Origin of the sequence: Actinotalea endophytica (genome assembly GCF_025717005.1) — a bacterium.
GTDB lineage: Bacteria > Actinomycetota > Actinomycetes > Actinomycetales > Cellulomonadaceae > Actinotalea.
The window spans coordinates 113,661-170,043 of the sequence record NZ_JAOVZU010000003.1 but is presented as its reverse complement, the minus strand read 5'-3'; the positions used below and the strand labels follow the sequence as shown (position 1 = coordinate 170,043).

The 56,383-nt window shown below is 72.8% G+C and carries 55 protein-coding genes, 1 tRNA gene and 2 pseudogenes (2 of these 58 only partly in view); 26 read left to right on the top strand and 32 right to left on the bottom strand.

Annotation, left to right across the window (positions count from 1 at the left end; translation table 11 throughout):
* On the top strand, positions 1–723 hold the 3' portion of the coding sequence (locus tag OEB99_RS06345) for an isoprenyl transferase (protein ID WP_263509088.1). It extends 93 nt beyond the left edge of the window; the window shows 723 of its 816 coding nt (coding positions 94–816); the start codon falls outside the window, past its left edge; it ends in the stop codon at positions 721–723.
* A 15-nt stretch (positions 724–738) separates the two neighbouring features.
* On the opposite strand, the gene OEB99_RS06340 is transcribed toward OEB99_RS06345, so the two are convergent.
* From OEB99_RS06340 to OEB99_RS06300, 9 genes are all read right to left on the bottom strand, one after another.
* Positions 739–1,890, bottom strand: a complete 1,152-nt coding sequence (locus OEB99_RS06340; RefSeq protein ID WP_263509087.1) for an acyl-CoA dehydrogenase family protein — start codon at positions 1,888–1,890, stop codon at positions 739–741.
* A gap of 49 nt (positions 1,891–1,939) precedes the next feature.
* The gene (locus OEB99_RS06335; RefSeq protein ID WP_263509086.1) at positions 1,940–2,869 is read right to left on the bottom strand and encodes a cytochrome b/b6 domain-containing protein; all 930 of its coding nucleotides are present in this window, start codon (positions 2,867–2,869) and stop codon (positions 1,940–1,942) included.
* Positions 2,866–3,843 carry an electron transfer flavoprotein subunit alpha/FixB family protein gene (locus OEB99_RS06330; RefSeq protein ID WP_263509085.1) on the bottom strand — a complete coding sequence of 326 codons (978 nt, stop codon included), beginning with the start codon at positions 3,841–3,843 and terminating at the stop codon, positions 2,866–2,868. Before OEB99_RS06330 ends, OEB99_RS06335 begins: the two co-directional genes overlap by 4 nt.
* 14 nt (positions 3,844–3,857) lie before the next feature.
* A complete protein-coding gene (locus OEB99_RS06325; protein WP_263509083.1) occupies positions 3,858–4,625 on the bottom strand; it encodes an electron transfer flavoprotein subunit beta/FixA family protein in 768 nt (255 codons plus the stop codon).
* Between the two features lie 106 nt (positions 4,626–4,731).
* Positions 4,732–5,253 carry a DedA family protein gene (locus tag OEB99_RS06320; RefSeq protein WP_263509081.1) on the bottom strand — a complete coding sequence of 174 codons (522 nt, stop codon included), beginning with the start codon at positions 5,251–5,253 and terminating at the stop codon, positions 4,732–4,734.
* Positions 5,254–5,649 carry a Fur family transcriptional regulator gene (locus tag OEB99_RS06315; protein WP_263509079.1) on the bottom strand — a complete coding sequence of 132 codons (396 nt, stop codon included), beginning with the start codon at positions 5,647–5,649 and terminating at the stop codon, positions 5,254–5,256.
* Complete coding sequence (locus OEB99_RS06310; RefSeq protein WP_263509078.1) at positions 5,649–6,545, bottom strand: metal ABC transporter permease; 897 nt, start codon at positions 6,543–6,545, stop codon at positions 5,649–5,651. The genes OEB99_RS06315 and OEB99_RS06310 overlap by 1 nt, the downstream gene beginning before the upstream one ends.
* Entirely contained in the window at positions 6,542–7,321 is a 780-nt protein-coding gene (locus OEB99_RS06305) for a metal ABC transporter ATP-binding protein (protein WP_263509076.1), read from the bottom strand. Before OEB99_RS06305 ends, OEB99_RS06310 begins: the two co-directional genes overlap by 4 nt.
* Before the next feature lie 76 nt (positions 7,322–7,397).
* Positions 7,398–8,306, bottom strand: coding sequence for a metal ABC transporter solute-binding protein, Zn/Mn family (locus tag OEB99_RS06300; protein ID WP_263509075.1), 909 nt, complete (start codon positions 8,304–8,306; stop codon positions 7,398–7,400).
* A 162-nt stretch (positions 8,307–8,468) separates the two neighbouring features.
* Between OEB99_RS06300 and OEB99_RS06295 the strand changes: the two genes are divergently transcribed.
* From OEB99_RS06295 to OEB99_RS06280, 4 genes are all read left to right on the top strand, one after another.
* Positions 8,469–9,848: a glycine--tRNA ligase gene (locus OEB99_RS06295; protein ID WP_263509074.1), complete on the top strand. Its 1,380-nt coding sequence runs from the start codon at positions 8,469–8,471 to the stop codon at positions 9,846–9,848.
* 653 nt (positions 9,849–10,501) lie between these two features.
* The gene (locus OEB99_RS06290) at positions 10,502–10,723 is read left to right on the top strand and encodes a hypothetical protein (RefSeq protein WP_263509073.1); all 222 of its coding nucleotides are present in this window, start codon (positions 10,502–10,504) and stop codon (positions 10,721–10,723) included.
* A gap of 376 nt (positions 10,724–11,099) precedes the next feature.
* Positions 11,100–11,303, top strand: coding sequence for a hypothetical protein (locus OEB99_RS06285; RefSeq protein WP_263509072.1), 204 nt, complete (start codon positions 11,100–11,102; stop codon positions 11,301–11,303).
* 278 nt (positions 11,304–11,581) lie between these two features.
* Positions 11,582–12,592: a hypothetical protein gene (locus OEB99_RS06280; RefSeq protein WP_263509070.1), complete on the top strand. Its 1,011-nt coding sequence runs from the start codon at positions 11,582–11,584 to the stop codon at positions 12,590–12,592.
* A 92-nt stretch (positions 12,593–12,684) separates the two neighbouring features.
* On the opposite strand, the pseudogene OEB99_RS06275 reads toward OEB99_RS06280, so the two are convergent.
* A pseudogene (locus tag OEB99_RS06275) lies at positions 12,685–12,906 on the bottom strand (transposase); the annotation flags it as partial.
* A gap of 23 nt (positions 12,907–12,929) precedes the next feature.
* On the opposite strand from OEB99_RS06275, the pseudogene OEB99_RS06270 reads away from it, so the two are divergent.
* Positions 12,930–13,244 (top strand): annotated as a pseudogene (locus OEB99_RS06270) (phosphotransferase); the annotation flags it as partial.
* A 309-nt stretch (positions 13,245–13,553) separates the two neighbouring features.
* Here the strand turns inward: OEB99_RS06270 and OEB99_RS06265 are convergent.
* Complete coding sequence (locus tag OEB99_RS06265; protein ID WP_263509449.1) at positions 13,554–14,240, bottom strand: hypothetical protein; 687 nt, start codon at positions 14,238–14,240, stop codon at positions 13,554–13,556.
* Positions 14,241–14,398: 158 nt separating this feature from the next.
* Here OEB99_RS06265 and OEB99_RS06260 point away from each other — a divergent pair, with 158 nt between their 5' ends.
* Positions 14,399–14,791 (top strand): hypothetical protein, encoded by a 393-nt coding sequence (locus OEB99_RS06260; RefSeq protein ID WP_263509069.1) that lies wholly within the window; start codon positions 14,399–14,401, stop codon positions 14,789–14,791.
* Positions 14,792–14,846: 55 nt separating this feature from the next.
* On the opposite strand, the gene OEB99_RS06255 is transcribed toward OEB99_RS06260, so the two are convergent.
* The 3 genes from OEB99_RS06255 to OEB99_RS06245 form a co-directional block, all read right to left on the bottom strand.
* On the bottom strand, positions 14,847–15,188 hold the full coding sequence (locus OEB99_RS06255) for a hypothetical protein (RefSeq protein ID WP_263509068.1): 342 nt from the start codon (positions 15,186–15,188) through the stop codon (positions 14,847–14,849).
* Positions 15,189–15,589: 401 nt separating this feature from the next.
* The gene (locus OEB99_RS06250) at positions 15,590–15,838 is read right to left on the bottom strand and encodes a hypothetical protein (protein WP_263509067.1); all 249 of its coding nucleotides are present in this window, start codon (positions 15,836–15,838) and stop codon (positions 15,590–15,592) included.
* Between the two features lie 122 nt (positions 15,839–15,960).
* Positions 15,961–16,374, bottom strand: coding sequence for a hypothetical protein (locus OEB99_RS06245; protein WP_263509066.1), 414 nt, complete (start codon positions 16,372–16,374; stop codon positions 15,961–15,963).
* Positions 16,375–16,571: 197 nt separating this feature from the next.
* Here OEB99_RS06245 and OEB99_RS06240 point away from each other — a divergent pair, with 197 nt between their 5' ends.
* Positions 16,572–16,940 (top strand): hypothetical protein, encoded by a 369-nt coding sequence (locus OEB99_RS06240; protein WP_263509065.1) that lies wholly within the window; start codon positions 16,572–16,574, stop codon positions 16,938–16,940.
* A 485-nt stretch (positions 16,941–17,425) separates the two neighbouring features.
* Here the strand turns inward: OEB99_RS06240 and OEB99_RS06235 are convergent, their stop codons facing one another.
* The 7 genes from OEB99_RS06235 to OEB99_RS06205 all read right to left on the bottom strand — a co-directional run bounded on the left by OEB99_RS06235 (position 17,426) and on the right by OEB99_RS06205 (position 22,357).
* Positions 17,426–17,644, bottom strand: coding sequence for a hypothetical protein (locus OEB99_RS06235; protein WP_263509063.1), 219 nt, complete (start codon positions 17,642–17,644; stop codon positions 17,426–17,428).
* A gap of 68 nt (positions 17,645–17,712) precedes the next feature.
* Complete coding sequence (locus OEB99_RS06230) at positions 17,713–18,009, bottom strand: hypothetical protein (protein WP_263509062.1); 297 nt, start codon at positions 18,007–18,009, stop codon at positions 17,713–17,715.
* A gap of 227 nt (positions 18,010–18,236) precedes the next feature.
* Positions 18,237–18,812, bottom strand: coding sequence for a hypothetical protein (locus OEB99_RS06225; RefSeq protein ID WP_263509061.1), 576 nt, complete (start codon positions 18,810–18,812; stop codon positions 18,237–18,239).
* A gap of 622 nt (positions 18,813–19,434) precedes the next feature.
* On the bottom strand, positions 19,435–20,073 hold the full coding sequence (locus OEB99_RS06220; RefSeq protein WP_263509060.1) for a transcriptional regulator: 639 nt from the start codon (positions 20,071–20,073) through the stop codon (positions 19,435–19,437).
* A 103-nt stretch (positions 20,074–20,176) separates the two neighbouring features.
* Positions 20,177–20,965 (bottom strand): class I SAM-dependent methyltransferase, encoded by a 789-nt coding sequence (locus OEB99_RS06215; protein ID WP_263509059.1) that lies wholly within the window; start codon positions 20,963–20,965, stop codon positions 20,177–20,179.
* Positions 20,884–21,108: a LapA family protein gene (locus OEB99_RS06210; RefSeq protein ID WP_263509058.1), complete on the bottom strand. Its 225-nt coding sequence runs from the start codon at positions 21,106–21,108 to the stop codon at positions 20,884–20,886. The genes OEB99_RS06215 and OEB99_RS06210 overlap by 82 nt, the downstream gene beginning before the upstream one ends.
* 40 nt (positions 21,109–21,148) lie before the next feature.
* Entirely contained in the window at positions 21,149–22,357 is a 1,209-nt protein-coding gene (locus tag OEB99_RS06205) for a YibE/F family protein (RefSeq protein WP_263509057.1), read from the bottom strand.
* 124 nt (positions 22,358–22,481) lie between these two features.
* On the opposite strand from OEB99_RS06205, the gene dusB reads away from it, so the two are divergent.
* The 5 genes from dusB (at position 22,482) to OEB99_RS06180 (ending at position 29,213) form a co-directional block, all read left to right on the top strand.
* Positions 22,482–23,645, top strand: a complete 1,164-nt coding sequence (dusB, locus tag OEB99_RS06200; RefSeq protein WP_263509055.1) for a tRNA dihydrouridine synthase DusB — start codon at positions 22,482–22,484, stop codon at positions 23,643–23,645.
* Between the two features lie 69 nt (positions 23,646–23,714).
* The gene (locus tag OEB99_RS06195) at positions 23,715–25,025 is read left to right on the top strand and encodes a hypothetical protein (protein WP_263509054.1); all 1,311 of its coding nucleotides are present in this window, start codon (positions 23,715–23,717) and stop codon (positions 25,023–25,025) included.
* A gap of 17 nt (positions 25,026–25,042) precedes the next feature.
* A complete protein-coding gene (locus OEB99_RS06190) occupies positions 25,043–26,410 on the top strand; it encodes an outer membrane protein assembly factor BamB family protein (protein ID WP_263509053.1) in 1,368 nt (455 codons plus the stop codon).
* A 24-nt stretch (positions 26,411–26,434) separates the two neighbouring features.
* Positions 26,435–27,865 carry an alpha-amylase gene (locus tag OEB99_RS06185; protein WP_263509052.1) on the top strand — a complete coding sequence of 477 codons (1,431 nt, stop codon included), beginning with the start codon at positions 26,435–26,437 and terminating at the stop codon, positions 27,863–27,865.
* 10 nt (positions 27,866–27,875) lie between these two features.
* Positions 27,876–29,213 carry an outer membrane protein assembly factor BamB family protein gene (locus tag OEB99_RS06180; RefSeq protein WP_263509050.1) on the top strand — a complete coding sequence of 446 codons (1,338 nt, stop codon included), beginning with the start codon at positions 27,876–27,878 and terminating at the stop codon, positions 29,211–29,213.
* Here the strand turns inward: OEB99_RS06180 and OEB99_RS06175 are convergent.
* Positions 29,197–30,915 (bottom strand): glycoside hydrolase family 13 protein, encoded by a 1,719-nt coding sequence (locus OEB99_RS06175; protein ID WP_263509049.1) that lies wholly within the window; start codon positions 30,913–30,915, stop codon positions 29,197–29,199. The two genes, OEB99_RS06180 and OEB99_RS06175, sit on opposite strands and share 17 nt — an antisense overlap.
* Positions 30,916–31,002: 87 nt before the next feature.
* Here OEB99_RS06175 and OEB99_RS06170 point away from each other — a divergent pair, with 87 nt between their 5' ends.
* From OEB99_RS06170 to dnaG, 4 genes are read left to right on the top strand one after another with little or no spacing between them, the layout of a single operon-like run.
* Positions 31,003–32,250 (top strand): deoxyguanosinetriphosphate triphosphohydrolase, encoded by a 1,248-nt coding sequence (locus tag OEB99_RS06170; protein ID WP_263509048.1) that lies wholly within the window; start codon positions 31,003–31,005, stop codon positions 32,248–32,250.
* The gene (locus OEB99_RS06165) at positions 32,247–32,771 is read left to right on the top strand and encodes a gluconokinase (protein ID WP_263509047.1); all 525 of its coding nucleotides are present in this window, start codon (positions 32,247–32,249) and stop codon (positions 32,769–32,771) included. The genes OEB99_RS06170 and OEB99_RS06165 overlap by 4 nt, the downstream gene beginning before the upstream one ends.
* Positions 32,768–33,598 (top strand): ZIP family metal transporter, encoded by an 831-nt coding sequence (locus OEB99_RS06160; protein WP_263509046.1) that lies wholly within the window; start codon positions 32,768–32,770, stop codon positions 33,596–33,598. Before OEB99_RS06165 ends, OEB99_RS06160 begins: the two co-directional genes overlap by 4 nt.
* A gap of 47 nt (positions 33,599–33,645) precedes the next feature.
* A complete protein-coding gene (dnaG, locus tag OEB99_RS06155) occupies positions 33,646–35,544 on the top strand; it encodes a DNA primase (RefSeq protein WP_263509045.1) in 1,899 nt (632 codons plus the stop codon).
* Between the two features lie 9 nt (positions 35,545–35,553).
* On the opposite strand, the gene OEB99_RS06150 is transcribed toward dnaG, so the two are convergent.
* From OEB99_RS06150 to OEB99_RS06125, 6 genes are all read right to left on the bottom strand, one after another.
* Positions 35,554–36,315 carry a putative protein N(5)-glutamine methyltransferase gene (locus tag OEB99_RS06150; RefSeq protein WP_263509044.1) on the bottom strand — a complete coding sequence of 254 codons (762 nt, stop codon included), beginning with the start codon at positions 36,313–36,315 and terminating at the stop codon, positions 35,554–35,556.
* 43 nt (positions 36,316–36,358) lie between these two features.
* On the bottom strand, positions 36,359–37,039 hold the full coding sequence (locus OEB99_RS06145) for an ABC transporter ATP-binding protein (RefSeq protein WP_263509043.1): 681 nt from the start codon (positions 37,037–37,039) through the stop codon (positions 36,359–36,361).
* On the bottom strand, positions 37,036–38,043 hold the full coding sequence (locus OEB99_RS06140) for an ABC transporter ATP-binding protein (RefSeq protein ID WP_263509042.1): 1,008 nt from the start codon (positions 38,041–38,043) through the stop codon (positions 37,036–37,038). Before OEB99_RS06140 ends, OEB99_RS06145 begins: the two co-directional genes overlap by 4 nt.
* Positions 38,040–40,640, bottom strand: a complete 2,601-nt coding sequence (locus OEB99_RS06135) for an FtsX-like permease family protein (RefSeq protein WP_263509041.1) — start codon at positions 40,638–40,640, stop codon at positions 38,040–38,042. Before OEB99_RS06135 ends, OEB99_RS06140 begins: the two co-directional genes overlap by 4 nt.
* Positions 40,637–43,642, bottom strand: a complete 3,006-nt coding sequence (locus tag OEB99_RS06130) for an ABC transporter permease family protein (protein WP_263509040.1) — start codon at positions 43,640–43,642, stop codon at positions 40,637–40,639. The genes OEB99_RS06135 and OEB99_RS06130 overlap by 4 nt, the downstream gene beginning before the upstream one ends.
* 78 nt (positions 43,643–43,720) lie before the next feature.
* Positions 43,721–44,935 carry an ROK family protein gene (locus OEB99_RS06125; RefSeq protein WP_263509039.1) on the bottom strand — a complete coding sequence of 405 codons (1,215 nt, stop codon included), beginning with the start codon at positions 44,933–44,935 and terminating at the stop codon, positions 43,721–43,723.
* Between the two features lie 174 nt (positions 44,936–45,109).
* Between OEB99_RS06125 and OEB99_RS06120 the strand changes: the two genes are divergently transcribed.
* The 8 genes from OEB99_RS06120 to OEB99_RS06085 all read left to right on the top strand — a co-directional run bounded on the left by OEB99_RS06120 (position 45,110) and on the right by OEB99_RS06085 (position 54,371).
* Positions 45,110–46,168, top strand: a complete 1,059-nt coding sequence (locus OEB99_RS06120; protein ID WP_263509038.1) for an alpha/beta hydrolase — start codon at positions 45,110–45,112, stop codon at positions 46,166–46,168.
* Entirely contained in the window at positions 46,165–47,187 is a 1,023-nt protein-coding gene (locus OEB99_RS06115) for an ABC transporter permease (protein WP_263509037.1), read from the top strand. Before OEB99_RS06120 ends, OEB99_RS06115 begins: the two co-directional genes overlap by 4 nt.
* A gap of 41 nt (positions 47,188–47,228) precedes the next feature.
* Positions 47,229–48,359, top strand: coding sequence for a sugar ABC transporter substrate-binding protein (locus OEB99_RS06110; protein WP_263509036.1), 1,131 nt, complete (start codon positions 47,229–47,231; stop codon positions 48,357–48,359).
* 4 nt (positions 48,360–48,363) lie between these two features.
* Positions 48,364–49,905, top strand: coding sequence for a sugar ABC transporter ATP-binding protein (locus OEB99_RS06105; protein ID WP_263509034.1), 1,542 nt, complete (start codon positions 48,364–48,366; stop codon positions 49,903–49,905).
* Between the two features lie 199 nt (positions 49,906–50,104).
* The gene (locus tag OEB99_RS06100) at positions 50,105–50,536 is read left to right on the top strand and encodes a winged helix-turn-helix domain-containing protein (RefSeq protein WP_263509033.1); all 432 of its coding nucleotides are present in this window, start codon (positions 50,105–50,107) and stop codon (positions 50,534–50,536) included.
* 99 nt (positions 50,537–50,635) lie between these two features.
* Positions 50,636–52,057, top strand: a complete 1,422-nt coding sequence (locus tag OEB99_RS06095; RefSeq protein WP_263509031.1) for a cystathionine beta-synthase — start codon at positions 50,636–50,638, stop codon at positions 52,055–52,057.
* Positions 52,058–52,095: 38 nt separating this feature from the next.
* Entirely contained in the window at positions 52,096–53,331 is a 1,236-nt protein-coding gene (locus OEB99_RS06090) for a cystathionine gamma-synthase (protein ID WP_263509432.1), read from the top strand.
* Complete coding sequence (locus OEB99_RS06085; protein WP_263509029.1) at positions 53,328–54,371, top strand: isopenicillin N synthase family dioxygenase; 1,044 nt, start codon at positions 53,328–53,330, stop codon at positions 54,369–54,371. The genes OEB99_RS06090 and OEB99_RS06085 overlap by 4 nt, the downstream gene beginning before the upstream one ends.
* Before the next feature lie 101 nt (positions 54,372–54,472).
* On the opposite strand, the gene OEB99_RS06080 is transcribed toward OEB99_RS06085, so the two are convergent.
* From OEB99_RS06080 to OEB99_RS06070, 3 genes are all read right to left on the bottom strand, one after another.
* Positions 54,473–54,545: transfer RNA gene (locus OEB99_RS06080), tRNA-Asn, on the bottom strand.
* Between the two features lie 50 nt (positions 54,546–54,595).
* Complete coding sequence (locus OEB99_RS06075) at positions 54,596–55,084, bottom strand: hypothetical protein (RefSeq protein WP_263509028.1); 489 nt, start codon at positions 55,082–55,084, stop codon at positions 54,596–54,598.
* Positions 55,085–55,185: 101 nt separating this feature from the next.
* Entirely contained in the window at positions 55,186–55,860 is a 675-nt protein-coding gene (locus tag OEB99_RS06070) for a TIGR00266 family protein (RefSeq protein WP_263509026.1), read from the bottom strand.
* Positions 55,861–55,955: 95 nt separating this feature from the next.
* Here OEB99_RS06070 and OEB99_RS06065 point away from each other — a divergent pair, with 95 nt between their 5' ends.
* Positions 55,956–56,189, top strand: coding sequence for a YrhK family protein (locus OEB99_RS06065; protein ID WP_263509024.1), 234 nt, complete (start codon positions 55,956–55,958; stop codon positions 56,187–56,189).
* A 36-nt stretch (positions 56,190–56,225) separates the two neighbouring features.
* Here the strand turns inward: OEB99_RS06065 and OEB99_RS06060 are convergent, their stop codons facing one another.
* Positions 56,226–56,383, bottom strand: partial view of a GGDEF domain-containing protein gene (locus OEB99_RS06060; RefSeq protein ID WP_263509022.1) — the end only. Its footprint extends 1,306 nt past the window's final position; the window shows 158 of its 1,464 coding nt (coding positions 1,307–1,464); its start codon lies off the right edge, out of view; it ends in the stop codon at positions 56,226–56,228.

Here is a 56,383-nt window from a genome sequence, read left to right as displayed (position 1 = left end):
CATGTCGCGATCGTGATGGACGGCAACGGCCGCTGGGCGAACGAGCGTGGCCTGCCGCGCACCGCCGGGCACGCCGCAGGCGAGGCCGCACTGCTGGACGTGGTCGCCGGGGCGATCGAGATCGGCGTCACGCACGTGTCCGCGTACGCGTTCAGCACCGAGAACTGGAAGCGCTCGCCCGACGAGGTGCGCTTCCTCATGGGGTTCAACCGGGACGTGCTGCGCCGGCAGCGCGACACCATGCACGCGTGGGGGGTGCGGGTCCGGTGGGCGGGTCGCCGGCCGCGGCTGTGGCGCTCGGTGATCGCCGAGCTGGAGACCGCCGAGGAGCTCACCCGGGACAACGACCTCTGCACGCTGACGATGTGCGTGAACTACGGCGGACGCGCCGAGCTCGCCGACGCGGCCCGGGCGATCGCGCAGGAGGCGGCTGCCGGCCGGCTGGACCCGTCGCGGGTCACCGAGGCGACGATCCAGCGCCACCTCGACGAGCCGGACCTGCCGGACGTCGACCTGTTCCTGCGGACCTCCGGGGAGCAGCGGACCAGCAACTTCATGATCTGGCAGGCCGCCTACGCCGAGCTGGTGTTCCTCGACGAGTACTGGCCGGACGTGGACCGCCGGCACCTGTGGCGTGCGGTCGAGACGTACGCGCGGCGCGACCGGCGCTACGGCGGTGCTGTGGATCGTTCGTCGGCCGAGGAGCCCGACGGGTCCGCGTGACGGCACCGAGGGCGCTCAGCGGTACCGCCCGGCGATGTCGCGGCCGATGATCTCCTTCATGATCTCGGTCGTGCCGCCGTAGATCGTCTGCACGCGGCAGTCCCGGTAGGCCCGCGCGATCGGGTACTCCTCCATGTACCCGTACCCGCCGAACAGCTGCAGCATCCGCGTGGTGACGCTGCCCTCGAGCTCCGTGGCCCACCACTTGGCCTTCGACGCCTCGATCGTGGTGAGCGTGCCCTCGTTGAGCTTGGTCACGCACCGCTCGATGTAGGCCTGGGTGAGGTCGACCTCGGTCTCGGCCTCGGCGAGCACGAACCGGGTGTTCTGGAAGTCGCCGATCCGCCGCCCGAACGCGGTGCGCTCGAAGACGTAGTCCTCGGCCCACCGCACGACGGCGCGGGCGCCGGCGTAGGCGCCGACGGCGATCGACAGCCGCTCCCGGGGCAGGCGCTGCATGAGGTACACGAAGCCCATGCCCGGCTCGCCCAGCAGGTTCGCACCCGGCACCCGGCAGTCGGTGAAGAACAGCTCGGCGGTGTCCTGCGAGTGCAGGCCGAGCTTGTCGAGCTTGCGGCCACGCTCGAATCCGGCCATGCCGGTCTCGACGACGAACAGGCTGAAGCCCTGGGCGCCGGCGGTGGGGTCCGTCTTCGCCACGACGATCACCAGGTCGGCGTGCACGCCGTTCGAGATGAAGGTCTTCTGCCCGTTGAGCACCCAGTCCTGGCCGTCGCGTACCGCCGTGGTCCGGATGGCCTGCAGGTCCGAGCCCGCGCCGGGCTCGGTCATCGCGATCGCGCCGATCCACTCGCCGGACGCCATCCTCGGCAGCCAGCGTTCCTTCTGCTCGTCGGTCGCCAGGTCCAGCAGGTAGGGCAGCACCAGGTCGTCGTGCACCGCGAACGCGATCGTCAGGGAGGGCGCGGCCGCCATGTTGAGCTCCTCGGCCACCACCATCCGGAACCGCCAGTCGTGCAGCTCCAGGCCGCCGTACTGCTCCGGGATGTCCAGTCCGATCAGGCCCGCCTCGGCCGCGGGCGTCCACACCGACCGGTCGATGAGGCGCTCGGCCTCCCAGGTGTCGTAGGCGGGCTCGACGTACGCGGCGATGTACTCGCGGACGGTCGCGCGGTAGTCGTCGTGGTCCTGGTCGAAGAACGGCACTGTTCCTCCTCGGTGAGCGGGCCCGGTGCAGGCGTGGGCTGTGGATCGGTCAGCGGGTGACCTTCCCGGTCAGAGCGGCCAGCGGGCGGAGCAGGACGGGCCGGGCGGCGAACCATGCGCCCGCGACGAGCGCGACGGCCACGGCGCAGACGACCACACCGACCAGCGAGTCGTCGTCGCGGGCCCCGAACATGTGGTTGAGGTTGGCGATCGCGCCGGTAGCCAGGACCATCGCCACGTGCACCACGATGAAGGCCGCGAAGAGCCACATCGTCGGGAAGTGGATCGCACGGGCCCGTTCGATCGGGTAGTACCGGTTGATCGCGGCCTTCTTCGGCCAGAGCTCGGACAGCCGCAGACCGGTGGCCGCCGAGATCGGAGCGAGGATGAACACGGTGGCGAAGTACGCGAGCATCTGCAGCGCGTTGTAGGCGATCCAGGTGCTCTCGTGCGGCCAGTGCAGCGACAGGTACTGCAGCACCACCGAGAGCGCGTTGGGGACGACGTCCCAGCTCGTGGGGACCAGGCGCACCCACCGACCCGAGGTGAGCAGCAGGACGAAGAACGTCGTGCCCACCGCGAGCCAGGTCAGGTCCAACGACACGTGGAACCACTGCTCGAGGGTGATGGTCGCGGGCCTCGTCCGTGACCTGGCGATCCACGGCCTGCCACGTCGGGTCCAGTGCGCCGCCGGCCGCCGGGTGTTGTGGATCAGCAGGCCCGACTTGATCATCAGGGCCATCAGGAACAGGTTGAAGAAGTGCAGGATGCCGACCCACGCCGGGGTGCCGGCGCTCTCGGCCCCGGTGGCCACGCCCGGGTAGCGAGCGACGAAGTCCTGCACGCCCGGTCGGCCCCACGCCCAGCGGGCCAGGACGACCAGCACGACCAGCACCACGAGCGCCGCGCCTGCGCCCAGTCCCCAGCGGGTGCGGGCGGAGAGCCCGCCGAACCGCCGGGTGGTGGGCGCCGCGCTCACGCGGCACCCGCTCGCCGTGCCTCGATCTGGCGGATCAGCTCGGGGACCACCGTGAACAGGTCGCCGACGACGCCGAAGTCCGCGATGTCGAAGATCGGTGCGTCGGGGTCGGTGTTCACCGCGACCACGGTCCGTGACGTCGACATCCCGGCCTGGTGCTGGATCGCTCCGGAGATCCCCAGCGCGACGTAGAGCTCGGGGGAGACCGTCACGCCGGTCTGGCCGACCTGGTAGGACTGCGGGACGTAGCCCGCGTCGACGGCCGCGCGCGAGGCTCCGACCGCTGCGCCGAGCGCGTCGGCGAGCCGGTCGACCAGGGTGAACGCGTCCGCGGAACCGAGGCCTCGCCCACCCGAGACGACGACCTGCGCGCCGCGCAGCGCAGGGCGTGAGGTGCTGGCCACCAACGGCGCGCTCGCGGTCACCTGCCCGTCGAGTGCCGGGTCGAGGTCGACCTCGATCGTGCGCACCGACGGGTCCGTGGCCTCGAGGCGGTCGGCGATCGAGCCGGGCCGCAGGGTGATCACCGCCGGGCCCGAGGTCACGGTGGCGGTCGTGGTCCACGCGCCGCCGAACGCGGTGTGCGCGGTCACCGGGCCCTCGGGGCCGGCGGAGACGTCCACCGCATCGGTGAGCAGGCCGCCACCGAGCCGTACCGCGACGCGCGCGGCGACGTCCCGGCCCTCGACGGTGTGGGGCAGCAGGACGGCCGCGGGCCCCTCGGCGGCCGCGGCGGCGACCAGGGCGGCCGCCGCCGGGGTGGACAGCATGGACGTGGCGGCCGGCGTGGTCGAGGTGATGACGCGGCTCGCGCCCAACCGGGCGAGCCGCGCGGCCAGCGGCGCAGGGTCGCCGGCCGTGACGACCACGGCGACCGGGTCGCCCAGTCGGGCCGCTGCGGCGAGCAGCTCGCCGGCCGTCGGTCCGACCTGGCCTCCTGCGTCGAGCTCGACGTGCACGAGGATCGGTGCCACGGGTCGCCCCCTTCTCAGATCAGGTGCCGGTCGGCGAGGAACTGGGCGAGCTGCCGGGCGGCCGTTCCGTCGTCCTCGATCCGGGGACCGCCGGTGCGCCGCGGCATGGCGGCGGTCGAGGTGACGAGCGTGCGCGAGCGGGGCGTCGCGAGGCCCAGCTCGGCGAGGCCGACCGTCGCCGTCGGCTTGCGCTTGGCGGCCATGATCCCGCGCAGCCCGGCGAACCGGGCGTCGGGCAGCTGCTCGGTGATCGAGATGATCGCCGGGAGGGGAGCGCGGACCTGGGTCGAGGCCGCGTCGGTGATCCGGGTCCCGCTCACCTCGCCGTCGGTGAGCCGAACCGTGCGCAGGGCGGACAGCAGGGGGAGCCCGAGAAGCTCGGCCAGCAGGGCCGGGAGCACCCCGCCGCGGCCGTCGGTCGACTCGTTGCCCGCGATCAGCAGGTCGCAGCCCTCCGGACGGAGCGCCGCGGCCAGCACGGTCGCGGTGACCATGAGGTCGGCCCCGGCCAGGGCGTCATCGACGACGTGGATCGCCCGGTCCGCACCCATTGCGAGCGCCTTGCGCAGTGCGTCGGTCGCCTGGGCGGGGCCCATCGTGACGACCAGGACCTCGGTGGACTTCTCGTGGTCCTTGTGGGCGAGGGCGACCTCGACGGCGCGTTCGCTGATCTCGTCGATCACCTGGTCGCCGGCAGTGCGGTCGGTCCGCCCGGTGGCCGGGTCGAGCTGTCGTTCGCCATAGGTGTCGGGAACGTGCTTGACGAGCACTGCGATCTTCATCGATCACTCTCCGTCGCCTGCCGCGGCCCCGCTGGGCGTGCCGCCGCCAGAAGTTACGGTTCGTGTCGAGTGTATTCGAGCCTGGTGGTATCAGGTAACTGCAGTACTAGGTAATTCCCGCAGCGCTACGGTCGCCGGACGCGGTGCCTGAGCGGCGTGCGCGGCGCACCAGCAGCACCGATGTCGTCGCCACCGACGCCACGGCGAGCACGACGATCGCCAGGACCCAGGGCGACTCCTGCGCCATGGCCACGGCGCCGGCGACCAGCGTGGTGCCGATCCCGCCCCACACCACGGCCCACACGAGCGCGCCGGGGATCGACCACACCGTGAAGCGCAGCCAGCCGACCCGCAGCAGGCCGGTCGCCGAGAACACCGCTGACTGGAAGCCCACCGTGAGGAAGGCGGCCGGGACGATCGGCATGCCCCAGCGCTCGAGGACCGCGGTCGCGCGATGCACGCGCGGGTGGTCGAGACGGTCGCTCCACCGGGTGCGCAGCACCCCGCCGGCCACCCCGCGGCCGAGCCAGTACAGCCCCTGCGAGCGGAGCAGGGCGCCGAGCAGGAAGAACAGCAGGATCCAGACCATCGGCCACCCGTCCAGGAACTGGGTGGCCCACTCCGGCACTCAGGACCTCCGAGCGGCTCGGCAGTCGGGGCACACACCGGTCAGCTCGACGGTGTGCTCGATCGCCGCGAAGCCGTAGGCCGCGCCGACCTGGTCCGCCCAGGCCTCGACGCCCGGCCCCTCGATCTCCTCGGCGCGCCCGCAGTCGCGGCAGACCAGGTGGTGGTGGTGCCCGGGACGTGCGCAGCGGCGGTAGACCTGCTCGCCGTCGGTCGTGCGCAGCACGTCGACGACGCCGTCGTCGGCGAGCGAGGCGAGGGTCCGGTACACGGTCGCCAGACCGATCTGCTCACCGTTGGCGCGCAGCAGCTCGTGCAGCTGTTGCGCGGACCGGAACTCGTCGAGCCCTTCGAGCGCGTCGGTCACGGCGGAGCGCTGCCGGGTCATCCGTTGCATCAGGTCTCCTCGATGACCCGGACGTCGTCGGCCAGGTCGGGGTGCGGGTCGATGCTGAGGTCGGGGTGGCGGCGGGCGTTCTGCACCATCGTGACGACGGCGTAGATCACGATCGCGAGGACCACGATGGTGGCACCGGGCGGTAGGTCGTACCAGTACGTCACGGCGAGCCCGACCACGCTGACGCCGGCGCCGATCCCGCTGGCCAGCGCCATGGTCCGCTGGAACGACCGCGCGACCACCTGCGCCGTCGCGACCGGCACGATCATCAGCGCCGAGACCAGCAGCAGGCCGACCACGCGCATCGCGACGGTCACCGTGAGGGCCGCGAGTGCGGCGAGCAGGGACGTGAGGAACTGCACCGGCAGGCCGCTGGCCCGCGCGAACTCCTCGTCGTGGCTGACCGCGAACAATGCGCCGCGCAGCCCGAGGCCCACGGCGAGCACGATCCCGGCGAGCAGCGCGGTCCACAGCAGGTCGGTGCGCGAGACCGTCGCGATCGAGCCGAAGAGGTAGCTCATCAGGTTCGCGCTCGTGCCACCGGCGATCTTGATCAGCAGCACGCCACCCGCGATCCCGCCGTAGAACAGGATCGCCATCGCCACGTCGCCGGTGATCCGGCCACGTGCGCGGACCCACTCGATGCCGACCGCACCGAGCACCGCGACGGTCATCGCACCGGGCAGCGCGAGCACGTCGGGCGGGGTGAGCCCGGCGAGGGCGCCGGCCAGCCAGCCCGCGGCGACGCCGGTCAGCGCGATGTGCCCGATGCCGTCGCCGAGCAGGGCGAGGCGTCGCTGCACCAGGAACGTGCCGATCACCGGCGCGGCGGCGCCGACCAGGACGGCCGCGAGCAGCGCGCGCTGCATGAGCGGTGAGGTGAGCATCTCGATCATCCGTCGCCCCCGATCACCTCGAGGTCGAGGAGGCCGTCGTCGCGGGGCGGCTCGGCGTGCGGGTGCGCGTGCTCGTGCTGAGGTCCGGCGTGCTCGGCCCGGGCCGGGGGCGGGGGACCGTCGTGCACCACGCGCCCGTGCCGGAGCACCACCGCGCGGTCCAGCATCGAGGCGAAGGCCTCGGTCTCGTGGAGCACCACGACGACGGTCGTGCCCGCGCGACGCATCCGGTCGATCGTGGCGACGAACGTCGAGATCGTGTCCAGGTCGATCCCGGTGGTGGGCTCGTCGAGCACCAGCAGGTCGGGCTCGCGGACCAGGGCCCTCGCGATGAGGACGCGCTGCTGCTGGCCTCCGGACATCTCCTGGACCGGGTGGTTCGCGCGGTGGGCCATGCCCATCGCGTCGAGCGCGGCGATCGCCTGGGCCCGCGAGCCGGGGCGCAGCCGGCGCCGCGAGAGCAGGCCGGCGCGGACGACCTCGCACGCCGTGGTCGGGACGCCGGTGCTGGCGGGCATGCGCTGCGGCACGTAGCCGACCCGGTGCCACGGGGCGGTCCGCAGCGGCTGGTCGAACAGCCGCACCTGGCCCTTCGCCACCGGGATCACGCCCAGCGCCGCCCGGACGAGGGTCGACTTTCCCGAGCCGTTCGCGCCGAGCAGCGCGACGACCTCGCCGGGGCGCACCGTGAGGTCGACGTCCATGAGGATCCGTCGCCCGCCCAGGACGACGTCCACCCCGTCGGTCCGCAGGACCGTGCCGGACGTCTGGCTCATGTCCACCAGCCTCTCATGCTGCGAACGATTCCCTCTTTCACCGTCGTGCCGCGCCGGGGCGCGTCCTGGGCGCCGCTCAGGAGCAGCCGAGGCCCTGCTGGAGTGCGGTGAGGTTGTCCTGGGCCAGGGAGATGTAGTCCTCGCCGTCGGCCGCACCGGTGATCGTGGACAGCACCTGGGTGTCCAGGTCGAGGTCGCTCGCCAGGACGTCGGCGACCTTCGGGCTCGAGGTGTTGGCCATGAAGATCGTGGTCGCACCGGTCTGCGACGCGATGTCGGCGACCTCCTGGATCCGGGCGGGCGACGGCTCGGTGTCCTCGTCGAAGCCCGAGATGCCGACCTGCTGCAGGCCGTAGGCGCTGGTCAGGTAGCCGAAGGCGGGGTGGGTGACCACGACGGTGTCGCGCTCGCAGGACGCCAGGCCGGTCCGGTACGCGGCGTCCAGGTCGGCGAGCCGGCTGTCGAGGGCACCGGCGTTGGTCGTGAACTCGTCGGCGTGGTCGGGGTCGATCGCGGCGAGCGCCTCCGCGACGGCGTCGACCACGGCGGGCAGCTGGTCGACGGCGAGCCAGGTGTGCGGGTCGTACGCGGCGTGCTCCTCCTCGGCGTCCCCGTCGTCGTGCTCGTCCTCGCTCGCGGGCAGGACGTCGACGATGGTCGCGGCGTCGACGATGTGCGCGGGAGCGGCCTGGGAGACCGCGTCGTCGACCGCGGTCGCGACGGCCCCGGTGAGGACGACGAGGTCGGCGCCGCCGATCTCGGTGACCTGCTTGGGCGAGACCTCGAAGGTGTGCGCGTCGGTCCCGGCAGGCACCAGCGTGGTGACGTTCACGAGGTCGCCGCCGACCTGCTCGGCGATCCAGGCGTACGGGTACAGCTCCGCGACGACCGTCACGCCGGAGCCGGAACCGGAGTCCGTGGCACAGGCGGTGAGGGGGAGGGCGAGGGCTGCGGCCGCCGGCACGGCGAGGAAGGATCGCTTCATGAGGATCATTCTCAAGTAAGTTGAGAACGATTGTCAAAACATCGTCCGGCGGGCGGTTCCGATCCGGGTTGGCACGGCCTCCGCACCGTCCGCACCCCGGTAGCCTGGGTCCCTTCCGCCCGCGCGAGCCACGTGCGGGCCTGCGCACGTCTGGAGACACCCGTGGCCTCTCGCCTCGACTCGGTCATCAACCTCGCCAAGCGCCGTGGCTTCGTCTTCCCGTCGGGGGAGATCTACGGCGGCACGCGCTCGGCGTGGGACTACGGGCCACTGGGCGTCGAGCTCAAGGAGAACATCAAGCGCCAGTGGTGGAAGACGATGGTCACCAGCCGTGACGACATCGTCGGCCTGGACTCCTCGGTGATCCTGCCGCGCCAGGTCTGGGTCGCCTCCGGCCACCTCAAGGCGTTCCACGACCCGCTCACCGAGTGCCTCTCCTGCCACAAGCGGTTCCGCGAGGACCAGATGCTCGAGGAGTACGAGGAGCGGAAGGGCCGGCCGGCCGAGAACGGTCTGGCCGACATCGCCTGCCCGGCGTGCGGCACGCGCGGCCAGTGGACCGAGCCGCGCGACTTCAACATGATGCTCAAGACGTACCTCGGCCCGGTCGAGGACGAGTCCGGCCTGCACTACCTGCGGCCCGAGACCGCGCAGGGCATCTTCGTGAACTTCGCCAACGTGATGAGCGCGGCCCGCAAGAAGCCGCCGTTCGGCATCGGCCAGATCGGCAAGTCGTTCCGCAACGAGATCACGCCCGGCAACTTCATCTTCCGCACCCGCGAGTTCGAGCAGATGGAGATGGAGTTCTTCGTCGAGCCGGGCACCGACGAGGAGTGGCACCAGTACTGGATCGACACCCGCACCGACTGGTACGTCGGGCTCGGCATCGACCGGGACAACCTGCGCCTGTACGAGCACCCGCAGGAGAAGCTCTCGCACTACTCCAAGCGGACCGTCGACATCGAGTACCGGTTCGGCTTCCAGGGCAGCGAGTGGGGTGAGCTCGAGGGCATCGCGAACCGCACCGACTTCGACCTCACGACCCACAAGGAGCACTCGGGTCAGGACCTGTCGTACTTCGACCAGAACAAGAACGAGCGCTGGGTCCCGTACGTCATCGAGCCCGCGGCCGGTCTGACCCGCTCGCTGATGGCCTTCCTGATCGAGGCGTACGCCGAGGACGAGGCGCCCAACACCAAGGGCGGCGTGGACGTGCGCACCGTGCTCCGGCTCGACCCGCGGCTCGCGCCGGTCAAGGCGGCCGTGCTGCCCCTGTCCCGGCACGCCGACCTGTCGCCGGTCGCGCGGGACCTCGCCGCCGAGCTGCGTCAGGCGTGGAACGTCGACTTCGACGACGCCGGGGCCATCGGTCGCCGCTACCGTCGCCAGGACGAGGTCGGCACGCCGTTCTGCATCACCGTCGACTTCGACTCGCTCGAGGACCGGGCCGTGACGATCCGCGAGCGCGACACCATGTCGCAGAACCGCGTCGCGCTGGACCAGGTCGCGGGGTACCTCGCGCAGCGGCTGATCGGGGCCTGAGCGCCGCCGGCGGCTGATCAAGGTCCGAGGGGGCCGGGCGGCGCGGTGGCGAGATCGGCGTGATGCGCCGTGTCTCGCGCCCAGCGTGGGTGGTTGAGCAGACGCGACGCGAGAGGCACTCTCGCGTGCGCCCGGCGCCCGCTCATGCCGATGAGCGCTCGCCCTCTCCGCGAGTTCGCTGGCTGTGTGCGAGTTCGCTGGGTGTGGTCAGCGAACTCGGCGTCAATCAGCGAAGTCGGCCGCCCAACCCGCACGGACATGCCGCTCTCAGCGTGCGTTGGGGTCGGTTCCGTCGAGCCGGACGAGGCCGAGGCCGTCATGGGGGGACACAGACGTACGCGACATAGCTTCGTCCGGCCGCTTGGGCCTTCGCCCAGGCGAGCACCTCGGCCACGTCGACACCCCGGAGTTCGTACTCAACCTGTGCGCCGTCAGCGTCGTGGAAGTGGACCCGGTAGCTCGGCCTCTCGATCTCCCAGGTCTCGTCGCGCGGATCCATAGCCCTGACGTCCGTGACGCCGAGCGTCTCAGATCCCCTGGCGCCACGTCCGCATCCGCCGCTGATGGCATAGCGTCATCCGCTCATAGCCGCGCACCGCGCGCGTGCCCGTGCGGCAGACTCGCCTCGGGGATCGGACGGGAGGCGCGCGCTCGTGGAGTGTGAGTGCGGCAAGCGAGTCGAGCTGGAGGGCGCTGACGCGCGCGAGTACGCCGACAGACACCTTGAGAAGCTCGAGGTCGACACAGCGCAGTGGACCGTGCGGTACGTGTGCCCGGAGACCGGGCGGCCGTGGCTCATGGACTACCCGCACTCGAAGTACCCGGCCCGGACCGAGGGTGACCAGGCCCAGCCCGACGAGCCAGAGCACCACTAGCGTGTCGAGCGCCAGCCCCCACACGACGGAACGCGAGGGCGCGCGGCCAGATCGGCGTCGACGGAGCCCGATGACACCCGCGATCAGCACAGCGAGGGCCGCAGCCGCGACGAATGCCGGCACGGCGTAGCTGAAGCTCCGCCAGATCTGGACCACTGAAAGCCCTCGCCTCACGAGCATCGGGCATCGGGCATCTGGCACCGGGCAATCAGGCTCGCACGGTCCGACACCGACCCCTGGGTGACACCCGGGCGCCGAGGTCCGGGCTCGACGCCTCCGGTCCTGACCTCAACGACCCGAGCCGTCACCGAGCAGGAACTGCTGGATGGCGACTGCGGCGGCTCCGCGGGCCCACTGGTCGGAGTCGTAGGGTTGGATGGCGATGTCGATCGGGGCGGCGTTGGGGTCGCGTTCGCGGGCGATGCGGGCGCATCAGCAGCCCGGAACCCACCGCGCTCTCTTCGGCCACCCCGCGGCCGGCCCACAGCTCGCTGCCCTCAGTGGCACGATCGAGGGCGGCGACCTCACCGTCGACATCCCGACCTTCGACAGCTGGGCGGTGATCGTGGTCGACCGATGATGCTGTCCCCGCTGTCGCCCAGTTCCCCTCTTTGTTCCCCTGTTTGACCTGACCCGGCGTGATCCCAGATGATCGCCCTACGACCCGAAATTAACTTGACCTGGGCATACGTGGCCCAGTCTGACCCCTCGTGATGCCGTTCCGCGAACGCAGAGGTTCAATGGGCTCGTTTGACCCGACCAAGGCACGACCAAGGTCCCGTGCCGTTGGGATCGCCGACAGTAAATTCTCGGGGTCGGGCCCGATCGGAGGGTCCTCGACAACAATGGGGGCACATTATGTCAATCAATCGTGCTGTCGCTTCGCTAAGCCTGGCGGCAGTTTCCGTCGGATCGGTCTCGTTCGTTCCCGCGTTCAAGGCATCGGCCGCCATCTTCTGGTTTGCGGCCCTATGCCTGTTCGGTACGGCGCTTGCCTTCCTCGTTCGCGATCGGCGCCGGAGGTCGCGCAAGCCGGGGCCCGCGCAAGCCGGAGCCGGGCCGACGACGGTCGCGGCGATCGTGGGGTTCGCCACAGCAGTCGCCGTAGCTCTCGCAACGAATAGCGCCACGGACTCCGCTTCCACTGCGATGGATGACCGCATCGTCGGTTCAACTGTGGTAGCCGAAAGCGCTCTGAACTCCGCGGGCGGCATGGACGCACTGCCGGTGAGGTCGGAGTCCATCCTCGTGACGAATGAGTCGGTGAGGGCCACTGCGGAAGAAGTAGCTCGCGCGAGTGCCTCGCTCACCAAGATGGCAGACGCCCCCTCCAGGGCAGCGGTCGCGACAGCTCTGCGTGACGGCTACGTCTCGCAGAGCGGGCTGAAGGTAGACGTCGACTCCGCGACTGCCTACCAGGGGTCGGGCGGTCAGCGCGTTGTCAACATTCCGCTCGTTGGCACCAATCTCCCCGAGGTTAGCAAGATTGCCTTCATTTCTCAAGGCCGCGAGACGACAGTTGTGGAAATTGCTGCGGAAATGGTCTCCGAGAACTCAGTGGCCGTAGCCATTTGGCAGGATGGCGTGCCAATTCACAGCGAACTGGTCACTGCGCAGAATCAGAGTTCGCTGACGGGCCCGGCCGTCGGCAATGGATTCACCGTTCAGGACGCCTCTTTCAGCTGGTCAAAGCTCAACAGCTGCCTTTCGAGCGCAGGTATCTCCTGGGCCATCATCACGGTAATTGGCATCGTCTGCGCCGCCGTCTGCGCAGGGACCGCTGGCGCCGCGTGCGCCCCGTGCATCGCATCGGCGGCAGGATTCACCGGTGGAACGATCTCCTACTGTGTCTGGAAGGCATCGCACTAGCCGCCGACAGGGCTGGCGGCCTCGGATCCACCGCTCGGGTCCAAGGCCGCCAGAACCGCATTCGCGAACCGCGAGCGGGGACGAGTGGCTCATCACAGGTGAGGGTGTAGTCGGCTGAAGCCGCCGGTCTCGAGCAGGCTGCGGGCGATGTAGTGGGTGAGGTTGCGGAACCCGAGGGCCGAGCCGCGGAGGTGCTCGAGGCGCCCGTTGACCGCCTCGGTGGGCCCGTTGGAGGTGCCGGGTCGGTCGAAGTAGGCCAGCACGTCCGCTGATCGCTTCTTCAAGGTCCGGCCCAGAGTCGTGACCTCGGCCAGCCATCGACCACGTCGCCAGCGGCATGGGCCGCGGCAGGTGCGGTCGTACGGCAGCTTCACGAGGCGCCGCTGCCGCCTTGGCCTGGCACTGGCTCGGACGAGCTCAGCTCGAACCTGGACCGCGAGTGCGAGTGGCTCCTGGCGAACGGGGTACTTCCCCCGACGGTGTCACCGTCAACCGCCAGGTCGCCGAAGACGCGCTGCGGCCGTGGACGCCGGTGTTCACCCACGGCGACCTGCAGGTCGCCCACGTCTTCGTCCAGCACGACCAGGTCACCGGCGTGATCGACTGGTCCGAGGCGGCACAGGGCGACGCCTTGTACGACCTCGCGATCCTGACCCTCGGGCACGAAGAACACCTCGGCGACGTCGTGGCGGGTTACGGCGCCGCTGTCGACCTCGACGTGACCCGCGCGTGGTGGTCCTTACGAAGCCTGAAGGCGGCCCGGTGGCTGATCGAGCACGGCTTCGACCCCGCACCGCCTGGCTGCGAGTTCGACGTGCTCCGGGCGCCGGCTCTAGCGAACGCGCACCCCACGGCGAACACCCACCGCCAGGGCCGACGAGAGGCCCGCACCCCTGAAGGCACCGCACCACGACCGTCGCACGCTCATGCCGCAGACGGTGCGCGTGGGGCGTGGAATCTGTCAGGTCTCGGCGGTTCGCTCCTGCGTAGCTCGGAGGCGGACGGCGAGGTGGTCGGCGTAGGTCGGCTCGGTAGCGTCGTCCGGCTCGCGCGGCGGGCCTCCGGCCCAGGGCTCGAGCGGTTGGAGGCCCAGCTCGGTGCCGTCCGGGAGACGGACCGCCAGGATGCCCGAGGTGAACGGGCCGCGCACGAGTGACCGGCCTTCGACGCCGGCGACCTGGGCCCACGGGAGGGTGATCACCTCGGTGATGGTGTCCAGGCGCCACAGCTCCAGGGAACGCTCGGTCGCGACGAAGGCGACACGCAGACGGGGCAGCTTCGGGCCCGTCCCGGGCACGTCGCGCACTCGTGACAGCGTCGTCGCCGCTGCCCAGCCCGGGATGACCAGCGAGGCAGGTCGAGCCCGACACACCCGCGCGACGGCCCGTCGCCACCACACCGCCAGCGTTGCGTACACCATCGCGATGCCCAGGAACCACGCAACCGCAACGGTGGTGACGACGCCGGTCTCGGGACTGGCGCGCCCAACGATGATGCCCGCAGCGGCCGACAGGCCCACGACCCACGGCCAGGCTCGAGCCAGCCAGTCCGGAAACGGCGCGCTGCCGACCCTGGCCCCCTGCTCACTCACAACACCAGCATCGGCATCAGCGCGCGAAGACGTGAGCCGCCGCCGATCACCCGTCACAGTTCCCCAACTCGCCCAACTGGCAGGACCGCGAAACGCGCGCTCATGCCGCTGATGGCATGGCGGCATAGCGTCGTCCGCTCATGCCGCGCCCCGGGTGCATCCGGGCGTTCCGGTCGAGATGTAGCCTGCGGACGAGCCGAGGCCGGAGGTGATGGGTGCCCGATCTCTCCCTCGCGCCACCGGCCGTTCTTCGGCTGGCCCAAACCCTGGCCGAACGTGGAGCGCCGCTGACGATCCGCGCGTTCGACTCACCAACGAATCAGCTCCTCGGAGCGACCCTGGATGTTGGCTCGGTCCGAGTGCTGGCTGACGGCGGCCAGTGGTTCGTGGACCTGGCACCACCCGGTCTCGACGAGTACTTCGACACCGCCGTGTGGACCGCGTGCCTCAACGGAACCGACGTGAGCCTCGACCTGGAGTCGCTCGACTCCCAGGTCGGTTGGCTGGAAGAGCACCTCTCCAGCGGGTTCGCCGGGGACGGCAGGATCGAGTGTCTGCGGGACGCGCGACGCAGGAGGGCCTACGGGCGGATGGGCCTGGCGACCTAGCGCCCGCACCACGGGTTCGCGTGAGGTCACCGTCCGCTCTCACGCCGCGTGGTCGCTACCCCGGCGCCCAGGCAGCGTGGAACTGCACCGTGCCGGCGGTCAGGGCCTCGGTGTGCTTCCGGTCGCCGCCGTATTCAGTCCAGACCCACGTGCCTCTGGCGATCTCGATGCGGAGGACGCGGCCATCCACGCGCGCACCGATGGGGTTGATGTTCAGCCGTTGGGTGCCGTCCAGCTCGATCCGGACCTCGTCGCCCGAGGTCGCGGCGCCGGTGAGCCGATGCAGATTGTCGTGAGGGCGGCCGAACCAACCCGACGGAAGTTCCAGGCTCGCCACCTCGCGCTGGGCGAAGAACTCGACGATCGCGTCGACAAGGTCTTGGGCTCCCATGGTCACGCTGACATCATCCCCTCGCGCCCGGGGCAGTGAAGAACACGCGGTCATGCCGCTGCGCGGTCGGCCGTCTCTGTTGGGGCGTTTCGGTCAGAATGGGTACATGACGTCGAGCTCCCCGAAGTCCGAGTGGGCGGATCGCTTCCCCGCCGGACCTCCGATGCGCGAGGAGCTCGCTCGACTCGTGGAGAGCGACGGTGGGCGCGACGACGTAGAGAACGGCTACTTCGAGGCTGCCAACGACCCCCAGTTCGTTCACCAGGAGACCGAGCAGAGGCGCTTCCGCGGACAACTTCGTCGGCGGCTGCGACACCTCGAATCGAAGGCTCGACGCAAGCCAAGCGCGTAGCCGTCCGCCGCGCGCTTGTGCCGCTGGTCGCTTCGTGTCTGTCAGAGACCGAGCGTCAGCGGGAGCGCCGCGTGTGCCCGTCGGGACGGACTGGCTCGCCGAAAGCTGCGGCAACCATGCGGCGGACCTCTTGACGCTGCGTGGTCGCCATCAGCACCGGATCGAGCCCCTCGGCCCTGACGACGGCATCGGTGAACGCATCGACCGACGTCGGCGGGTCGTCGATGAGGCGCTGCCGATCCTCAGGCGGCAGGCAGTAGCCGAGCCGAACACAGAGATCGTCCAGTAGCCCCGCTGCATCCACGGCGGCCACGGTAGCCGCCGAGCATCCGCTCATGCCGCTGATGGCATGGCGGCATAGCGTCGTCCGCTCATGCCGCACTGAGCGCGGGCGGTTCACAGCTGCGGCTCCTTCAAGCAGCCTGGTCAAGCCTCGGCTTGGAGTGCCTCCGGCAGCGGCAGGCCCAACAGCGTGATCAGTTCTTCGACGGTCTCCTCGACGAAGACCGCCTCTGGTTCAGCTTCGGCGTCGTTGCTCGCCAACAACGACTCCACGGCCGCACTCGCTACCTCGACCCCGAGCTCCGCTCGGGCCCAACTCGAGAATGCGCCCGCCGCGGCCGGTCGATCCACGGGGGCGTTCTGCTTCGGGTCATCGAAGTAGATGCGCGGCTCGTAGCCGAGGTAGAAGTACCCACGCGGCCCGGCCTCGCTCTCGAACTGCACTGTCGCAATGCTGCTGTCGTGGATGTCGACGACAAGCGGCGCGCTGACGGGCTCGCCATGGGCGACAGTGACCCACCGTCCGTCGATGAAGGCGAGGCGTTCGAACATTCCCATGGCGGGGAGGGTAGCGCCGGGACAGGGTGTGCGATGCCGACTCACGATCTCGGTTCGGCAGGCAACGATCATCCGCTCATGCCGCGGACGTGGCGGGCTCCGCGGCGGCTACGGTGACCGCTGGTGCAGGCTTCGGTAGGCGTGCGGGACGAGAAATGGTTCGCTCGTGCGTCTGGGAACCAAGGGGGTCGCCGGGCGTGGTTGTGGTCGTGCTGCTCGGCTTCGCGGCGAGCCTGGAACTCGTGACCGCGGGGGCGGCCGGCCCGGTCGGAAGCCCCGGCCCCCACCTGGTCTACCGCTGGACCTGGTGGGTACCCCCGGCACTGGTCACCGCAGCGGCCGCCTACGTTGCCGTGTCCGCGGGCCGTGGCCTGCCGACCGGGGTGGCCGTTGTCGCGGGCGTCATCGCCGTCGGGTCAGGAGCTGGGCTGCACCTCAAGAAGATCGCCGACGACTCCCGCCAGATGCCCCGTCGCAGCATCAGTCGGGATCCCAACCGGGGTCCTCGGGTGACGGTCCTCGCGCTCGCCGCCGTGCTGGTCATCCTCGCCGCCGTCCTCGCCTGAGCCCAGGCGGGTCATCCGCTCATGCCGCGGAGCGGCATGCAACGGGCCGGGCGACTCACGCCCCGACGTAGACCACGTCGAGCTGAGCGTGCCGGAAGATCCATGTCTCGAAGCCGCTCCATCCGATCGGACGTCGAGCTGTCCATCCGCGAGGACGAAGGAACCGTCGCCAGCGAACCCCGATCAGCGAACAGCACCGCAGCCAAGTCCAGACCGCACAGGTCCCAGACAACGTCCCCGGCGTCAGCGGCGCCCCAGGAGGTCACCACCTGGTCGCCACGACGCCACGCCCAACCGCCGAGTAGGGACGCTGCCCTGTCGTCCCCAACCAGCGAGGGCATCGGATCGCTGTACTGCACCTCGCGGATACGAAGCGGCGCCAAGGCGCGGATCGCTCCGCCTAGCGAAGTGGCGTCGTCCATGAATCGATCATCTCGGATCAGCTGCCATCGGCTCATGCCGCCGTGCGGTCGTGAGCGTCGGCGTCAGTCGTCGGGGCCCTCGGTGACGCGAAGGGTGAGTGCGCCGCCGTGGCTGGTGACCTCGAACACGACGCGACCGGACTCGCCGTCAGCGTCCTTGAGGTAGCAGGCGAGCCAGAGGGTCCGCGCGTCGAGCATCTCCGCTCGGAACATCGAGACGTCTCGGACGACCACGTCGTCGAGCCGATCATCCGGTCCCCGCAAGTCGATCCGCTTCTCCACGGCCTGAGCCTAGGGGCGATGCCCGCGGCCCAGACGGAGCGCCAACTCGCCTCGCCGGTGAGCGCCGATCAAGGACGGAGCGCGGCTTCGAGCGCTCGGAGCACCCCGATGGCGTGCGCAAGGTCATGCCAAGCGGTCTCGGGTTGCCCCGACACGACGGAGACCTCCTCGAGGTCGTCGCTGAGCTGGCCGACCGTGAGTTCGGACGGCTCCTTGGTCATGTCGTAGGCGGCGTCGACCGGAAGGTGCCAGTAGTAGTCGATCTCGACTTGTACGCGACGGCCCAGCTGTCTCTCGCACGCGTCCAGGGCACCCACGATCGCAGTGCGCAGCGTTCGAAGGTCGATCAACAGTGGCTCGGGCATGCTCGCAGCCTCCCAGAACGACTGCACGCTCACGCCGCTGACGGCATGGCGGCATGGCGTCATCCGCTCATAGCCGCGGGCCGCGCGCGTCTGCCGATGTGCGGATGCACTTCTTGGCAGTTCCCTAGGGGCTTCCCGCGGGCTCAGTGTTTCGGGGTACTCGGAGGTGGGTTGCGTGAACTCCCAGGAGCGCAGGACGTGAACAGACCCGAGCGCCCGATCCGCCCTCAGCAGTCCGCGGCGTCCTGGGCCAGAACCTCGGCGTGGAGTTTCGCGTGACCGGCGAACTCGATCGCTGTGCTGAGGTCATCGCCGCGCAGCGTCAGCGTTGCCCAGCCGACGACTCGCTGGGCGTGACTCTGCAACGCCGGGAACGTGTTGTTCGCCTCGGACCAGCCGTCGATCGCGGTGAACAGCTGCTCCCAGCGCTCCTGCGGGTCCGCCCACGATCCACCACGGACGTTCGGCTCGAGACAGGCCAAGGGTGCGACCCCCGGCTCCGTCGTCAGTCCGGGCTCTCCCTGCTCTCCCGGAAGGAGCCCTTCGGTGACAGCTCCTTCGACGGTGCCGTTCCCATCCCGATCACCGTAGCCGGGCACGTCCGGACCGGTCACCAGGTTGGCTGCCTCTTCCGCGGCCGCCTTGGCCTCGGCAAGAGTCTTCGCCTGCCCCCAGCGGTCCACTGCGGCACTGATGGCTGCGATGCGGTCGGTCACCGCGGCCGGGGCGGGGGAATCGGAGGCGCCTGAGCTGCAGGCCGAGAGGGCGAGGGCTGCGGCGAGGGGGAGGACGAATCGGTGCATGCTCCGAGCCTAGGCATCCGAGAAGTCGACATGCCCCGGCGGCCAGCTAGCTTGGCGCGGCACTGAGAGCTTCCACCTGGGCGCCCCGGACTACTGGCGGCGCGGCGCCAAGTGGGGCCCGTTGCCGGTGCGATCGGCGCCTTCTCGGCTGTGCTTGCCGTCTTCGGGGTCGTCTGGGTCGCGGCCCACTGGCCTGAGGGATCGTCTCTGAACGCGCCTGTCGCCTGGTCGGCGGCCAGCGAGATCGTCTTCGGGATGGGGTACCTCGCGGCATTGCGCCTCGTGAAGGCGCGCCCTCGCCGCCTGTTCCTCGGGCATCATCGGGCCGCGCTGAGCGCGTTGCCTCCGGGTGCGTCGTCCGCAGCTGCGGACCGCGCGCACGGCAGCTCTGAGGACTCGTCGTCTGGCAGGCTGCGGACGACCGGACAAGGAAGCCGCGCTCAGCGCCCTGGCGAAGGTCGCCCTCGCCTACCTCGACAGGGCTGGCGAGGTCACACAGCGGCGGGGACTCTTCGGTTCGCGCCCCACGCTTCGGATCGTCGCGGACCTGGACCCGATCGACGGTTCTGCCGGAGCCGGGCACGCCGCGGTCCGCGCTGTTTCGGAGTCCTGTTCTCCTGGGTCAGGACTCGTCGGCGCGGTCCAGGCCGAGGGTGGCCAGGAGGTCCTCGTGCAGCTGCATCCACACGGTGTGACAGGAGTCGACGTCTACCCCGTCGACCCACCGCCGTTCGCCCGCGAGAGCCCGAGTGAGCGCTGCTGTGAACCGCGGACCGTAGCCATCGAACCGCGGCAGCGCCTCTGACAGCTCGATCGTCAAGGAACCCACCAGGTGGCCGAGGGACGTCAGCCTGTCCAACACCTGGTCGTCCCAGTGGTGGTCGGTGTGGTCGTTCGCAGCCACCGGGTCCCCGGGCAGCGGGCGGATCTGCCAGCGTGTGACGGCGTCCAGGAACCGCGCGTTGGCGGGCAGGAAGCGAACGTAGGCATCGGCGACGGCGGGACGGGCGCCGGTGGCGTCGAGCTGCGCCGCGAGATGCTCCTCGTCGCGGGCGCGGCCCCGTTCGGTCAGAGACCAGCCGTGCGAGCCGGCGAACTCCGAGCGCACGACCCACCCGAACGCCTCGAGGTCGAGCAGGACCTCGGAGACCTCCGAGGTGGCGCGGAGGTAGCGTCGCGCCACCGCCGCGGTGTCGGCGAAACCCAGCAGGCGGACCGCGTGGAGGGTCATGGCGGTCTCGGACAGCTCGGCGTCGGGCACCGCGTCATCCTGCCAGGAGCGCGACCCGACCTGACCTCGGGGTCGCCGTTGCAGCTCGCGACGACGAGCTGTGCCCGGTGCCCTTCGCGCTCATCGCCATCGCTCACTCATCCTTCGGCCGAGGTCCGACCGTGCGGTCCGACTCGACGACGTCGTCGAGCCGGGCGGGCTTGGTGGCGAGGTAGCGGTGCACGCTTCCCCACCCGCCGACCTCGTCGTCCCGGACCTCCAACCCGACCCCGGACAGCACCACGGGCATGTCGCGGACGAGATCGCCGAGGGGCTTCCACACCCGGTTCACCAGGGCGGTGCCCACGCGGTTGCCGTCGGCGGGGTAGCCGATGTCGACAAGCACCAGGCGGCCGCCGGGCTTGAGCACCCGCGCGAGCTCCGACGCGGCAGCGGCGGCATCGGGGTATCCCGTGAAGGCCATCGTGTTCACGACGGTGTCGAACGTGGCGTCCGGGTAGGGGAGGTGCTCGACGTCGCCCTGGCGCAGGTCCGCGAACAGCCCGGCCCGGTCGAGGTTGCGGCGCGCGACGTCGAGCATCGCAGGGTTGAGGTCGACGCCGTCGGTCCGGAACCGGCCGGCGTACCGGGTGAGCAGCCAACCGGTGCCGAACGACACCTCGAGCACCCGGGGGCCGTGGATCTCCGGCAGCGCGCTCCCGAGCCACCGCCGCCAGGCCGGGGTCGCCTTGACAACGACGTCGTAGAGCCGCGCGAAGCGCGTGTAGAGCCGGTCGTTGGCGCGCGTGTAGGCGTCGGGGTCGACCGGTTCGGGGGAGTAGGGCGCCGCCGCGATGGGCGTCAGCCCTTCTTCCGCCGTGCGAGCAGCAGGCCCACGCCGATCCCGATCGCGGTCATCACGGCGAGCACGAGCCACAGCCACGTGGTCACCTCGATGCCGAACACGTTCACCGTGACCCGCTCGCTGTTCTGGATCATGAAGACCACGGCGAGCGCCGCGAGGACCACGGCGAGGACCCGACGTGGCGTGACGGAGCTCTCCTGCTTGCCGCTGGTGTCTGCCATGCCGCGAGTCTGACACCGACGGTGCGTCGCGGGGGAGGCTTCAGTCGTGCGTGCCCGCGTGGGTGTGACCGGTCGGCGCACTGTGCCGGCCGCGCACCGCGGAGGTGCTGACCACCACGGCCGCGATCGCCGTGGTCAGCGGGATGGCGAGCACCAGGCCGATCGACCCGACCAGGGTGCGCACGATCTCCTCGGCGAACGACCCGCTGGAGATCGTCTGCGCGAGCGGCAGCCGGTACACCTCGAGCAGCATGAGCACCGGGAGCGCAGCGCCCGCATACGCGAACGCGATCGTGTACACGGTCGAGGCGATGTGGTCGCGGCCGATCCGCATCCCGCGCGAGAACAGTGTCCGGCGGTCCGCGTACGGCGCCGACGCGCGAAGCTCCCACACGGCCGAGGCCTGCGTGATGGTGACGTCGTTGAGCACACCGAGCCCGGCCAGCACCACGCCGCACAGGAAGATCCCGCGCATGGCCTGGGTGTCGAGCTGCCCGGTGATCTGCGCGACCCGGTACGAGTCCTCGGTGGACACCCCGGTGAGGTGCGCGAGCCGGGCGCCGAGAGCGCCGAGCGCAGCGGTCGCCCCGAGCCCGGCCATCGTGCCGAGCAGGGCCGTGGTCGTGCGCCGGGAGAACCCGTGGGCGAGGTAGAGGACCACGATCATGATCGCCGCCGAACCCACCAGGCCCACCGCGAGCGGGTCCCGGCCGTCCAGCAGCGCCGGCAGCATGAACATCCCGATCACGGCGAACGCGAGGGCGAGCCCGACCAGCGCCCGCACGCCCCGGAACCCGGCGACCATCACCACGACCAGCGCGAACGCCGCGGTCAGCCCCCACAGCGGCAGCGCGCGGTCGAAGTCGTACCAGACGTAGACCTCCTCGACGCCGTCCGCGGCGGGGAAGTGCTGGAGCACGATCCGGGTCCCGACGTGCACATCGGCCACCGGCACCGTGCTCGGTGCCCAGACGTCGACGCTCGTCCCCGACGCGAGCTCGGCGGTCACCTGCAGGCACGGGACGGTGTCCGGCACGGTCCCGTCGGGCAGGCGGTCCTCGTTGGTGCCCTGGCACTCCTGCGGCGCGAGCGCGGTCACCGTGGCGAGCGGGTAATCCGCTCCCGTGTCCACGATCCCGGAGTCGTGCACCGCCCCGGTCGGCCGCAGCACGACCAGGCCGACGACCGTCGCGATCACGAACGGAAAGACGATCGCGGCGAGCACCGCGGTGGTCCTGTCCCAGCGCACCGCTCGATCATCGCACCGGGTCCTCGAACGCGCCGGGCGAGGGCGGCCGCCCGGTCGGACCGCTGCGTGGGCGCCGGGCGGGCCCCTGAGCGGGCCCTGCCGTCCGCTGGGCGACAATGGGTCGATGACCACCTCACCGACCGGGCAGCGCTCGCTGCTGCCGCCGCTGAAGATCGGTGACCTGGCCGTCGAGACCCCCGTGGTGCTCGCGCCGATGGCCGGCGTCACGAACCGCGCGTTCCGCCTGCTGTGCCGCGAGCACGGGGCCGGGCTGTACGTCGCCGAGATGGTGACCTCTCGCGCGCTCGTCGAGCGCACCCCGGAGTCGTTGCGGATCATCGCCCACGACCCCGGCGAGACCCCCCGCTCGGTCCAGGTGTACGGCGTGGACCCCACGACGGTCGGCGCCGCCGTGCGGATGATCGCCGACGAGGACCGCGCCGACCACGTCGACCTGAACTTCGGGTGCCCGGTTCCCAAGGTGACCCGCAAGGGCGGCGGTGCCGCGCTGCCCTGGAAGCGGGACCTGTTCGCCTCGATCGTGCAGGCCGCCGTCCGGGCCGCCGACGGCCGTATACCGGTCACGGTCAAGATGCGGATGGGCATCGACGACGACCACCTGACCTACCTCGAGGCGGGCCGTACCGCACAGGACGCGGGCGTCGCGGCCGTCTCGCTGCACGCCCGCACCGCGGCCCAGCACTACTCCGGGACCGCGGACTGGAGCGCGATCGCCCGGCTCAAGGAGCACCTGGACGTCCCGGTGCTCGGCAACGGAGACATCTGGTCCGCGGAGGACGCCGTGGCGATGGTGCAGAGCACGGGGTGCGACGGCGTGGTGGTCGGCCGTGGCTGCCAAGGCCGGCCCTGGCTGTTCGCCGACCTCGCGGCGGCCTTCGCCGGCGACGACACCCGCCAGCGCCCCGGGCTGCGCGACGTCGCGGCGACGATCCGCCGGCACGCCGAGCTGATGATCGCCGACCTGGGCGAGGACCGTGGGATGCGCGAGCTGCGCAAGCACATGGCCTGGTACCTCAAGGGCTACGTGGTCGGCGGCGAGCAGCGGCGCATGCTCGGCCTGGTCAGCACTCTCGAGGAGCTCGACGAGCGGCTCGCGGCGCTCGACCTCGACCAGCCGTACCCCGGCGAGCCGGCCGAAGGCCCGCGCGGACGGGCCGGCAGCCCGAAGCGGCCCGTCCTGCCCGAGCGGTGGCTCGACTCCCGCGAGCTCGACGCGGAGTTCCGGGCCGAGCTCCGCGAGGCCGAGCTGAGCGTCTCGGGCGGCTGAACGCCGGAGCCCGGGTCGGGGTCGGGAGAAACCCTCGCCGGACACGGGGCACGTTCGTACCCTGGAGACGTGGACCTGGTCCAGGTCGAGCTCGATGACGAGTCGCCGTCCGGGAGGCCCCCGCGGGTCCGCCGCCGAGTGCGGGTCTGGGCCGGCCTCGCGGCCGTGGTCGTGGGCGCCGTCGCGATCGTGGTCGGCGTCCAGGACCGGGCCGCGATGCGTGCGACCGAGCGCCTCGCCGCCGTCGACGGGCTCGACCAGGACCTCACCCAAGAGCGGTCCGAGGCCTGGCGGGCCGAGGCGAGTGGCGTGCTCGGCGTGGTCGACGACCTCGTGCTGCTCACCCGCGGGACCGGCGGCGCGGCCGCCGTGGCGATCGCCGACGGCGAACCGGTCTGGGCCCACGACGCCGGGGTCTGCTCGCTCGTCGACCTCGGCGGGGAACCGGTCACCGTGCGGCGTGCCGCGCTGACCCGAGTCCTGTGCCAGCAGTGGCGGGGCTCGCCGAGCGGCGGAGTCCTCGGCGCCGAGGTGCTCGACAGCGCGAGCGGTGCGGCACTCGCGCGGGTGTCCGTCGTGACGTCGGGTGGCGCGTTCGTGACCATCTGGCGGGACATGCTCGTGGGCGTCGGCGTGGACCTGCGCGACCGGGTCGTCGCGCAGGGCTGGTCGATGGTGACGGGGGACCGGGTGTGGACCTGGACGGGCTCGGCGGGCGCCGTGCCCGTGGCCGACCTCGCCCACGCCCAGGGCTGGCTCCGGATCGACTCCGCGGGCGGCCGGATCCTTCTCGACGTCGAGTCGGGCACCGTGGTCGTCACGGCCGCCGAGGTCGCGCAGGCGACCCTGGTCGTACTGCCCGACGGCGGCACGGCGACCACGGTCGTCGAGCCGGCCGGGACCGAGGTGGAGCTCTCCGGCCCGTCCGGCGCCAGCCGCACGGTGATCCGCGACGCGGCGTACGCACGGCCCGCCGTCGACGACCCGCTGGCACGCGACGTCCTCACGCTCTACCGGGACGGTGACCGGCTCAGCGGCGTCGATGCGGTCACGGGCGAGGACCTGTGGCGGCTGGCCGGCCGGCCCTACCGTCCCCTCGCGAGCCTGGGGGGCGTGCTCGTCATCGGCTACCCGGTCCGGGCGGTGGACCCGCGGACCGGCGCGACGCTGTGGACGTCGACCGCCACGACCGGTCTGCTCTGCGACGGCCGGAACGTCGGCGTTCTCGAGGCCGGGCGCCTCGTGGTGCGCGAGCTGCGCACCGGTGCCCTGGTGGCTGCCTCGACATTGCCCGACGGCGCCACGGCGATCGCGAGCCTTCCCGGGGGCCGGTGGGCCGTCGTCACGGACGGCGAAGTGGTCACGTTCGCGCCGGTCTGAGGCCCTAGCCTGCTGGCATGGGGGGCACCGTCGACGTCGAGCTGGATGACACTGCTGCACCTGCGCCCGAGCCGGCGGGTCGTCGCCCGAGATCACGGTGGGTCGCGCTGGCGTTCGTGGTGGTCGTCGTGGGGACCGGCCTGTTCTGGTTCCTGAGGGGTGGGCAGGCTGCGGCGCAACCCGTGGGCCTGGTGACGGACCTCACCCAGCCGCGGCACGAGCTGTGGCGCACCGAGGCCGCGTCGGTCATCGGGATCGTCGGTGACGTCCTCGTGGCCGACCGCCTGGACGGCACCACGGTCGGGCTGGACCTGGCCACCGGCGAGCAGCTGTGGCAGGTCGGCTCGGACCACGTGTGCTGGGTCACCGACGGCTCGCTGCCATCACAGGCGTTCAGCGTCCACCCGACCGCGGGCCTGGGCGCGGACCGTTCGCTCGTCTGCCAGGTCGGGGAGGAGGACGGGCGTGCCCTCGTGACGCTCGACGCCGCGGACGGCTCCGAGGTGGCCCGGCTGGATGCAGCGTCCTCCCAGACGAGCGTGCTGGTCACGGTCGGCGACGTCCTGCTCGATCTCGACATGGGTGTGACCCGGACGGTCACGGCTGTGTCGACCCGGGGTGGCGAGCTCTGGTCCCGGACGCTCGACGCGCCGGTGTACACGCAGGTCCTCGCGGGTGACCGGCTGGTCCTCCCCGGACCGGGCGGCGTGGTGGTGCTGGACCTGCGCACCGGCGAGGTCAGCGACGACCCGGGACCGTGGGCGCTCAGGACCGTGACGCTCGAGGACGGCGGTGTGCTGCGCACCCAGGTCGACGACGACGGCACGATCCGCACTGTCGTCCTCGACGGTGACCGGCAGCGCTGGGCCATCGACGGGAGCTACCTCGCGCCCGCGCTCGGCGTCCCGGTCACCGGCGACGTCGTCCTTGTCCAGGAGACCTCGGGTGTGGTCGTCCCGGTCGACGTCAGGACCGGCGAGCAGGCGTGGTCCGGCGACCAGCTCTCCTTCCCGCTGCTGGGGCTGGACGACACGCTGGTCGTGGGCGGACTCGAGCCGGACGGCACGTCCCGGTTGGACGTCCTCGACGCCTCGACCGGAGCGACGCTCTGGTCCGTCCCCGGTGGGGCGGCCACCTCCGGGTCGAGCCCGCTGTGCGACGGCCGCAGCCTCGGCGTGGCCGAGCAGGTGAACGGCGAAGAGGAGCTTGCGGTCCGAGACCTCCGCACCGGTGAGCTGGTGACGTCGTGGCCGCTGCCGGGTGCGTGGCCCTCAGCCGTCGTCGCGCTGGACGACGGCCTGATCGCCCAGGTGCCGGACGTGTCGGCGCAGCCCGCCACGAGCGACGCAGGGGTCACCCCGGAGGTCGTGATTCTCGGCCCGTGAGGTGGCGGTGAGACAGTAGGGCCCATGCGTCCCACCGTCGTGGCCGTCGTCGGCGCCGCCGCCGTCGTCGCCTCCTTGGCGGCCTGCACGCCGTCGGCTCCCGAGCCGGCGTCCGACGTCGGGGTGCAGCTGTTCGAGTGGACCTGGGACGCGATCGCCGCCGAGTGCCCGCACCTCGGCGAGGCCGGCTACGGCTGGGTGCTCACCTCGCCGCCGCAGGAGCACGTGCTCGGCTCGCAGTGGTGGACGCAGTACCAGCCGGTGTCCTACCAGGTCGAGTCGCGGCTCGGCACGCGCGACGAGTTCGAGCAGATGGTCGGGGCGTGCCACGACGCCGGGGTGCAGGTGATCGCCGACGCCGTGATCAACCACATGGCCGGCAGCGAGTCCGGCACCGGGTGGGCGGGCAGCACGTTCACGCACTACGAGTACCCGGGCCTGTGGACCTACGACGACTTCCACCACTGCGACGCCCCGGACGGCGACATCGCGGACTACCGCGACGCGACCCAGGTGCAGACCTGCGAGCTGGTCAACCTCGCCGACCTCGCCACCGACACCGAACCGGTGCGCGCACGCCTGAGCGAGTACCTGCTCGACCTGCGCAGCCTCGGGGTGGACGGGTTCCGGATCGACGCCGCGAAGCACATGGCGGCCGAGGACGTCGCGGCGATCCTCGAGCCGCTCCCGGACGACACCGTCGTCCTGCAGGAGGTCATCTACGGCGACGGCGAACCGATCACGCCCGAGCAGTACCTCGGCAACGGCTCGGTGTTCGACTTCCAGTACGCCTGGGACCTCGAGCGCATCCTGCGGAACGGCCGCCTGGCGAGCCTGCTCGAGGCCCGCGCGTCGGGGCTGCCGGCCGAGTCGTCGGTGCTGTTCGTGACGAACCACGACACCGAGCGCAACGCGCAGACCCTCTCCTACCGCGACGCCGCACGGTTCGAGCTGGCGACCGTGCTCATGCTCGCCGGTGACGACGGGACACCGATGGTCTACTCCGGCTACGCCTTCGACGACCGCGACGCCGGGCCCGACCAGGACGCCGACGGCGCCGTGCTCGACGCGTCCTGCGCGGCGGACGCGGGACCCGGCGCCGACGTGGCTGACGGCGGCTGGGTGTGCGAGCACCGCTGGCCCGCGATCCAGGCGATGGTGGGTTGGCGCGCGACGGTCGGGGACGCTCCGGTCACCGACACCTGGGCCGACGGCGGCGCGGTCGCCTGGAGCCGGGACGGCCGCGGCTTCGTCGCCGCCAACGCGGGCGACCCCACCACGGTGACCATCCCGACATCGCTGCCCGACGACACCTACTGCGACGTGCTCACGGGAGGTGCGGGCGAGGACGGCTGCCTCGGCACCGCGGTCGAGGTGAGCGGAGGCGAGGCCACCGTCACGCTGGACACGCTGGGCGCCGTGGCCTTGGAGCCGGATGCCACCGCGGGGTCGTGAGCGCGACGTCGTGAGCGACGACGCGGTCGACGTAGAGCTGGTCGAGGACGGCCGGCCCGGATCCGAGCGCAGGCGGGTGCCGGTGCGCGGCGTGGTCGCGCTGCTGCTCGTCCTCGTGCTGTCGGTGGGCGTCGCGCTCGTGGTCGCCAAGGTGCACGAGGCGCAGCGGGCCCGCGAGCTCGCCGCGCGCGGCTTCGCGACCTCCTTGACCCGCCCGATGGCCCAGGCATGGTCGGCCTCCGGCGCCACGCCCCTCCTCGCCGACCAGCAGCAGCTCGTGGTAGCGACGGCCGACGGCCTCGAGTCCCGGGACCTGGTCTCCGGGGAGCGGGTCTGGGCACTCGACCTCCAGGGCACGTGCCTCCCGGTGGTCGGGGGTGAGGCCTGGGTGGGCATCGGGGTCGCAGCGGCCGGCGACGACCCGGCCCGGCTGTGGTGCCGCACCGGCGACGGCCGGGACGTGTCCGTCGACCCGGGAGGCGGTGTCGTGGTCGGCGAACGTCCCGTCACGGGCACGGCGGTGCTCGCGACCGTCCTGGATGGTGACGTCGTGCGCCTGCAGGTCACCGACGACGGCCGGATCGACGCCTCGCGCTGGTCGCTGGACGGCGTGCTCCGCTGGGAGGCCACCACCCCGGACCCGGTGGCCGCGACCGTCATGCCGATCGTGATGCTCGAGTCCGGCGGCGCGTACGCGCGGGTGACCGGCACGCGCACGCTGCTGCTGGACCTGTCGACCGGCCAGGAGGTCGACCCCCTGGTCGCCGCGGCGGGCGGCACGACCGAACGCCGGACCGTGTCGAGGTCGGTGCCGATCCCCGGTGGTGGGGACGTGGAGCAGCGCGACGGCCCAGGGCTCCTGCCCCAGGTGGTCGCGGTCGGCCCGGACGGCGTGGAGTGGTGGCAGTCCTCGGGTGCGCTGGTCCGGCCCGACCGCGACGACGGCAGCGACCCGGAGGTCGTCCTGGTCCAGTCCGGTGGGGTGCTCCTCGGCGTCGACGTGCGCACCGGGGAGCGGCTCTGGAGCTATGTCGAGGCCGTGCAGCCCGCGGTGCTGGTCGGCGGCGTCGTGGTCGCGCAGGGGTCCGGCGAGATCCTGGCGCTCCGGGTCGCGGACGGCGGGGTGCTGTGGCGGCACGAGGTGGGCCACGAGCTGACCGGCGCCGCCCTGACCTCGGACGGCCACGTCGTGGTGGGCGACGACGGAGCCGACCTGGTCGCCTGGGGGCTGCTGGACGGCGCCGAGCGGTGGCGTGACCAGCTGCCGGACGGTGCCCTGTGGGACGGCGTGCTGCCCGACGGTGCCCTGCTGGTCGGCGCCGCCGACTCGGTCACCGTGCTGCGCTGAGGGCCCAGACCGTGCTGTCGGTGCCGACCACACGGTCGTCCCGGTCGTCGGACCGCAGCACCACGTCGTAGCCGGCCGGAAGGTCGATCGGCGCGCCGAGGTTGGTCACCACGAGCAGGTCGGCGTTGCGGAACGCCGTGACCTCCTCACCGAGGTCCACCCAGGCGAGCGGTCCGAGGCCGAGGCGCCGCTCGCGCCGGAGCCGCAGGGCGGCGCGGTACAGCTCGAGCGTCGACCCGGGGACGCCGGTCTGCCGGTCCACGGCGAGCGGTCCGAAGGACGACGGCTGGGGCAGCCAGCTCGCCCCGGTGGGGGAGAAGCCGTAGGCCGGGGCGTCGGCGTGCCAGGGCAGCGGCACCCGGCAGCCGTCCCGGCCCCGCTGCGTGTGAGCCGTGCGGGTCCACACCGGGTCCTGGCGGAGGTCGTCGTCGAGCGTGGTGTGCTCGGGCAGGCCGAGCTCCTCACCCTGGTAGAGGTACGCCGAACCGGGCAGGGCCAGCATCATCAGGCTCGCCGCCCGCGCCCGCCGCAGCCCGACGACGGCGTCGGGCTGGGGGTCGTCGGCGCCGATGCCGGGCGGGAAGCCGCCGCCGAGGCCGAGCCGCGAGGTGTGCCGCACGACGTCGTGGTTGGACAGCACCCACGTCGTCGTCGCGCCGACCGAGTCCATGGCGGCCAGCGAGCCCGAGATCACGTCGCGCAGCGCGCCCGCCTCCCAGCGCGACATGAGGAACGCGAAGTTGAAGGTCTGCTGCAGCTCGTCCGGCCGGACGTACGCGGCGAGCCGGGACAGCGGCTCGACCCAGGCCTCGGCGACCATCGCCCGCTCGCCGGGGTACGCGCTGAGCACCCGGTGCCACGAGCGGTAGATGTCGTGCACGCCGTCCTGGTCCCACATCGGTCCCTCGGGCATGCCGTCGTCGGCACCCGGGTCGCCGGTCTCGGCGCCCGCGGCCTCGGAGCCGTCGTCCGCACCGGCGTCGTCGTCGGCCGCCATGATCCGGGAGCGGCCCGTCCAGTCGGGCAGGTCCGGGTGCTTGACCATGCCGTGCGCGACGTCGATCCGGAAGCCGTCGACGTCCCGGTCGAGCCAGAACCGCAGGACGGCCTCGAACTCGGTGCGGACCTCCGGGTTCGACCAGTCCAGGTCCGGCTGGGTGTGGTCGAACAGGTGCAGGTACCACTGACCCGGCGAACCGTCCGGCTCGGTGACCCGGGTCCACGCCGAACCGCCGAAGGTCGAGAGCCAGTTGTTCGGCGGTTCGTCCCCACCCGGGCCTCGGCCGTCCCGGAACAGGTACCGCGCGCGCTCGGGGCTGCCGGGCGCGGCCGCGAGCGCAGCGACGAACCACGGGTGCTCCCAGGACGTGTGGTTCGGCACCAGGTCGACCAGCACCCGCAGGCCGAGCCGGTGCGCCTCGGCGACGAACGCGTCGGCGTCCGGCAGCGTGCCGAAGACCGGGTCGATGTCCCGGTAGTCGGCCACGTCGTACCCGCCGTCGTTCTGCGGCGAGACGTAGAACGGCGACAGCCACACCGCGTCCACGCCGAGGTCGCGCAGGTGGGTCAGGCGCGACGTCGCACCCGGCAGGTCGCCGACCCCGTCACCGTTCGCGTCCGCGAACGAGCGTGGGTAGACCTGGTAGACGACGGCATCGCGCCACCACTCGGCGGAGGTGGCAGGCGGGTGGGTGACGGTCACGAGCGGGAATCCTCTCAGGCCCGGGCGGGTGGTCCGCGACGCCACGCCCCGCGGTCGGGCGGGTTCGGCGAGACTAGGGTGAGACCCATGGGGTACAGCGACCACGATCGCGCCCGCCGGGTCGCCGAACCCCCGAAGTCCGAGATGCGAACGGACTTCGAGCGCGACCGGGCACGCGTCGTGCACAGCTCGGCGCTGCGCCGCCTCGGCGCCAAGACGCAGGTGCTCGGGCCGGCGAGCGACGACTTCGTGCGGACCCGGCTCACGCACACCCTGGAGGTCGCCCAGGTCGGCCGTGAGCTCGGCAAGGCGCTCGGCTGCGACCCGGACGTGGTGGACACCGCGTGCCTCGCGCACGACCTCGGGCACCCGCCGTTCGGGCACAACGGCGAACGTTCGCTCGCGGAGATCGCCCGGGAGATCGGCGGGTTCGAGGGCAACGCGCAGACCCTGCGGCTGCTGACCAGGCTCGAGCCGAAGGTGACCGACGAGCACGGGCGCTCCGTGGGCCTCAACCTCACCCGGGCCAGCCTCGACGCGGCGACCAAGTACCCGTGGCCGGCGGCCGACGCGCCCGAGTCCTCGCCGCGGAAGTTCGGCGTCTATCCCGACGACCTCGAGATGTTCGGCTGGCTGCGTGAGGGCGCGCCGGCCGGGGCGCGCTGCCTCGAGGCCGAGGTGATGGACCTCGCCGACGACATCGCCTACTCGGTGCACGACGTGGAGGACGCGATCGTCTCCGGGCGGCTCTCGCTGGCCGTGCTCGACCACGCCGACGCGCGCGACGCGGTGATCGCCCAGGTGCACGCCTGGTACGGCACGCACGTGTCCGCGGACGAGCTGTCGGCCGCGATGCACCGGCTGCCCACCGTGGAGACCTGGGTGCGGGACGTCGACGGCTCCCGGTCGGGCCTCGCGGCGCTGAAGGACATGACGAGCCAGCTGATCGGGCGGTTCGCGGACGCCGCGATCACCGCGACCCGGGCCGTGCACGGCGACGGCGAGCTCACCAGGTACGCCGCGCGGCTCGTCGTCCCGCACGAGACCCTCGCCGAGATCCTCGCGCTCAAGGGCCTCGCCGCGACCTACGTCATGGCCCCCAGGGAGGCCGAACCGCTGTTCCGACGTCAGCGCGAGCTGGTCGCCGAGCTGGTCGACGTGCTCGGCGAGCGAGCCCCGGTGGCCCTCGAGCCGCCGTTCGCCGCGGACTGGCGTGCCGCCTCGGACGACGCCGCGCGGTTGCGGGTGGTGGTGGACCAGGTGGCCTCGCTCACCGACGTCTCCGCGGCCGAGTGGCACGCGCGGCTCCTGTCGCCGCGCTGGGCGGCCCGATGACGGCGCCGTGTCACGTGGTGGTCTTCGGGGTGTCCGGCTGCGGCAAGAGCACGGTGGCCGCCGGCATCGCCGAGCGCACCGGCCGGGTGGCCGCCGACGCGGACGACTTCCACCCACCCGCGAACGTCGCGAAGATGAGCGCCGGCGTCCCGCTCACCGACGAGGACCGGGCACCCTGGCTCGAGGCCGTGCGGGACTGGATGACCGACCGGTGCCGGGCGGGTGAGCGGACCGTGGTCGCATGCTCCGCGCTCAGGCGGGCCTACCGGGACGTGCTGCGCGGCGCCGAGGGCACGGTGGTGCTCGTGCTGCTCGACGTGCCCCGCGACGAGCTCGAGCGGCGGCTGCGCGGGCGAACCGACCACTTCATGCCGGCCAGCCTGCTCGACTCCCAGCTCGCGACGCTCGAGCCGCCGCAGGGCAGCGACGTGCTCGTCGTCGAGGCGCACCGGGACGCCGGCGACGACGTCGAGGCGGCCTTGGCGGCGCTCGACCGTTGGGCGGCGGCGCACCCGGCATGAGCAGCGGCGACCTGGTCCTGGTCAAGCTCGCCTTCGCCGTGCTGGTCGCGGCGGTCGGCCTGGTCGGCACCTGGGTGCCGTGGCTGCTGGGTCGCCGCGCCGCCGACGACCGCGTCCTCGCGTTGAGCGACACGTTCGCCGCCGGCGTGCTCGGCGGAGCGGGCCTGATCCACCTGCTGGGATCCGCCAACGACCTGTTCCGGACCGTGCTGCCGGACGTCTCCTACCCGATCGCGCTCGTGCTCGCGGGCGCGGGCTTCCTGCTCATCCTGCTGATCGAGGCGGTCGTGGTGCCCGCCCACCCCGGGCACGACGCCGTGCCGGCCGTGGCGGGGTCCGCCGGCCTGCAGCACGAGCTCGACTGGCACCCGGAGGGGCCCCGGAGCCGGGCGCTCGTGCTGCTGGTCGTGCTCTCGCTGCACTCGGTGATCCTCGGCGTCGCGCTCGGGGCGCAGAGCGCGTGGGCCGGCGTGCTGGTGGTCCTGGTGGCGATCCTCACGCACAAGGGGGCCGCCGCGGTCGCGCTCGGTGTGGGCTACCGGCGGGCGGGTCTGAGCCACCGCGAGGCCCTGCCACGGCTCGCGTTCTTCTCGGCGATGACACCGCTCGGCATCGTGCTGGGCACGATCGTCGGGGCCGTCCTGCTCGGCACCACCGCGCAGGTGTTCGAGGCGGCGTTCGACGCGATCGGGGCGGGGACCTTCCTCTACATCGCGGCGTTGGACATCATCAAGACCGAGTTCGACGGGCCCGGCCACCACGCCCAGAAGTGGCTGGCCACGGCTGCCGGGTTCAGCCTCATGGCGGTCCTCGCGTTCTGGTTGTGAGCGGCCGGTCGGCACGTGTGCGGCGGCCGGTGACCTAGACTCCGCACGTGCCCGGACGGATCCGACGTGAGGACGTCGCGACGGTCCGGGAGCGTGCCCGGATCGAGGAGATCGTCGGCGAGCACGTCACGCTGCGCCCCGCGGGCGTCGGCAGCATGAAGGGCCTGTGCCCGTTCCACGACGAGCGGACCCCGTCGTTCCACGTCCGGCCGCAGGTCGGGCTGTGGCACTGCTTCGGCTGCGGCGAGGGTGGCGACGTCATCAGCTTCCTGCAGAAGATCGACGGGCTCGGCTTCACCGAGGCGGTCGAGCACCTCGCGGGTCGGGTCGGCGTGCAGCTGCGGTACGAGGAGGGCGGCGCGCCGCGTCCCGGTGAGGAGCCCGGGCGGCGCCAGCGCCTGATCGAGGCGCACCGGGCCGCGGCGAGCTGGTTCGCCGAGCAGCTGACCAGCCCGGAGGCCGCACCGGCCCGGGCGTTCCTCGCCGAGCGCGGCTTCGACCGCACGGCCGCCGAGCACTTCGGCGTGGGCTACGCGCCGAAGGGGTGGGACCACCTGCTCCGGCACCTGCGCGGGCGCGGCTACACCGAGGCCGAGCTGATCGCCTCGGGGATGCTGTCCCAGGGCCAGCGCGGCGTGTACGACAGGTTCCGCGGCCGGCTGATCTGGCCGATCCGGGACGTCACGGGGGACACCGTCGGGTTCGGCGCGCGGCGCCTGTACGAGGACGACCAGGGGCCCAAGTACCTCAACAGCCCGGAGACCGCGCTCTACAAGAAGGCCCAGGTGCTGTACGGCATCGACCTGGCCAAGCGGGAGATCGCCAAGGCGAAGCGGGTCGTGGTGGTCGAGGGGTACACCGACGTGATGGCCGCGCACCTGTCCGGGGTGCCCACCGCGGTCGCCACCTGCGGCACGGCATTCGGCTCGGACCACGCACGGATCGTCCGGCGGCTGCTCGGCGACACCGCCGCCGGGGGCGGTGTCCAGCTCACCGGCGGCGGCTCGGTGGGCGGCGAGGTGATCTTCACGTTCGACGGCGACGAGGCGGGCCAGAAGGCCGCGCTGCGGGCGTTCGGCGAGGACCAGCGGTTCTACGCGCAGACGTTCGTCGCGATCTCGCCGGGCGGCATGGACCCGTGCGAGCTGCGCCAGGAGCGCGGCCCGGAGGCCGTCGCCGCGCTGGTCGACTCGCGCCAGCCGCTGTTCGAGTTCGTGCTGCGGTCCACGCTGCGCCGGCACGACCTGGACACCGCCGAGGGCCGGGTCGCCGCGCTGCGTGCCGCCGCGCCCGTGGTCGCGGGGATCCGGGACACGGCGCTGCGCCCGGAGTACACCCGCCTGCTGGCCGGCTGGCTGGGCATGGAGAGCCCGGCCGTCGAGCGAGCCGTGGTGACCGCGAGCCGGGCGACGGCGCGGCGTGGTGACGAGCCCCGGCACGAGGGCCACGAGCCCGACGAGCCGCCGCGGCCGGCTCCGCCCGACCGCACCGACCCGGTGGTCGTGGAGGAGCGCACGGCGCTCGCGGCCGTGCTGCAGCACCCGGACACGCCCGGCGCGGCGGCGTTCGACGAGCTCGGCGCCGACGCGTTCACGGTCCCGGCGCTGCGCGCGGTGCACGACGCGATCCGCGCCGCGGGCGGGGTGGCGACCGCACACGACCCGGCCGCCTGGATCGAGGCGGTCCGCGAGGAGGCGTCCGGCACGGTCGAGCCGCTGATCGCCCAGCTCGCGGTCACCGAGCTGCCCGAGGACCGACCCGCTGCGATCGACGCCTACGTGGCCGGGATCGTCAGCCGGATGGTGGACCTGGGCCTGACCAGGCGGATCGCCGATGCGCGGGGACGACTGCAGCGGATGTCGCCCGACGACCCGGGCTACGCGGACGCGTTCGCCGACCTCGTCGGCCTGGAGACGCGCCGCAAGTCGCTGCGCGCGTCCGACTGACCGCGCGGCTCAGCCGAGCCGCGCCACGACCGCCGTCGCATCGAGCTCGGGGTCCGCGACCTGGTGGGGCCGCAGCCCCTCCGCCACGGCCGCCGCCACCAGGTGAGGGGCCTGGGACCGCGAGCACTCGACGACGACGATCCCGGTCGGCGCGAGCCAGCGCGGCGCCACCGCGAGCACGCGGCGCAGCACGTCCAGGCCGTCGGCGCCGCCGTCGAGGGCGACCTGCGGCTCGTGGTCCCGTGCCTCGGGGGGCATCGACGCGATGGCGTCGCTGGGCACGTACGGAGCGTTCGCCACCAGGACGTCGACCCGGCCGCGCAGGTCGGCCGGCAACGGCGCGTCCAGATCACCCTCGTGCGCCACGCCGCCGACCTGCACGAGGTTCGCCGCGGCGCACGCGACCGCCGCGGGTTCGAGGTCCACGGCGTGCAGCACCACCCCCGGGACGCGCAACGCCGCGACCAGGCCGAGCGCACCCGAACCGCAGCACAGGTCGACGAGCACCCCGCCCGGGCGCAGGTGCGCGACCGCCTCGCGGACCAGCAGCGCGCTGCGACGCCGCGGCACGAACACCCCGGGGGCGACGGTCACCCGCACACCGTCGAGCTCGGCCCAGCCGACGATCGTCTCCAGCGGCTCACCATCGACCCGCCGCGCCGCCCAGGCGTCGAGCGTCGCGACGTCGGGTGCCTCGGCCTCCAGCAGGGCGGCCTCCTCCTCGGCGAACACGCACCCCGCGGCGCGGAGCCGCTCGACCAGGTCCGTCACGGCGTGCCCCAGGGTCCGGGCTGCGGCCCTCCGAGGTGATCGCTCATGCCGCGTCGATCACGCGGCCGGAGTGCAGCTCGAGGACGCGGTCGGCGCGCTCGGCGATCAGCGGGTCGTGCGTGGAGACCACGGCGACCGCCTGGTGCTCGCGGACGAAGCCGACCAGCAGGTCCATCACGGCGACCGCGGTCTCGGAGTCGAGCTGCGCCGTGGGCTCGTCGGCGAGCAGCACCTCCGGGCGCGCGACGACCGCGCGGGCGATGGCGACCCGCTGCTGCTGACCGCCGGACAGCTCTCCGGGCCGCTGCCGGGCGTGCTGCGCGAGCCCGACCGCCTCGAGGGCCGCGTCGACCCGCTCGGTGCGCTCGTCCACCGGCGTACCGCGCAGGCGCAGGGGCACCTCGACGTTCTCGGCCGCGGACAGCACCGGCAGCAGCCCGAAGGACTGGAAGACGAACGACACCCGGTCCCGGCGCAGGGCGAGCAGGTCCCGTTCGGGGAGCGAGCCCAGCTCGGTGTCGTCGAGGTGCACGGTGCCGGAGTCGGCGCGGTCCAGGCCGCCGAGCAGGTGCAGCAACGTCGTCTTGCCCGAGCCCGAGCGCCCGCGCACCACGACGATCCGGCCCGGCTCGGCCGTCAGGTCGACGCCGTCGAGCGCGACGACGGTGCGGCGGCCCGTGCCGTAGACCTTGCGCAGCCCCGTCGCGCGCAGCACCCCGGTCACGCGTCCTCCTCCGGCTCGCGGTGGTCGCCCGTCGGGCCAAGGCCGTCCGGCGTGCTCGGCTCGGCGGCCGCGCCCGGGGGCCGTTCCGGGGCCGCGCCCGGGTCGGCACCTGTCCCGGCGTCCACCTGGGTGCCCGACGAGACCCGCACGTGGTCGGTCTCCAGACCGAGGCGCACCCGGTCGCGCAGGTCGAGCGCGTCGACGAACTCGCGCGGCAGCTGCAGGCGACCGACGCGGTCGATCACCGCGAACTCCTCGTGCACGTGCAGCTCGTGGCCGTGCTCGTCGAGCGCCGTGCGGCGCAGCGTCTCGGTGGCGGTGCGCCCGTCGCGGATCCGCACGGTGCGGCGCACGTGCGTGGCCACCGCGGGGTCGTGCGTGACGATCAGCGTGGTCATGCCCAGCTCGGTGGTGACGTGGCGGATCGCGTCGAGGACGTCGGCGCTGGTGGCCTCGTCCAGCTCACCGGTCGGTTCGTCGGCGAGCAGCACGCGGGGCCCGTTGGCGACCGCGGTCGCGATCGCCACCCGCTGCTGCTCGCCGCCGGACAGCTCCGCGGGACGGCGGTCGGCGACGTCGGCCACGCCGAGGACGTCGAGGAGCTCGGCGGCGCGTGCCCGGCGGGCCGCCCGGTCGCTGCGACGCCGGCCCAGCACCATGGGCAGCGTGACGTTCTCGACCGCGGTGAGGTAGGGGAGCAGGTTGCGGGCGGTCTGCTGCCAGACGAACCCGACCGTGTCCCGCCGGAACACCTGGCGCTCGCCCGGCGTCATGGTGACCAGGTCGTGGCCGGCGACGGACGCGGCCCCGGCCGTCGGCCGGTCGAGACCGGACAGGATGGTCAGCAGGGTCGACTTGCCCGAGCCCGAGGCGCCGACCAGGGCGACCAGGTCCCCGGCCTCGACGGTGAGGTTCAGCCCCTGAAGGGCCTGGACCTCGACGCCCTCGGCCGTGAAGATCCGCACGAGGTCCTCGCACCGGATCTCCGCGTCCATGACGGTCATCCTCCCGCTCCTTCCCGCAGCACCTCGACCGGGGAGACCCGGCGCGCCACCCGGACCGCGATGAGCACGCCCACCGCCGCCACGAGGACGAGCCCGCCGCCCGCCGCGAGCAGCAGAGCCGGGTCCAGCACCACCGGCGGTCGTTCGACTGCGCCGGTGAACGGCCGCAGGTCCGCGACCCGCAGCACCGCGTAGGGGAGCACCGCGCCTGCGGCCGCACCGGCCAGCCCACCCACCAGCACCGGGCCGAGCACGTCCGCGACCACGAGCCGGCGGTGCACCGTCCCGGGCGCCCCCAGGGTCGCGAGGATCGCCGCGGACCGGCCGCGCGCCGGGGCGTCGGCGATCAGCAGGAGCACCAGGAGCACGGCGACGAGCAGCAGGCTGGTCGCCGCGACCAGGAGCATGGCGTCGCGCACGCCGGTCACCAGGACGCCCTGGGCGATCGAGGCGATCGCCTGGTCGAGCGTGGTGACCGTGACCCGGTCGTCGACCACGTCCCGCACGGCGGCCACGACCGCGTCGGGCTCGGCGCCGGGTTCCAGGCGCAGGAGCAGCCGGGTCACCGGGGGAGTGCCGCGCGCCTCCGCCCAGGTGGAGCGGTCGAGCAGGACCCAGCCGGACCCGCTCGTGACACCGGGCACGTCCGCGGACGCCTGCGCCTCGAGGGCCAGGTCGCCGCGGGGGGCCTCGAGGACGACCTCCCCGGTGGGGACGTCCTCGGCGACGAGCGCGACTGTGCCGCCGAGCCCCTGCACGCCGCCGGGGATCCCGGACTGCACGCGCGCCAGGTCGGCACCGTCGGCCACCAGCAGGTGGATCGTCTGGCTCGACCGGTCGTGGCGGAGCTCGACGGTGCCGGCGTCCGCGATCGCGGCCAGCTCCGCGACACCGGGCAGCTCCCGCACGGCCGCCACCTGGTCCTCCGGGAGCCCCACACCCTGCGCCGACCACGCCAGGTCGACGCGGACGTCGGAGCCGACGTACCGCACCGCGCTGCGCTCGGTGGCCGCGTTCACGGTGGCGACGGCCGTGACCGCGAGGCCCGCGGTCGCGACCCCGAGGGTCAGCGCGAGCACCGTGATCAGCCCGGCGGCCGGAACCCGGGCCGCGCGCGCGACCCCGAGGAACGTCCCGAGATCCCCCCGCCGGCTCAGGGCGTGCAGCGCGGCACGTGCGGGCCACGGGTAGACCCGCATCGCGACCAGCGCGGCTGCCAGGCCCACGATCACCGGGAGCGTCGTCACGAGCGGGTCGGAGGCCGTCTGCGACATGAGCGCGACCGCTGCGATCGCGAGCACGACCACCTCGGCGACCCACCGCCACCGGGCGCGCCGGACCGCGGCGGCGTGCACCCGCGCACCGGCGACCACCATGAGCGCGACGGCACCGATCGTCACCGCGGCCGGCAGCACCAGGTCCGTGGGGTCGGTGCGGCCGGGGACCTGCATCGCGATCGCGACCCCCACGGCGGCGCCCGGCAGTGCGGCCGCGGCCGCCTGCGTGCCGACCAGCGCCGCGAGCCGGACGGACGACGCCCCGCGGGCCCGCAGCAGCACGAGCGCGGCGCGCCGGCGCTCGATCGCGAGCCGGGCGGCGAGCCACAGCACGCCGGTCGCCGCCCCGATCAGGCCGGTGACCAGCACCGACAGGAGGGTGGTGGCCGTCCGCTCGCGGCCGGACGCGGTGTCCAGCACCCCGGTGAGCTGGGTGCGCAGGCCGGTCGCGGCGCGCAGGCCGGCGAGCTCGGCAGTGAGCTCCTCGCGGTCGGCGTCCCCGACGGCGACCGGGTCGACGGGGTACCAGGCGTCGAGCTCGACGCCTCGGGTCGGCATCATGGCGCCGACACCGTCCGGGTCGATGTATGCGATCCCGTGAACCGTCCAGCCGGTGTTGTCGTCGCGGTCGACCACGGGTTCCAGCACACCCGGCAGGTGGTCCCAGACCTCGCTGTCCGGGTCGGTCGCCTCGACCAGACCGGAGAGTCGCAGGTCGACCGGGTAGGACGGGTCGCGCGAGGCCTTCACGTCGCCGACGCTCCAGCCCATCCAGCGCGCGGCATCGACCGAGACCACGACGTCCATCGTGACCGGGACGAGCCGACCCGCGTCGGCGGAATCCTCGATCCAGCCGGCGGTGTCCAGCGGCGCGGGCCACGTCCCCTCGACGAGGTCGAGGTCCTGGCGCCGTGGCCCGGCGGAGAGCGTGACGGTCATGTACGAGATGCCGGGTGCGTCGTCACCGCGCTCCACGTAGTACGACGGCCGGGTGATCTCGTGCTGCGGCTCGCCGAGCACCGAGGTCAACGCGGGGCCCGCGTCGGCGACCTGGGCGGCGGTCCACGCGTCGGCCTGGGCCATCATCGCCTGCGCGGCGTCGGCGTCCGGCGGGTCGGCGATCGTGAGGTCGCGCTTGGGCACGGTGAGCGTCAGGTCGCGCTGGGTGGCGGGTAGCGCCTCGGTGCGGGAGACCAGGTCGTCCCGGAGCAGCCGGTCGAGCGCGCGCGGCCAGGCGACGGTCAGCGCGACCAGGGCCGCGGTGACGAGCCCGACCAGGACGAGGTCCCAGCCGAGCTGGCGGCGCAGCACGCGGATCACGGGACCACCTCGCGGGGGGAGGCGGTGCGCGCGCGGCGAGCCGTGTCGCGCGCGACCCCGGCGACGATCGTGACGACCGCGACGAGCACCACGACCGTCCACGTGGCCAGGGCGCGGGCATCGACCTCGAGGACCACCGGGAGCGGGACGGTGCCCGCGTCGAGCGCGGTGACCAGCGGTCGGGTCACCACGACCGCGAGCGCCGTCCCGGCCGCGGCGCCGCCGAGAATGGCCGGCGCGAGCACGCGGGCGTGCTCGGCGACCCGCATCCCGGCCTGGGTCGCGCCCTCGACACCGATCCCGCGCAGCACGCCGATCTCCGGGCGGCGCGCCCGGGCGCCGGCCCGTGCTGCGGCCAGCACCCCGCCGATCGCCAGGGCAACGGTGGCCCAGGTCGCGACGCGGAAGGCGGTGAGGGCGGGGTCGAGCAGCGGAGCGGGCCCCGGCGTCGCGGAGGTGGCGCCGGGCAGCGCCGCGGCGAGCGCTGCCGTGCCCTCGGCTGTCTCGGCCCAGGCCCAGATCTCGTGCGGCGCGGCGACGTCCGTGCCGGTCCACAGCTGTGTCGCGGTCCAGGCGTCGAGGTCGACGAGCATCGAGCGCGGGTCGGTGGAGCCGGGCACGGCCTCGACGACCTGGGTCAGCTCGATCTGCAGCGTGTGGCCGGGGATGGTCGCCGTGGTCCGGTCGCCGATCGACAGCGACAGCGCGGACGCGAGCGCGCGGGTCGCCACGACCGGGAGCGCCCCGTCGGTGAGCGTCTCGAACCGCACGGTGGTGCCGGGGGCCACCGCCTCGGCCGGGACGTGCAGCGTGGGAGTGGTGCCGGACTCGCCGACCAGCGTCCGGGTGGTACGGCCGACCAGTGCACCGTGGCCGGGCATCGTGAGCGGCGTCCCGTCGGCCTCGACCGAGTCGAGCTCGACCCGGTACGGCTGCTCGGCGGCGACCCGAACGTCGAGCGCCACCAGGTCGGTCGCGCCGGTCACGTCGGCGCGCCACGTGCCGGTCCGGCGGTCGGGTGCGGTCCCGGATGCGACCGGGGTGAGCTCGACCCGTCGGGCGACCCCGTCGGTGCGGACCCATGCGGCGACCTGGGGCGAGCCGAGCGCCGGGTCCTCGGCCGCGGCGGAGATCACGGCCAGGTCGACCTCGAGCGTGCCGGTGCCGGCAGGCAGCGGCACCGGTGCGTCGGACGCGGCGGGCGCGTCGTCGGCCGGGGCGGGATCGTCCGGCGAGCGGTGCAGCAGGGGCCAGGCCGCCCGGGGGACTGCGACGACGAGGGCGTCGACCCCGCCCAGCGTCGCGGTCCGGGTGTCCGCGACGACGACGGTGGCCGTGGGGTCCGCGGTCCGCGCGGCCACGAGCACGTCGGGCACGTCACGGGAGTCGGCCACCAGGCGCAGGTCGGCGCCGTTGCTCACGGCGGTCCGCACGGTGCGCAGCGACTGCCACGAGCCGAGGAAGAACGCGACCACGACGGCGGTCGCGACGGCGAGGGCGACGAGCGCCGCCGCGGCGCCGTGCGCGGTGGGGCGGCGGGCGATCTCCTGGACCGCGAGCACCCGGAGGTCACGCCGCCGGGCCGCCAGGCCGGACGCGGCCCGCGCCGCAGGCGGTACGGCCGCTGCGACCACCACGGCGACGGCGAGCAGACCGAGGGCGAGTGCCGCGGTGGCCAGCGGCTCGGGCGCGGCCCGCCCGTCGACGGTGCGCACCGGCGACCCGAGGTCGGTCAGCCGCCACAGCCCGATCCCCGCGGCCACGAGCACCAGCGTGACCACGCCGAGGACCGCCGAGCCACGCAGCGGACGGTCGGCGCGCTCCTCGCGCAGCGGACCGCGCACGCGCCACCAGGTTGCCCCGGCGAGGACGGCGCCGACGCCGGCCGCCACCGCGGCGGGGGCGCCGATCCCGAGGTCGACCGGCACGGTGCCGAGACCGCGCAGCGCGACGGCCGCGAGCAGCGACCCGAGCGCGGCGCCCACAGCTCCCACGATGAGCCCTTCGACGGCCGCCGCGCCGACGAGCCGGGCCCGCGATGCACCGCGGGAGCGCAGCAGCACGAGCTCGCCGCGCCGCACGTCGGCGAGGAGTGCGGCGAGCTGGGCCAGCACCACGATCCCGACCAGGACCGCGAGCAGGGTCGCAGGGACGGACAGCGCACGCACCGTGCTGAGCGTGCGGTCGATCTGCGCGAGCGTGGTGTCCAGGCCGTCGGTCGCGAGCACGCCGAGCTCGTCGACGGCGTCGTCGGCCTTGAGCGCGGTGAGCGTGTCGTCGAGTGCGGTGCGCAGCGCCGGGATCTGGCCGGGCGAGAGGAGCTCTCCGTCCGGTACGACGGTCCAGCGGACCCGCAGCGTCGCCGGGACGACGTCGAGGTCCGCCTCGCCGATCCAGACGGCGCCGTCCTGCTCGCCGAACCAGCGCGGGTCGCCGGCGTCGACCGGTTCCCAGACCGCGGCGACCTCGATCTCCAGCGGCGCCGCGTCCGGGTTGGCCCCGGCGAGGCTGAGCCGGTCGCCGACCTCGACGCCCAGCGCCTCGGCGGTGGCGGAGGACAGCGACGCGGCGACGGGCTCGGCGCCGTCGGTCCCACCCGGGTCCGCCTCACCGGCGTCGAGAGTCCCGTCCACGACGGTGACCAGGGCGTCGAGGTTCGGCACCGCTGCGACGGCGACCTCGTGACCGTCCACGGTGAGCGGTGTCGACAGCTCGCTGCGTTGCACGACCACGGGGAAGCCGTCGAGCGTCGCGTCGAGGATCTCCTCGGCGGCGGCGACCTGCTGCGCCGGGTCGTGCGCGAGCGGGGTCGCGAACTGGGTCGCCGCGCCGGTGGGCCCCGCGTCGGCGAGCGCGGTGACGAGCCCGTTCTGGGCGGCGAGCGCGACGTGCCCGAGCACGGTGACGAGGGTCGCCGAGACCAGTCCCGCGAGGAGAGCGGCCAGGGCGAGCAGCCCGAGCTGGGCGCCCGCGCGGCGCCGCAACAGGCGGGCGAACGTCACGGGGCCTCCTCGTCGCGGACCCGGACGCGCCGTGGTCGCGTGAGCAGACTACGACTCCGCTGCGGTGGGCCGGGCGGCTCAGCCGCCGAGGAGCGGAACGCGGCTGGGGTCCGCCATGAGGCGTTGCCGCGCCAGGAGCCACGCTCCGATCAGCGTCGCCCCGTCGCCGCGGCGGGCGCTCGCGACGACCGGGTTGAACTCGGGGATGCGTTCCTGACGCGCGTCGAGCAGCTCGGTGACCGGGGCCAGCAACCAGCGCTCGAGCCGGGGGAGCGCGCCGCCGAGGACGACGAGGTCGATGTCGGTGTAGTTGCTCATCGTGCCGATCGCGCTCGCGAGGGCCCGTCCGGCCCGGTCGAGGGCGGTCCGGGCGTCGGCGTCACCCGCGGCGAGGCGCTCCTCGAGCCGGACGAGTGCGACGTCCTGGCCGCGGTCGGCCGCGAGGGTGGTGAGGTCGGTCGCCGCGAAGAGGGCGTCGGTGCCCAGGTAGAGCGTGAGGCAGCCGCGCGCTCCGCAGTCGCACGGCGGGCCGTCCATGGCGACGCTGATGTGTCCGCACTCGCCGGCCATCAGGTGGGCGCCGAGGTGGGGCATCCCGGCGACGATCAGCCCACCGCTGACGCCCTTGCCCCCGGTCAGGTAGGCCATCGAGCGCGGGCGTTCGCGGGGCGGGATCGCGGAGTACTCGGCCACCGCGCCGAGCCGGCCGTCGTTCATCACGACCAGGTCGCGGCCGGCGGGAAGGCGCTCCCGGAGCGGCTCGAACAGGTCGGTCCGTGGGGTGCCGAACTCGATCGAGTCGGCGAGCACCCGACCCGAGGCGACGGGGCCGGGGACCCCGACCACCGTGCCGCAGACCCAGGCGCCCGCGATCTGCGCGGCCGCGGCCTCCGCCTGGAGGGCGGCGTCGACGAGCGCGGCGACGAGATCGTCGCTGACGCCGTGCCTGATGCCGTGCGGCTGGCGCACCTGCCACCTCAGCTCGCCGCCGAGGTCGCGGACCTCCGCGATCACCTCGAGCGGGGTCAGCTGGACCGCGACACCGACCACCCTGAGCGGGTTCAGCCCGAGGACGCGACGGGGCCGCCCACGGCCGTTGGACGTGGTCTGGCCGGGTTCGACCACCAGGCCCCGGGCGACCAGCTCGTCGACCAGGCTGGAGACCGAGCCGCTGACCAGACCGGTCGCGTGCCGCAGGTCGGTGCGTGAGCAGGGGGCGAGCTCGTCGAGGGTCTGCAGGGTCAGGGCGAGGTTCGCTCGGCGAATCTCGGCGACGTCCGACGGCCCCTTCACGCTGTGCATCTTGGCAGAGTTGCGGGCTCCGCGCTTGCTTTAAGTCAGGGTCTAGCAAAAAGATCCGAAGTCGGATACGTTCGAGATGCCGCGCTGGTCCGGCGCGTCGACGACGGGGTCGACGCGGTAGCCGCGAACCTGGTCGGCGCCGACCGAGGAGGTACCCACACCGTGGTGGCGAACACTCCCGCGTTGCCCGAGGAGCTCCGTGCCGGAGAGGGCACGGAGGTCCCGCGCACCTGGGACCCACCGCTCGTCGAACCGCGCCCGGTACCGCTGGACGACTTCCCACCGAGCGAGCACAGCACCGAGCGCATGAGCGTGCTGCTCGCGGACCACACGCCGCGGCACGGGACCGCCTGGCTCGCGGTGGAGTACGCCGCGAAGTCGGGTCGCCGCCTGCACCTGCAGATCGTCGCGCCCCCCGTGCCGCCCTCGGACGACGCGGCCGGCGCCGAGTCCGGCCGGCGCTTCCCGCTGGTGGTCTTCGTCCAGGGTTCGGCCTGGGGTGAGCAGATGCTCGGCCAGGAGCTCCCGGCCCTGGCGCACTTCGCCGCCCGGGGGTACGTCGTGGCGGTCGTCGAGTACCGGCCGTCCGACGTGGCGCCGTTCCCGGCCCAGGTGCGCGACACCCGCTCCGCGGTCCGGTTCCTGCGGACCCACGCGGACCGCTACCGCATCGACCCGTCCCGCGTCGCGCTGTGGGGGGACTCCTCGGGTGCGCACACCGCGCTGCTCACCGCGCTCACCGAGGGCGACCCCGAGTACTCCGACGAACCCGACGGCGAGCCGCTGCACGTGAGCTGTGTCGTCGACTACTACGGGCCGACGGACATCGCGCGGATGAACGAGGAGCCGTCCGTCCAGGACCACGTCTCGCCGACCAGCCCGGAAGGCATGCTGATCGGCGGGCACGACGTGCTCGCGCGGCCCGACCTGGTCGCCCCGACGGTCCTGGCCGGGCACCTGCACCCCGATCGGGACGTCCCGCCCGTGCTCATGGTCCACGGGAGCCGGGACCGGCTCGTGCCGTTCGGGCAGAGCGTCCTGCTGCACGACGCGCTGGTCGACGCCGGCCGGTCCGTGGAGCTCTACCAGCTGCGCGGCGCCGACCACGGTGGGCCGCCGTTCTGGCAGGAACCCGTGCTCGACCTCGTGGACGGGTTCCTGCGCCTGCACCTGCCCCCCGACGAAGGCCTGCGGTCTTCTCAGCGACGAGAGGTCGATGCATGAGCACGAAGATCGACGAGCGGCGGCCGGAGGCGGCGCCCCGGCGGGCCGGTGTCGGCACCGTGGTGCGCAAGGTCTTCGGCGCGGACTGGTCGAGCGCGGCGATCGCCCTCGTCGGGCTGATCGTGGTGGTCGGGCTGCTGCGGCCGGAGTTCCTCTCCTTCACGCAGCTGTCCAACGTCGCCCAGCAGTCGGTGTACGTCGCACTGATGGCGTCCGGGCTGGCGTTCCTGATCACCCAGGGCGAGGTCGACCTCTCGGTCGGCGGCACCTACGTGCTGTCCGCGGTGGCCACCGCGATCCTGATCCAGAACGGCCTCGACCCGTGGCTCGCGGCGATCTGCGGGCTGCTGCTCGCGGTCGCCGTCGGCGCCCTCAACTCGGTCGTCGTGCTCGGCATCCGGATCAACTCGCTGATCGCGACGCTCGCCATGGGGTGGGTCCTACGCGGTCTGTCCGCGGCCATCTCGGGGGGCCGCCAGATCATCGGCATGCCGATCGACCACCCGTTCTTCACCATCCTGGGCGGCGGGGAGATCCTCAACGTCGCCGTGTCGGTGTGGATCCTCGTCCTCGTCGTCGCGGTGCTCACCGTGGTGCTGCGTGCCACGCCGTTCGGGTTCCGGGTCCGTGAGATCGGCTCCAACGAGGACGCCGCCCAGTTCGCCGGCATCCCCGTGCGTCGCACCAAGGCCACCGCCTTCCTGATGTCCGGCTTCATCGCCGGGATCGCCGGCCTGCTCGGGCTCGCCTTCTTCACCAGCGGCGACCCGACGTCCGGCAACGGGTTCGAGCTGTTCGCGGTCGCCGGAGCGGTGATCGGCGGCAACCCGCTCACCGGTGGGCGGGCGACGGTGTTCGGCGCCGCGATCGGTGCCGTGCTGCTCAACGCCGTGAGCATCGCGCTCGTCTACTTCAACATCCCCGCCGTCTGGAGCCAGTTCGCGACCGGGCTGATCATCATCAGCGCGGTCTCGGTCGACGGCATCCGCCGTCACCGACGCTCGCCCCAGGACGCCTGATCGATCCATCTGCGGTACATCCACACTCAAGGAGGAGTTCCATGGATCCGGTTACCACCCCCGCCCGCCGCCGTGGGCTGGTAGGGGCAGGGGCAGCTCTCGCCGCCGCTGCGCTCCTGCTGACCGCCTGCTCGTCGAGCACGCCCGCCGAGGAGACGACGTCGTCGTCGGCCGAGAGCTCGAGCGCCACCGAGACGTCGACCGTCGAGCCCGGCTCGGTCAAGCTCGGCATCGCGTACTGGGACACCATCACCGTGGGCTTCCAGCTCATGGCCGAGGGCGCCCAGGCGGTCGCGGACGCCGACCCGGCCATCGACCTCATCGCGTCGGCGCCGAACTCCGGTGACCCGGCCAAGCTGTTGCCGCTGTTCCAGTCGATGGCCCAGACCCAGACCGACGGCGTGATCCTGCAGGCGCTCGCGGCCGACCCGTTCTACCGGCCGGTGCTGGACACCACCGAGGCCGGGACGCCGGTCATCGCGATCGACGCACCGCCGCCCGCCGACGCCGGCGTGGACCTGTGGATCACCAACGACAACACCGCGCTGGGCACGATGCTCGCGACGGAGCTCCTGAAGCAGATCCCCGCTGACGCCACGGGTGAGATCGTCGTCGGCACCAACGGGCCGTCCGTGCCGCCGCTGATGGCGCGGGTCGACGGCATGATCGCGACGTTCCAGGCCGAGCGCCCGGGCATCACGATCGTCGGACCGATCTCCACCTACGGCACCCAGGGCTCCCCGCAGGAGAACTACAGCGCGTGGGAGGGCATCTACAACCAGCACCCGGACGCCGTCGCCTACGTCGCGCCCGGCGCACAGGACGCCGTCTCGCTCGCCCTGGTCCAGGAGCGCAACGACACGCACTTCCTCGCCGGTGGCATGGACCTCGAGCCCGGTTCGATGGACGCGGTGAAGAACGGCTACATCGCCGCGCTGGTCTCGCCCGAGCACTGGCTGAAGGGCTACATCGCCGCGAAGATCCTCGCCGCTCACGCCGAGGAAGGTGCGGAGATCCCGGCCGGCACCTGGGACACCGGCGGCATCGTCGTCACGTCCGACAACATCGACGAGATCATCGACCGCCAGTCCAGCCCCGAGAACATGCTCGCGGCGCTCGGCCCGGTGGGCGACGCCCAGATCGCCGACCCGTCGTCGTACCTGACGAACTGACCCGATGTACACCCTCGAGGCGCAGGACATCAGCAAGAGCTACGGCGGCGTCCGGGCTCTGGACCGCGCGGCCATCGCCGTGCGTCCGGGTTCGGTGCACGCCCTGCTCGGCGAGAACGGTGCCGGCAAGTCGACCCTGGTCAAGATCATGACCGGGGCGATCCGGCCCGACTCGGGTGTCCTGCGCCTCGACGGTGCCGACGTCAGGTTCGCCAGCACCGCCGACGCCTTCCGGCAGGGCGTCGGCGTGGTCTCCCAGGAGCTGAGCCTGTTCCCGCACCTGTCGGTGCTGGCCAACATGTTCCCGATGCGCGAACCGCGGCGGGGGCCGTTCGTCGACCGGCGCGAGATGCTCAGGCTCGCCGTGCCGATCCTCGACGAGCTCGGCCTCGAGGTCGACCCGATGGTGCCGGTCAGCAGGCTGCCGCTCGCCGAGCGCCAGCTCGTGGAGATCGGCAAGGCACTGGTCACCAAGCCCCGGGTGCTCCTGCTCGACGAGCCGACGTCCGCCCTCGAGAGCGGTGCCACCGACCGCCTGCTGCACATCCTGCGGGTCCTGCGCAGCCAGGACGTCGCCGTCGTCTTCGTCAGCCACATCCTCGAAGAGGTCATGAGCGTGTGCGACGAGATCACCGTGCTGCGCGACGGCGTCGTGGTCACGGCCGGCGAGGACGTCGGAGCGCACACGGTCGAGTCGGTCGTCTCGGCGATGATCGGCGACCGTCCGCGCGTGGTCGTCCGGCCCAGCGGCCGGGCGCTCGCCGAGCAGGCGGTCGCCACGACCACGTCCGGGCTGCGGGTCGACGGGGTCACGCTGCACCGCACCGTGCAGGACGTCTCGTTCGCGGTCGAACCCGGCGAGATCGTCGGGCTCGCCGGGTTGGCCGGCTCGGGGCCGGCAGAGCTGCTGCGCGCGCTCGCGGGCATCGAGTCGCCGGTCCGCGGCACGATCTCGTTGCCGGGCGGGATCAAGGCACCGCACGGTCAGCGCGCCCACATCGCCGCCGGCGTCGCCTACGTGTCCGGCGACCGCCGTCGCCTCGGGCTGATGCTGGACAAGCCGGTCTGGGAGAACGTCGTGCAGGTCCGCACGATGGCGATGGGCAAGGACGGCGCCTTCCTGCGGGTGCCCGGCCTGGTCACCAGGGCGGGGGAGCACATGAGCCGCCTCAACATCCGGGCGTCCTCGCCGGAGGCGACCGCGGGGTCGCTGTCGGGTGGCAACCAGCAGAAGGTCGTGCTGGCCAAGTGGCTCGACAACACGCCGTCGACGATCGTCCTGGACGACCCGACCCGGGGCGTCGACATCGGGGCCAAGGCGGAGATCCACGGGCTGCTGGGCGACCTCGCGGCGGCCGGTGCCGTGGTGGTGCTGCGGTCCACCGACCTCGAGGAGCTCGTTGCGGTGTGCGAGCGGGTGATCGTGCTGTACCGGGGGCGGATCTGCGCGGAGCTGCGCGGCGACGGGCTGAGCACGAGCGCGCTCCTGCAGCTGATGAACACCGGGGAGCTCGCGCCCGAGGGTTCACAAGCGCCCGCATCCTGAGAACTCCGACAAGCGCGCTGTCGGTCCTCAGCGGGTCTGGGGCATGCTTCCGGCATGAGCCAGCACCGCCAGCGCCTGATGGCGCCCGCATGTGCTGAGCCGTGCGCGCGACTGTGTCGCGGTCGGGTCTGAACCTTCCCGTTCACACCTGCCGGCTCGCCGGCGCCGATCTCTCGGCCGACCGCTCCAAGGACCCACCATGACCGTCCAGCACCAGCGTGCGCAGCGACCATCTCTCCACCGACCCGCCCGAACCCACGTCCGGGAACCCGATGGTGGCGGGCGTCCGCTCTCCTACCTCGGCGCGAGCCTGGCCGCCATCCCAGATGTCGACGAGGTGGTCGTCGCGCAGGCGGCGCGCCAGGTGACCGTGAACGGGGCCGTCCTCGCCCTGCCACCCAAGGAGTTCGACCTGCTCGTGCACCTGTTGGCGGCCCGCGGCCGGGTCGTCAGCCGCGACGAGCTGCACCGCACCGTCTGGGCCGGCCGCCACCTGGCCGCTGCTTCGCGAACGATCGATGCGCACATCAGGCGGCTGCGCAGGGCGCACGCGCTGGCCGAGCTGGTGGCCACCGTGCACGGCACCGGATACCGGATCGTGCCCCGCCCCAACGTTCGTCTCGTGCCATGACGAGACGACCCGAGAGCACCGCCGAGCACTGTCCGGGTCCTGCGCGCTGACGACCCGCCACCCACCGTGGCTCCGCACCCCAGGACAGGACACCCGCTCATGCACTACGTCGACCACATCTCCGCACTCGTCGGAGGCACGCCGCTCGTTCGGCTCGGCTCCGTCACCAGGCACGTCTCAGCGACCGTGCTGGCCAAGGTCGAGTACCTCAACCCAGGCGGAAGCACCAAGGACCGCATCGCCGAACGGATGATCGCCGAAGCCGAGGAGCGCGGTGACCTGCGCCCCGGCGGCACGATCGTCGAACCGACCTCGGGCAACACCGGTGTCGCGCTCGCCCTCGCGGGTCAGCGCCGCGGCTACCGGCTGGTGTTCGTCGTCCCGGACAAGGTCAGCACGGCCAAGCGCGACACCATGGCCGCCTACGGCGCCGACGTCGTCGTGACGCCGACCGCGGTGCCGCCCGACCACCCCGACTCCTACTACAGCGTCGCCGATCGCCTCGTCTCGGCCATCCCCGGGGCGTGGAAGCCCGACCAGTACGCGAACCCGGCCGGCCCGGCGAGCCACTACGCGACCACCGGGCCCGAGATCTGGCGCGACACGGACGGTCGGGTCACGCACCTGGTGGCCGGTGTCGGCACCGGCGGCACGATCACCGGTGCCGGCCGCTACCTGCGGGAGGAGTCGGCGGGGCGCGTCGAAGGCAGGGTGCAGGTGGTCGGCGCCGATCCCGCAGGATCGGTGTACTCGGGCGGCTCCGGGCGCCCGTACCTCGTCGAGGGCGTCGGGGAGGACTTCTGGCCGGCCGCCTACGACCCCGCGGTCACCGACGAGGTCATCGCCGTCACGGACGCCGAGGCGTTCGCCATGACCCGTCGCCTCGCTCGTGAGGAGGCGCTGCTGGTCGGCGGCTCGTCCGGGATGGCCGTGGTCGCGGCGGTCCGGCTCGCTGAACGGCTGGAGCGCAGCGACCCGTCCGCCGCGGCCCGGGCGACCATCGTGGTGATCCTGCCGGACGGTGGCCGCGGCTACCTCGACAAGGTGTTCTCGGACGCCTGGATGCGGAGCAACGGGTTCCTCACCGACGACGCGCAGGTCACCGTGGCCGACCTGCTCCGGGCCAAGGGGACCGCCCTGCCCGAGCTCGTGCACACCCACCCGGGGGAGACGGTGCGCGACGCGATCGACATCATGCGCGAGTTCGGGGTCTCCCAGCTGCCGGTCGTCGCTGCCGAACCGCCCGTCGTGCTCGGCGAGGTCGTCGGGACGGTCGACGAGCGGGCCCTCGCGCGGGCCGTCTACTCGGGGCGTGCGGACCTCTCCGACCCGGTCGCGGCACACATGACCGAACGGCTGCCGCTGGTCGGCGTGGGGGAGTCGATCGAGCGGGCCCGATCGACGTTCGACGCCAGCGACGCGCTGCTGGTGGTGGACGCGGGCAGACCGGTCGGGGTCGTGACCAGGGTCGACCTGCTGTCGCTGGCCGCGGGCACGCTCGCCACGGCGGGTGCGTCGTGACCGCGGGTCAGGTGGACGACGCCGTCGCAGGGTCGTTCGTGTCGCCGCACCCCGGGGGTGGGCCCGCGACGCGGGCGATCCATGCGGGCCAGGAGCCCGACCCGGCCACCGGAGCCGTCGTCCCACCGATCTACCTCACGTCGACGTTTCGCCAGGACGGGGTGGGAACGCTGCGTGCCGGGTACGAGTACTCCCGGTCCGGGAACCCGACGCGCGACGCCCTTCAGGTCGCGCTCGCGAGCCTGGAGGGCGGCGACCGCGGGTTCGCCTTCGCCTCCGGCCTGGCGGCGGAGGACACCCTGGCGCGTGCGCTGCTCCGACCCGGTTCGCACGTCGTCCTGCCGAGCGACGCCTACGGAGGAACCTGGCGGCTCTTCGCCCGCGCGCTGGCCCCATGGGGAGTCGATCACTCGGTGGCGCCCATGGACGACCCCGACGCGGTCGCTGCGGCCGTCCGGCCGGGCCGGACCGCGCTCATCTGGGTGGAGACCCCGACCAACCCGCTGCTCACGATCGCCGACATCAGAGCCCTCTCCGACGTCGCTCACGCCGCCGACGCGCTCCTGGTCGTGGACAACACGTTCGCCAGCCCCGCGCTCCAGCAACCGCTGGCGCTCGGAGCGGACGCAGTCGTGCACTCGACGACCAAGTACATCGGCGGGCACAGCGACGTGGTGGGTGGCGCCGTCGTCACGGCTCATGGCGCGCTCCTGCCGCACGGCGCGGTCGGACCGGACGGCAGCAGGTCGCTCGCGGACGCCGTTGCGTTCGGCCAGAACGCCTCAGGAGCCGTCGCCGGGCCTTTCGACGCCTGGCTCACCCTGCGCGGGCTGCGCACCCTCGGCGTGCGGATGCGACAGCACGGCATCAACGCCGAGGCCGTGGCCCGTCACCTGGCCCGGCACCCGTCCGTCACCCAGGTGCTCTTCCCGGGCCTGCCCGGACACCCCGGCCACGACGTGGCGCGTCGGCAGATGTCGGGGTGGTCCGGCATGGTCTCGTTCCGGGTGGGCGACGCGCGCCGGGCCCGTGAGGTCGCCGGCCGCACACGCCTGTTCACGCTTGCCGAGTCGCTGGGAGGCGTCGAGTCGCTCATCGAGGTGCCGGCCGCGATGACCCACGCATCGGTCGCCGGTTCCGAGCTGGCGGTGCCTGACGACCTGATCCGCCTCTCCGTGGGCCTGGAGGACATCGACGACCTGCTCGAGGACCTCAGCGTCGCGCTGGACGCCGTACCCACCTATCCGTCCGATCGAAGCGAGGACCAGCCATGACCGACCCGGGCACACCGCAGCACGCCACCTCCACCACCCTCCGGCTACCGGTGCTCGACCTCTCGTTGCTGGACGACCCCACGACCGCGACCCGGTTCGAGTCGGAGCTCCGGGACGCCACCCATACCTACGGCTTCTTCTACCTGGTCGGCCACGGAGTCCCGACCGACCTGGCCGACCGTCTCGTCTCGGTAGCACGCGACTTCTTCGCCCTGCCCGAGGCGCAGAAGCTGGAGATCGAGAACACTCGCAGTCCCCACTTCCGCGGGTACACCCGCGTCGGTGGAGAGCGCACCCAGGGCAAGGTCGACTGGCGAGAGCAGATCGACGTCGGGCCCGAGCTCCCTGCGCTGCCGGTCAGCGCTGAGCGACCCGCCTACTGGGTGCTCCAAGGGCCGAACCTGTGGCCCGCCGCCCTGCCCGGCCTCCGGGACGTGGTCGACGCCTGGAACGCCGAGATGGCCCGTGTCTCGCACCGTCTGCTCCACGCGTGGGCGCGATCCCTGGGGCAACGCGAGGACGTGTTCGACGCCGCCTTCGGTGACGCTCCGGCGATGCTCATGAAGGTCGTGCGCTACCCCGGTCGTGTGGAAGGAGGCACGGATCAGGGTGTCGGCTGGCACAACGACGCAGGCGTGCTCACCCTGCTCCTCGTCGAGCGAGACCGGCCCGGTCTGCAGGTCGAGCTCGACGGTGAGGTGGTGGCGGCACCTCCGGTGGACGGCGCCCTCATCGTGAACATCGGCGAGATGCTCGAGTGGGCCACGGACGGCTACCTGCGTGCCACCCGGCACCGGGTTCTCGCACCGGACCCCGGGACTGACCGCATCTCGGTCCCGTACTTCCACAACCCAGCCCTCGACGCGGTCTTCCGGCGCGTCGAGCTGCCCTCGGACCTCGCGACGAGGGCTCGCGGCGTCGGACGAGACGCCGACGACCAGGAGATCCGCGCCGAGTTCGGTCACAACGCACTCAAGAGCCGGGTGCGCGCTCACCCGAACGTGGTTGCTGCGCACCACCCATCGCTGGGCCCCAGCTAGCGAGCCCAGCGTTGGTGGGGAGCCTTCGCGCCGGGCCCGGCCGCGGACGCGACGAGGGCCTGGCCCGGAGCGATCGTCCAGGTCAGGCCCTCGCGGTGTTGCTCCCCCGACTGGACTCGAACCAGTAACCCTCTGATTAACAGTCAGATGCTCTGCCAATTGAGCTACAGGGGATCGCGGTGCAGCACTCTACAGGATCGGGAGGCCTGCCCAGGACATGAGTGCTACAGCCCGGCGGCCTCGCGGATGCGGCCCTCGGCGGCGTCGATCGCCTCCGTGACCCGCGGGTCGGTCAGGTCCACCCGGCCGTTGCCGATCACCTGCGTGAACAGCGCGCCGTCGGGGGAGCGGCGCAGCGCCACGCGCAGGTTCCGGTCGCCCGGGACGGGGACCTTCTCGGCGAGGACCACGGAGGCCTGGACGCGCTCGTGGACCACGCGGGCGAGGCGTGAGCGGCCCTCGACGACGATCGTCGTGGGTGCGGTGCCGTCGACCCAGCGGACGGTGAGCACACCCTCCTCGTCGAGCGACGCACCGTCCACGTCCGTCCACGCCCGCTCGATCACGTCCTCGCCGGGAACCGGCAGCACGTGCAGGCCGGTGCGGGTGGCGGCGGCCCAGCCGTCGTCGACGAGGTGCGCGAACGCGAGCGCGTGGCCGGTCAGTCCGAGGGCGTCCCGGACGTCCTCGGGCACGAAGAGCGGGCGGCGCATGGTGCCCACGCTAACCCGGGCCCGGGCACCGCGCGTGCGCGAGGGGCACGAGGTCGACCCGGTCCGGATCGCCGCGGCCGAGCCACCGGAGCTGCACCGTCTCAGGAGCCGCTGCGCTGGGGGTTCACCCGCTTGATCCACTCGACCAGGTCGTTGCTCGACCGGGTCTGGAGCCAGACGCGCCCCGGGCCGGTGAAGTCGGTGACCAGGCCCTCGCCGCCGAGGAGCGTGGACTTCCAGCTGCCTGCCTTGCGCACCCGGTAGGTCACGGACTCGTCGAACGCGACCACGTGCCCGGTGTCGAGGGTCATCGTCTCGCCGGGGCTCAGCTCGGACGCGAGGATGGCGCCGTAGGACGAGAGCAGCAGGTCGCCGGCGCCGCTGCACCGCAGCAGGATCAGCCCCTCGCCGCTGAAGAAGGACTTCCCGCCGCCCCACTTCGAGTCCACGTCGACGCTCGGGTCCGACGCGCTCCACGACCCCGACTGGACCAGCAGTGCCTGGCCGGCGAGGCGCACCGTCACCATGTCGCCCGGCAGGGTCGCCGCGACCCCGACCTGGCCGCCGGTCGCGGACTGGAAGTCGTTGACGAAGAAGCTCTCGCCACCGAGGCTGCGCCGCAGTCCCTTCATGAACCCGCCGCGCGTCGAGGTCTCGATCGTCACGTCGCCGCGCGTCATCGCCATCGCCCCGGCCTCGACGCGCACCGCGCCGCCCGGCGGGATCGTGACGATGCCCATCGCGAAGGCCGGCCCGGAAGAGATCGTGACGTCCATGGTCTGCTCCTTCGACTCTGTCGGCGTGCGGGTGACCTCACCGTACTGGGATGGTGGGGAGCCCGACCCCAGCACCAGGCACGGAGGGTTCTGTCGTGATCCGCACCTTGGTCCAGGACTACGAGCACGTCCACATCGGGATCGGCATCGTCGGGAACCTGCTGTTCCTCGTCGGCTCCGTGCTCTTCTACAAGGCGTTCGACCAGTACTACGGCCTCGCCGTGTCGTTGTTCGTCGTGGGCTCCGCCTTCATGCTCGTCGGCTCGCTCGGCAGCGCGCTGCGCCGGATGTGGGAGCGCCGCGAGGAGAGGTCCGGCGCAGGGGCTTGAGCCCCGCTCATCGCCCTCCGGGCGCTCGCCGACACCTCAGGGGCTCGCGGACGGCTCGGGGCTCGCCATCCGGTACGGCTCGTGCGCCGCCTTCGCGGCGTACATCGCCTCGTCCGCCCGGCGCAGCAGCGTGGCCATGTCCCACCCGTGCTCGGGGTGCAGTGCGATGCCGATGCTCGTCGACAGCTCTGCGG

Coding starts and splice junctions, on each gene's coding strand:
- OEB99_RS06105 (WP_263509034.1), top strand. CDS start 48,364: ATGTACACCCTCGAGGCGCAGGACATCAGCAAGAGCTACGGCGGCGTC.
- OEB99_RS06285 (WP_263509072.1), top strand. CDS start 11,100: ATGGCGATGTCGATCGGGGCGGCGTTGGGGTCGCGTTCGCGGGCGATG.
- OEB99_RS06310 (WP_263509078.1), bottom strand. CDS start 6,545: ATGATCGAGATGCTCACCTCACCGCTCATGCAGCGCGCGCTGCTCGCG.
- OEB99_RS06185 (WP_263509052.1), top strand. CDS start 26,435: ATGCGTCCCACCGTCGTGGCCGTCGTCGGCGCCGCCGCCGTCGTCGCC.
- OEB99_RS06315 (WP_263509079.1), bottom strand. CDS start 5,649: ATGCAACGGATGACCCGGCAGCGCTCCGCCGTGACCGACGCGCTCGAA.
- OEB99_RS06190 (WP_263509053.1), top strand. CDS start 25,043: ATGGGGGGCACCGTCGACGTCGAGCTGGATGACACTGCTGCACCTGCG.
- OEB99_RS06280 (WP_263509070.1), top strand. CDS start 11,582: ATGTCAATCAATCGTGCTGTCGCTTCGCTAAGCCTGGCGGCAGTTTCC.
- OEB99_RS06100 (WP_263509033.1), top strand. CDS start 50,105: ATGACCGTCCAGCACCAGCGTGCGCAGCGACCATCTCTCCACCGACCC.
- OEB99_RS06070 (WP_263509026.1), bottom strand. CDS start 55,860: ATGGACGTCACGATCTCTTCCGGGCCGGCCTTCGCGATGGGCATCGTC.
- OEB99_RS06115 (WP_263509037.1), top strand. CDS start 46,165: ATGAGCACGAAGATCGACGAGCGGCGGCCGGAGGCGGCGCCCCGGCGG.
- OEB99_RS06170 (WP_263509048.1), top strand. CDS start 31,003: ATGGGGTACAGCGACCACGATCGCGCCCGCCGGGTCGCCGAACCCCCG.
- OEB99_RS06140 (WP_263509042.1), bottom strand. CDS start 38,043: ATGACCGTCATGGACGCGGAGATCCGGTGCGAGGACCTCGTGCGGATC.
- OEB99_RS06230 (WP_263509062.1), bottom strand. CDS start 18,009: ATGCCCGAGCCACTGTTGATCGACCTTCGAACGCTGCGCACTGCGATC.
- OEB99_RS06110 (WP_263509036.1), top strand. CDS start 47,229: ATGGATCCGGTTACCACCCCCGCCCGCCGCCGTGGGCTGGTAGGGGCA.
- OEB99_RS06305 (WP_263509076.1), bottom strand. CDS start 7,321: ATGAGCCAGACGTCCGGCACGGTCCTGCGGACCGACGGGGTGGACGTC.
- OEB99_RS06095 (WP_263509031.1), top strand. CDS start 50,636: ATGCACTACGTCGACCACATCTCCGCACTCGTCGGAGGCACGCCGCTC.
- OEB99_RS06245 (WP_263509066.1), bottom strand. CDS start 16,374: ATGGGAATGTTCGAACGCCTCGCCTTCATCGACGGACGGTGGGTCACT.
- OEB99_RS06075 (WP_263509028.1), bottom strand. CDS start 55,084: ATGCGCCGCCCGCTCTTCGTGCCCGAGGACGTCCGGGACGCCCTCGGA.
- OEB99_RS06300 (WP_263509075.1), bottom strand. CDS start 8,306: ATGAAGCGATCCTTCCTCGCCGTGCCGGCGGCCGCAGCCCTCGCCCTC.
- OEB99_RS06165 (WP_263509047.1), top strand. CDS start 32,247: ATGACGGCGCCGTGTCACGTGGTGGTCTTCGGGGTGTCCGGCTGCGGC.
- OEB99_RS06225 (WP_263509061.1), bottom strand. CDS start 18,812: ATGCACCGATTCGTCCTCCCCCTCGCCGCAGCCCTCGCCCTCTCGGCC.
- dusB (WP_263509055.1), top strand. CDS start 22,482: ATGACCACCTCACCGACCGGGCAGCGCTCGCTGCTGCCGCCGCTGAAG.
- OEB99_RS06325 (WP_263509083.1), bottom strand. CDS start 4,625: ATGAAGATCGCAGTGCTCGTCAAGCACGTTCCCGACACCTATGGCGAA.
- OEB99_RS06160 (WP_263509046.1), top strand. CDS start 32,768: ATGAGCAGCGGCGACCTGGTCCTGGTCAAGCTCGCCTTCGCCGTGCTG.
- OEB99_RS06085 (WP_263509029.1), top strand. CDS start 53,328: ATGACCGACCCGGGCACACCGCAGCACGCCACCTCCACCACCCTCCGG.
- OEB99_RS06210 (WP_263509058.1), bottom strand. CDS start 21,108: ATGGCAGACACCAGCGGCAAGCAGGAGAGCTCCGTCACGCCACGTCGG.